This is a genomic window from Nocardia alba NBRC 108234, from assembly GCF_001612665.1.
Taxonomy (GTDB): domain Bacteria; phylum Actinomycetota; class Actinomycetes; order Mycobacteriales; family Mycobacteriaceae; genus Nocardia; species Nocardia alba.
Map to the genome: position 1 here is coordinate 115,344 of NZ_BDAX01000006.1, position 56,479 is coordinate 171,822.

General features: G+C 67.3%; 56 protein-coding genes (2 of these 56 only partly in view). 21 read left to right on the top strand and 35 right to left on the bottom strand.

The window, feature by feature from the left end:
• The 8 genes from secY to NA12_RS08910 form a co-directional block, all read right to left on the bottom strand.
• Positions 1 to 959, bottom strand: partial view of a preprotein translocase subunit SecY gene (secY, locus tag NA12_RS08875; RefSeq protein WP_067448248.1) — the 5' portion only. Its footprint begins 364 nt before the window's first position; the window shows 959 of its 1,323 coding nt (coding positions 1-959); the start codon lies at positions 957 to 959; the stop codon falls past the left edge of the window.
• 164 nt (positions 960 to 1,123) lie between these two features.
• On the bottom strand, positions 1,124 to 1,567 hold the full coding sequence (rplO, locus tag NA12_RS08880; protein ID WP_056818375.1) for a 50S ribosomal protein L15: 444 nt from the start codon (positions 1,565 to 1,567) through the stop codon (positions 1,124 to 1,126).
• A gap of 2 nt (positions 1,568 to 1,569) precedes the next feature.
• Complete coding sequence (rpmD, locus tag NA12_RS08885) at positions 1,570 to 1,749, bottom strand: 50S ribosomal protein L30 (protein ID WP_067448250.1); 180 nt, start codon at positions 1,747 to 1,749, stop codon at positions 1,570 to 1,572.
• Between the two features lies 1 nt (position 1,750).
• Positions 1,751 to 2,410, bottom strand: a complete 660-nt coding sequence (rpsE, locus tag NA12_RS08890) for a 30S ribosomal protein S5 (RefSeq protein ID WP_067448252.1) — start codon at positions 2,408 to 2,410, stop codon at positions 1,751 to 1,753.
• A gap of 31 nt (positions 2,411 to 2,441) precedes the next feature.
• On the bottom strand, positions 2,442 to 2,849 hold the full coding sequence (gene rplR, locus NA12_RS08895; protein ID WP_067448254.1) for a 50S ribosomal protein L18: 408 nt from the start codon (positions 2,847 to 2,849) through the stop codon (positions 2,442 to 2,444).
• A 2-nt stretch (positions 2,850 to 2,851) separates the two neighbouring features.
• Positions 2,852 to 3,391, bottom strand: a complete 540-nt coding sequence (gene rplF, locus NA12_RS08900; RefSeq protein WP_067448256.1) for a 50S ribosomal protein L6 — start codon at positions 3,389 to 3,391, stop codon at positions 2,852 to 2,854.
• Positions 3,392 to 3,406: 15 nt separating this feature from the next.
• Positions 3,407 to 3,805, bottom strand: coding sequence for a 30S ribosomal protein S8 (rpsH, locus tag NA12_RS08905; RefSeq protein ID WP_056818383.1), 399 nt, complete (start codon positions 3,803 to 3,805; stop codon positions 3,407 to 3,409).
• A 268-nt stretch (positions 3,806 to 4,073) separates the two neighbouring features.
• Positions 4,074 to 4,805: a YoaK family protein gene (locus NA12_RS08910; RefSeq protein ID WP_243655046.1), complete on the bottom strand. Its 732-nt coding sequence runs from the start codon at positions 4,803 to 4,805 to the stop codon at positions 4,074 to 4,076.
• A 363-nt stretch (positions 4,806 to 5,168) separates the two neighbouring features.
• On the opposite strand from NA12_RS08910, the gene NA12_RS08915 reads away from it, so the two are divergent.
• Complete coding sequence (locus NA12_RS08915) at positions 5,169 to 6,728, top strand: alpha/beta hydrolase (protein ID WP_243655045.1); 1,560 nt, start codon at positions 5,169 to 5,171, stop codon at positions 6,726 to 6,728.
• Here NA12_RS08915 and NA12_RS08920 read toward each other — a convergent pair.
• Entirely contained in the window at positions 6,721 to 6,933 is a 213-nt protein-coding gene (locus NA12_RS08920; protein ID WP_067448258.1) for a hypothetical protein, read from the bottom strand. The genes NA12_RS08915 and NA12_RS08920 overlap by 8 nt on opposite strands.
• A gap of 156 nt (positions 6,934 to 7,089) precedes the next feature.
• Between NA12_RS08920 and NA12_RS08925 the strand changes: the two genes are divergently transcribed.
• From NA12_RS08925 to NA12_RS08935, 3 genes are all read left to right on the top strand, one after another.
• Positions 7,090 to 7,530 carry a DUF7832 domain-containing protein gene (locus NA12_RS08925; RefSeq protein WP_067448260.1) on the top strand — a complete coding sequence of 147 codons (441 nt, stop codon included), beginning with the start codon at positions 7,090 to 7,092 and terminating at the stop codon, positions 7,528 to 7,530.
• Positions 7,531 to 7,618: 88 nt separating this feature from the next.
• Positions 7,619 to 7,843, top strand: a complete 225-nt coding sequence (locus tag NA12_RS08930; protein WP_067448262.1) for a type II toxin-antitoxin system VapB family antitoxin — start codon at positions 7,619 to 7,621, stop codon at positions 7,841 to 7,843.
• Positions 7,840 to 8,241: a PIN domain nuclease gene (locus tag NA12_RS08935; protein ID WP_067448263.1), complete on the top strand. Its 402-nt coding sequence runs from the start codon at positions 7,840 to 7,842 to the stop codon at positions 8,239 to 8,241. The genes NA12_RS08930 and NA12_RS08935 overlap by 4 nt, the downstream gene beginning before the upstream one ends.
• Before the next feature lie 96 nt (positions 8,242 to 8,337).
• Here the strand turns inward: NA12_RS08935 and NA12_RS08940 are convergent, their stop codons facing one another.
• The 5 genes from NA12_RS08940 to NA12_RS08960 all read right to left on the bottom strand — a co-directional run bounded on the left by NA12_RS08940 (position 8,338) and on the right by NA12_RS08960 (position 11,847).
• Positions 8,338 to 8,523, bottom strand: a complete 186-nt coding sequence (locus tag NA12_RS08940; protein WP_056818387.1) for a type Z 30S ribosomal protein S14 — start codon at positions 8,521 to 8,523, stop codon at positions 8,338 to 8,340.
• A gap of 4 nt (positions 8,524 to 8,527) precedes the next feature.
• Positions 8,528 to 9,091, bottom strand: coding sequence for a 50S ribosomal protein L5 (gene rplE, locus NA12_RS08945; RefSeq protein ID WP_067448265.1), 564 nt, complete (start codon positions 9,089 to 9,091; stop codon positions 8,528 to 8,530).
• Position 9,092: 1 nt separating this feature from the next.
• Positions 9,093 to 9,410: a 50S ribosomal protein L24 gene (gene rplX / locus NA12_RS08950; RefSeq protein WP_056818391.1), complete on the bottom strand. Its 318-nt coding sequence runs from the start codon at positions 9,408 to 9,410 to the stop codon at positions 9,093 to 9,095.
• A 2-nt stretch (positions 9,411 to 9,412) separates the two neighbouring features.
• Positions 9,413 to 9,781: a 50S ribosomal protein L14 gene (gene rplN, locus NA12_RS08955; protein WP_056818394.1), complete on the bottom strand. Its 369-nt coding sequence runs from the start codon at positions 9,779 to 9,781 to the stop codon at positions 9,413 to 9,415.
• Positions 9,782 to 9,981: 200 nt separating this feature from the next.
• The gene (locus NA12_RS08960; protein ID WP_067448267.1) at positions 9,982 to 11,847 is read right to left on the bottom strand and encodes an ABC transporter ATP-binding protein/permease; all 1,866 of its coding nucleotides are present in this window, start codon (positions 11,845 to 11,847) and stop codon (positions 9,982 to 9,984) included.
• 297 nt (positions 11,848 to 12,144) lie between these two features.
• On the opposite strand from NA12_RS08960, the gene NA12_RS08965 reads away from it, so the two are divergent.
• The 5 genes from NA12_RS08965 to NA12_RS08985 all read left to right on the top strand — a co-directional run bounded on the left by NA12_RS08965 (position 12,145) and on the right by NA12_RS08985 (position 16,306).
• A complete protein-coding gene (locus NA12_RS08965) occupies positions 12,145 to 12,999 on the top strand; it encodes an ABC transporter substrate-binding protein (RefSeq protein WP_243655044.1) in 855 nt (284 codons plus the stop codon).
• A gap of 38 nt (positions 13,000 to 13,037) precedes the next feature.
• The gene (locus NA12_RS08970; protein WP_084472546.1) at positions 13,038 to 14,387 is read left to right on the top strand and encodes a SagB family peptide dehydrogenase; all 1,350 of its coding nucleotides are present in this window, start codon (positions 13,038 to 13,040) and stop codon (positions 14,385 to 14,387) included.
• Positions 14,388 to 14,487: 100 nt separating this feature from the next.
• Positions 14,488 to 15,003, top strand: a complete 516-nt coding sequence (locus tag NA12_RS08975; protein WP_067448274.1) for a YbaB/EbfC family nucleoid-associated protein — start codon at positions 14,488 to 14,490, stop codon at positions 15,001 to 15,003.
• A gap of 323 nt (positions 15,004 to 15,326) precedes the next feature.
• Entirely contained in the window at positions 15,327 to 16,034 is a 708-nt protein-coding gene (locus NA12_RS08980; RefSeq protein WP_243655043.1) for a TNT domain-containing protein, read from the top strand.
• Positions 16,031 to 16,306, top strand: a complete 276-nt coding sequence (locus NA12_RS08985) for a hypothetical protein (protein ID WP_067448276.1) — start codon at positions 16,031 to 16,033, stop codon at positions 16,304 to 16,306. Before NA12_RS08980 ends, NA12_RS08985 begins: the two co-directional genes overlap by 4 nt.
• An 85-nt stretch (positions 16,307 to 16,391) precedes the next feature.
• Here the strand turns inward: NA12_RS08985 and NA12_RS33030 are convergent, their stop codons facing one another.
• The 5 genes from NA12_RS33030 to NA12_RS09015 are packed head-to-tail and all read right to left on the bottom strand — an operon-like array spanning position 16,392 to position 31,494.
• Positions 16,392 to 21,155, bottom strand: a complete 4,764-nt coding sequence (locus NA12_RS33030; RefSeq protein WP_084472548.1) for a non-ribosomal peptide synthetase — start codon at positions 21,153 to 21,155, stop codon at positions 16,392 to 16,394.
• A gap of 52 nt (positions 21,156 to 21,207) precedes the next feature.
• Positions 21,208 to 26,313, bottom strand: a complete 5,106-nt coding sequence (locus tag NA12_RS09000) for a non-ribosomal peptide synthetase (RefSeq protein ID WP_067448278.1) — start codon at positions 26,311 to 26,313, stop codon at positions 21,208 to 21,210.
• 15 nt (positions 26,314 to 26,328) lie between these two features.
• Positions 26,329 to 29,439 carry a nocobactin polyketide synthase NbtC gene (gene nbtC / locus NA12_RS09005; protein ID WP_084472549.1) on the bottom strand — a complete coding sequence of 1,037 codons (3,111 nt, stop codon included), beginning with the start codon at positions 29,437 to 29,439 and terminating at the stop codon, positions 26,329 to 26,331.
• A complete protein-coding gene (locus tag NA12_RS09010) occupies positions 29,432 to 30,745 on the bottom strand; it encodes a beta-ketoacyl [acyl carrier protein] synthase domain-containing protein (RefSeq protein WP_067448281.1) in 1,314 nt (437 codons plus the stop codon). The genes nbtC and NA12_RS09010 overlap by 8 nt, the downstream gene beginning before the upstream one ends.
• A complete protein-coding gene (locus NA12_RS09015; protein WP_067448282.1) occupies positions 30,742 to 31,494 on the bottom strand; it encodes a thioesterase II family protein in 753 nt (250 codons plus the stop codon). The genes NA12_RS09010 and NA12_RS09015 overlap by 4 nt, the downstream gene beginning before the upstream one ends.
• A 244-nt stretch (positions 31,495 to 31,738) precedes the next feature.
• Between NA12_RS09015 and NA12_RS09020 the strand changes: the two genes are divergently transcribed.
• Positions 31,739 to 32,401 (top strand): GNAT family N-acetyltransferase, encoded by a 663-nt coding sequence (locus NA12_RS09020; protein ID WP_067448284.1) that lies wholly within the window; start codon positions 31,739 to 31,741, stop codon positions 32,399 to 32,401.
• 62 nt (positions 32,402 to 32,463) lie between these two features.
• On the opposite strand, the gene NA12_RS09025 is transcribed toward NA12_RS09020, so the two are convergent.
• Positions 32,464 to 33,762, bottom strand: coding sequence for a SidA/IucD/PvdA family monooxygenase (locus NA12_RS09025; protein ID WP_084472551.1), 1,299 nt, complete (start codon positions 33,760 to 33,762; stop codon positions 32,464 to 32,466).
• Between the two features lie 70 nt (positions 33,763 to 33,832).
• Between NA12_RS09025 and NA12_RS09030 the strand changes: the two genes are divergently transcribed.
• Positions 33,833 to 34,540, top strand: coding sequence for a siderophore-interacting protein (locus NA12_RS09030; protein WP_067448286.1), 708 nt, complete (start codon positions 33,833 to 33,835; stop codon positions 34,538 to 34,540).
• A 76-nt stretch (positions 34,541 to 34,616) separates the two neighbouring features.
• Complete coding sequence (locus tag NA12_RS09035; RefSeq protein WP_067448288.1) at positions 34,617 to 35,828, top strand: pyridoxal phosphate-dependent aminotransferase; 1,212 nt, start codon at positions 34,617 to 34,619, stop codon at positions 35,826 to 35,828.
• Positions 35,829 to 35,978: 150 nt separating this feature from the next.
• On the opposite strand, the gene NA12_RS09040 is transcribed toward NA12_RS09035, so the two are convergent.
• Positions 35,979 to 37,715 carry an ABC transporter ATP-binding protein gene (locus NA12_RS09040; protein WP_067448290.1) on the bottom strand — a complete coding sequence of 579 codons (1,737 nt, stop codon included), beginning with the start codon at positions 37,713 to 37,715 and terminating at the stop codon, positions 35,979 to 35,981.
• Positions 37,712 to 39,544: an ABC transporter ATP-binding protein gene (locus NA12_RS09045; protein WP_067448292.1), complete on the bottom strand. Its 1,833-nt coding sequence runs from the start codon at positions 39,542 to 39,544 to the stop codon at positions 37,712 to 37,714. The genes NA12_RS09040 and NA12_RS09045 overlap by 4 nt, the downstream gene beginning before the upstream one ends.
• A 409-nt stretch (positions 39,545 to 39,953) precedes the next feature.
• Between NA12_RS09045 and NA12_RS09055 the strand changes: the two genes are divergently transcribed.
• The 5 genes from NA12_RS09055 to NA12_RS09075 all read left to right on the top strand — a co-directional run bounded on the left by NA12_RS09055 (position 39,954) and on the right by NA12_RS09075 (position 45,561).
• Positions 39,954 to 40,529 carry a putative glycolipid-binding domain-containing protein gene (locus NA12_RS09055; RefSeq protein ID WP_067448296.1) on the top strand — a complete coding sequence of 192 codons (576 nt, stop codon included), beginning with the start codon at positions 39,954 to 39,956 and terminating at the stop codon, positions 40,527 to 40,529.
• Between the two features lie 72 nt (positions 40,530 to 40,601).
• Positions 40,602 to 41,543 (top strand): RluA family pseudouridine synthase, encoded by a 942-nt coding sequence (locus NA12_RS09060; RefSeq protein ID WP_067448298.1) that lies wholly within the window; start codon positions 40,602 to 40,604, stop codon positions 41,541 to 41,543.
• A gap of 127 nt (positions 41,544 to 41,670) precedes the next feature.
• The gene (locus tag NA12_RS09065; RefSeq protein WP_067448300.1) at positions 41,671 to 42,405 is read left to right on the top strand and encodes a CPBP family intramembrane glutamic endopeptidase; all 735 of its coding nucleotides are present in this window, start codon (positions 41,671 to 41,673) and stop codon (positions 42,403 to 42,405) included.
• Positions 42,406 to 42,601: 196 nt separating this feature from the next.
• The gene (locus NA12_RS09070) at positions 42,602 to 43,438 is read left to right on the top strand and encodes an SDR family oxidoreductase (RefSeq protein WP_174551061.1); all 837 of its coding nucleotides are present in this window, start codon (positions 42,602 to 42,604) and stop codon (positions 43,436 to 43,438) included.
• Positions 43,439 to 43,575: 137 nt separating this feature from the next.
• Positions 43,576 to 45,561 carry a helix-turn-helix domain-containing protein gene (locus NA12_RS09075; RefSeq protein ID WP_067448304.1) on the top strand — a complete coding sequence of 662 codons (1,986 nt, stop codon included), beginning with the start codon at positions 43,576 to 43,578 and terminating at the stop codon, positions 45,559 to 45,561.
• A gap of 141 nt (positions 45,562 to 45,702) precedes the next feature.
• On the opposite strand, the gene rpsQ is transcribed toward NA12_RS09075, so the two are convergent.
• From rpsQ to rpsJ, 11 genes are read right to left on the bottom strand one after another with little or no spacing between them, the layout of a single operon-like run.
• Entirely contained in the window at positions 45,703 to 45,972 is a 270-nt protein-coding gene (gene rpsQ, locus NA12_RS09080) for a 30S ribosomal protein S17 (RefSeq protein WP_067448306.1), read from the bottom strand.
• Positions 45,969 to 46,208, bottom strand: coding sequence for a 50S ribosomal protein L29 (gene rpmC / locus NA12_RS09085; protein WP_056818473.1), 240 nt, complete (start codon positions 46,206 to 46,208; stop codon positions 45,969 to 45,971). Before rpmC ends, rpsQ begins: the two co-directional genes overlap by 4 nt.
• Positions 46,208 to 46,624, bottom strand: a complete 417-nt coding sequence (rplP, locus tag NA12_RS09090; RefSeq protein WP_067448308.1) for a 50S ribosomal protein L16 — start codon at positions 46,622 to 46,624, stop codon at positions 46,208 to 46,210. Before rplP ends, rpmC begins: the two co-directional genes overlap by 1 nt.
• 3 nt (positions 46,625 to 46,627) lie before the next feature.
• Positions 46,628 to 47,422, bottom strand: coding sequence for a 30S ribosomal protein S3 (rpsC, locus tag NA12_RS09095; protein WP_067448310.1), 795 nt, complete (start codon positions 47,420 to 47,422; stop codon positions 46,628 to 46,630).
• On the bottom strand, positions 47,423 to 47,824 hold the full coding sequence (gene rplV, locus NA12_RS09100) for a 50S ribosomal protein L22 (RefSeq protein WP_067448312.1): 402 nt from the start codon (positions 47,822 to 47,824) through the stop codon (positions 47,423 to 47,425).
• Complete coding sequence (gene rpsS / locus NA12_RS09105; protein WP_056818481.1) at positions 47,821 to 48,102, bottom strand: 30S ribosomal protein S19; 282 nt, start codon at positions 48,100 to 48,102, stop codon at positions 47,821 to 47,823. Before rpsS ends, rplV begins: the two co-directional genes overlap by 4 nt.
• Positions 48,103 to 48,116: 14 nt before the next feature.
• A complete protein-coding gene (rplB, locus tag NA12_RS09110; RefSeq protein WP_056818484.1) occupies positions 48,117 to 48,953 on the bottom strand; it encodes a 50S ribosomal protein L2 in 837 nt (278 codons plus the stop codon).
• 32 nt (positions 48,954 to 48,985) lie between these two features.
• Positions 48,986 to 49,291, bottom strand: coding sequence for a 50S ribosomal protein L23 (rplW, locus tag NA12_RS09115; protein ID WP_067448314.1), 306 nt, complete (start codon positions 49,289 to 49,291; stop codon positions 48,986 to 48,988).
• Entirely contained in the window at positions 49,288 to 49,962 is a 675-nt protein-coding gene (rplD, locus tag NA12_RS09120; RefSeq protein ID WP_067448316.1) for a 50S ribosomal protein L4, read from the bottom strand. Before rplD ends, rplW begins: the two co-directional genes overlap by 4 nt.
• Entirely contained in the window at positions 49,959 to 50,624 is a 666-nt protein-coding gene (gene rplC, locus NA12_RS09125) for a 50S ribosomal protein L3 (protein WP_067448318.1), read from the bottom strand. Before rplC ends, rplD begins: the two co-directional genes overlap by 4 nt.
• 14 nt (positions 50,625 to 50,638) lie before the next feature.
• A complete protein-coding gene (gene rpsJ / locus NA12_RS09130) occupies positions 50,639 to 50,944 on the bottom strand; it encodes a 30S ribosomal protein S10 (RefSeq protein ID WP_040804197.1) in 306 nt (101 codons plus the stop codon).
• Positions 50,945 to 51,501: 557 nt separating this feature from the next.
• Here rpsJ and NA12_RS09135 point away from each other — a divergent pair.
• The 4 genes from NA12_RS09135 to NA12_RS09150 all read left to right on the top strand — a co-directional run bounded on the left by NA12_RS09135 (position 51,502) and on the right by NA12_RS09150 (position 55,413).
• Positions 51,502 to 51,978, top strand: coding sequence for a hotdog fold domain-containing protein (locus NA12_RS09135; RefSeq protein WP_067448320.1), 477 nt, complete (start codon positions 51,502 to 51,504; stop codon positions 51,976 to 51,978).
• A gap of 66 nt (positions 51,979 to 52,044) precedes the next feature.
• On the top strand, positions 52,045 to 52,923 hold the full coding sequence (locus NA12_RS09140; protein WP_067448322.1) for an ABC transporter ATP-binding protein: 879 nt from the start codon (positions 52,045 to 52,047) through the stop codon (positions 52,921 to 52,923).
• 52 nt (positions 52,924 to 52,975) lie between these two features.
• A complete protein-coding gene (locus NA12_RS09145; protein WP_067448324.1) occupies positions 52,976 to 54,145 on the top strand; it encodes an ABC transporter permease in 1,170 nt (389 codons plus the stop codon).
• An 83-nt stretch (positions 54,146 to 54,228) separates the two neighbouring features.
• Positions 54,229 to 55,413 carry a lycopene cyclase family protein gene (locus tag NA12_RS09150; protein WP_067448326.1) on the top strand — a complete coding sequence of 395 codons (1,185 nt, stop codon included), beginning with the start codon at positions 54,229 to 54,231 and terminating at the stop codon, positions 55,411 to 55,413.
• 59 nt (positions 55,414 to 55,472) lie between these two features.
• On the opposite strand, the gene NA12_RS09155 is transcribed toward NA12_RS09150, so the two are convergent.
• Both NA12_RS09155 and NA12_RS09160 read right to left on the bottom strand, forming a co-directional pair.
• Positions 55,473 to 56,318, bottom strand: coding sequence for an ABC transporter permease (locus tag NA12_RS09155; protein ID WP_067448437.1), 846 nt, complete (start codon positions 56,316 to 56,318; stop codon positions 55,473 to 55,475).
• Positions 56,315 to 56,479 carry the 3' end of an ABC transporter permease gene (locus tag NA12_RS09160; protein WP_067448328.1) on the bottom strand. Its footprint extends 645 nt past the window's final position, so 165 of the gene's 810 nt are visible here — the last part of the coding sequence; the start codon falls outside the window, past its right edge; the stop codon is at positions 56,315 to 56,317. The genes NA12_RS09155 and NA12_RS09160 overlap by 4 nt, the downstream gene beginning before the upstream one ends.

A 56,479-nucleotide genomic window follows, 5' to 3' on the forward strand; every position in this document is an offset into this window, starting at 1 on the left:
ATGTAGACCGGGTTGCCCGGATTCACCAGGTATTTCTGGATGATCTCCTGCCACCAGCTCGGGTCCTGGGCCGTACTCGACCCGGTCAACTGAGCGATCAGGTTCGGGAGGTAGAGCAGTGACGACGCGAAGATGACCGGGATGACGCCGGCCTGGTTGACCTTCAACGGCAGGTACGTCGATGAACCGCCGTACATCTTGCGGCCGACCACACGCTTGGCGTACTGCACCGGGATCCGGCGCTGACCCTGCTCGACGAAGATCACGGCCACCAGGATCACCAGGACAGCGGCACACACCGCGCCGAAGATCAGGCCACCGTCGGAGTCGAGGATGCGCTTGCCGTCCAGCGGCAGCCGGGCCGCGATACCGGCGAAGATGAGCAGCGACATGCCGTTGCCGACACCGCGCTCGGTGATCTGCTCGCCGAACCACATGACCAGCGAGGCGCCCGCGGTCATCACCAGCACGATGATGATCATGCCGAAGATGCTGGTATCGGCGAGGATCGGCTCGTTGCAGCCCTGCAGTAGCTGACCGCGCGAGGCGAGCGCGACGAGACCGGTGGCCTGCAACACCGCCAAGGCGACGGACAGGTACCTGGTGTACTGCGTCATCTTGGTCTGGCCGGATTGGCCTTCCTTGCGCAGTTCCTCGAACCGCGGGATGACGACGGTCAGCAGCTGGATGATGATGCTCGCGGTGATGTACGGCATGATGCCGATCGCGAACACCGACAGCTGCAATAGCGCGCCACCGGAGAAAAGGTTGATGAGCTGGTAGATACCGGCGGATTCACCGCCGGAGACCACCTTTACGCACTCTTGGACGTTTTGGTAGTCGACACCGGGGGACGGCAGCGCGGCACCCAACCGGTACAGCGCGATCAACCCCAGCGTGAAGAGAATCTTCCGCCGTAAGTCCGGAGTCCGGAAGGCCGATACGAAGGCGGAAAGCACAAATCCTCCTGGCGAACGACATGGTCATGCCATGCGACTGAACCACTGGACAGCATGTGGAATCGTCAGCCGATGACGAGCTTGGCAGACAACACTTGGAACTCTAACAGTGACACCGGACGAGCTCTCGACTCGTCCGGTGTCAGCTGCTGACTACAGTACCGTCAGGCCAGTTCGGTGACAGTGCCACCGGCCGCGGTGATCTTCTCCTTGGCGGAGCCGGTCACCTTGTCGGCGGTCACCTGGATGGCGACACCGATCTCGCCGTCACCGAGTACCTTGACCAGCTCGTTCTTACGAACGGCGCCGGCCTCGACGAGCTCGGCCTTACCGATGGTGCCGCCCTGCGGGAACAGCTCGGCGATGCGACCGACGTTGACGACCTGGTACTCGACCCGGAAGCGGTTGGTGAAGCCGCGAAGCTTCGGCAGCCGCATGTGCAGCGGCATCTGGCCACCCTCGAACGCCGCGGGGACGTTCTTGCGCGCCTTGGTGCCCTTGGTACCGCGACCGGCGGTCTTACCCTTGGAACCCTCACCGCGACCCACACGGGTCTTCTCGGTCTTGGAGCCGGGGGCGGGACGCAGGTGGTGCAATTTGATGGTCATGTCTAGACCTCCTCAACTGTTACGAGGTGGCGCACGACGTTGATCAGACCGCGGTTCTGAGCGTTGTCCTCACGAACCACCGACTGGCGGATCTTCCGCAGGCCGAGGGTCCGCAGGCTGTCGCGCTGGTTCGCCTTGGCACCGATCGTGCTCTTGATCTGGGTTACCTTGAGCTCAGCCATGTCAGGCCCCCTGTCCCGCGCGAGCGCGGAGCATGCCGGCCGGAGCAACATCCTCGATCGGCAGACCGCGACGAGCGGCCACCTCTTCGGGGCGCTGCAGCAGCTTGAGCGCCGCGACAGTGGCGTGCACGACGTTGATGGCGTTGTCGCTACCGAGCGACTTCGACAGGATGTCGTGGATACCAGCGCATTCGAGCACGGCACGGCACGCGCCACCGGCGATCACACCGGTACCCGGCGAGGCCGGACGCAGCATGACCACACCGGCCGCCGCCTCACCCTGAACCGGGTGGGTGATGGTCGAGCCGATCATCGGGACGCGGAAGAAGCTCTTGCGAGCCTCCTCGACACCCTTCTGGATGGCCGCGGGAACTTCCTTGGCCTTGCCGTAGCCGACGCCGACCAGACCGTTGCCGTCACCGACGATCACGAGGGCGGTGAAGCTGAAGCGACGACCACCCTTCACGACCTTGGAGACACGGTTGATCGCGACGACGCGCTCGAGCTGGTTCTTCTCGGCCGCGTTGTCCCGACGGTCGCCGCCACCGCGACGATCGCCACCGCCACGACGGTTGCCCTCGGGGCCTCCGGCGTTGCTGTTGGTGTTGTTGTTCTGTCCGGCGGGTCCGTTGCCGCCGTCACGCCGCTGACGTCCCGGCATCAGACGTTCCTTCCGTTCGAAATAACAGTCATCAGAACTTCAGCCCACCTTCACGAGCGGCATCGGCCAGCGCCGCGATACGGCCGTGGTAGTCGTGACCACCACGGTCGAACACGACCGCCTCGATACCGGCAGCCTTGGCACGCTCGGCGATCAGCTGACCGACCTTGGCGCCCTTGGCGGACTTGTCGCCCTCGAGGGCGCGCACGTCGGCCTCGATCGAGGAGGCGGCGGCAATGGTCTTGCCCACCGAGTCGTCGATCAGCTGCGCGTGCAGGTGCCGCGAGGAGCGGTTGACCACCAGGCGCGGACGCTCGGTGGTGCCTTCGACCTTCTTACGAAGACGGAAGTGACGGCGGGTCTTCGACAGGCGACGCTTCGTGGAAGCGTCCTTGCCCAGCGGAATCCGCTTCGCCTTCTGGTTAGCAGTTTGCGCCATGATCACTTACCCGTCTTTCCGACCTTGCGGCGAACGACCTCGCCGGCGTAGCGGATGCCCTTGCCCTTGTACGGGTCGGGCTTACGCAGTCCGTGGATGACAGCGGAGATCTGACCGACCGCCTGCTTGTCGATTCCGGACACCGAGAACTTGGTGGGCGATTCCACCGCGAAGGTGATGCCTGCCGGGGCCTCGATCGGCACCGGGTGGCTGTAACCGAGGGCGAACTCGAGGTTCGAACCCTTGGCCTGAACGCGGTAACCGACGCCGAAGATTTCCATCTTCTTCTCGTAGCCCTTGGTGACACCCTCGACCATGTTGGCGATCAGGGTGCGGGAAAGGCCGTGCAGCGAACGGTTCGCGCGCTCGTCGTTGGGACGAGCGACCTCGAGCTCATTACCTTCACCCTTGGTGACGGTGATGGGCTCGGCCACGGTGTGCGAGAGGGTGCCCTTCGGCCCCTTGACCGTGACAACCTGGCCGTCGATGTTGACGTCGACGCCGGCCGGAATCTCGATGGGCTTCTTACCAATACGCGACATTTGTCCTGACCTCCCTTACCAGACGTAGGCGAGGACTTCGCCCCCGACGCCCTGCTTGGCCGCCTGACGGTCGGTGAGCAGACCGGTCGACGTGGAAATGATCGCCACGCCGAGGCCGCCGAGGACCTTGGGCAGGTTGGTGGACTTCGCGTACACACGCAGACCCGGCTTCGAGACGCGACGCAGGCCCTGCAGGCTGCGCTCACGGCTGGGGCCGTACTTCAGATCGACGACGATGGCCTTGCCAACGGTCGCGTCTTCGGTGCGGTAATCGGCGATGTAGCCCTCACGCTTGAGGATCTCGGCGATGTTCACCTTGATCTTCGAGTGGGGCGCCTTCACCTGATCGTGGTACGCCGAGTTGGCGTTGCGCAGACGTGTCAAGAAGTCTGCGATCGGATCAGTCATGGTCATGGTTAGACCTCGACACCTTTCTCGCTGCGGTTCCCATGCAACATCTCCCGCACTCTCACGCGGTCGATCGTGGGCCTACAACAATTCGGCTGGTCCGGTCGGCACTTACCGACCGGATGAGTTCTCTTACGAGCTCTCGGCACCTGGCACGGTCCCACTCGCGCGCAAGCGCGCAGCGGACACAGATCTGCCCAGGCAACCGCTCTAGTGTAGGCAATGCCCGTGGTCAGGACCAAACCAGGGTGCCGACAGACCAGGGCGATCTCCGTCACGCGGCGGTGTGGCCCGCCCTCGCGCCCGTCTTGTAGGTGATCAGGATCGCGGAGCCGGAGACGACGGCGGCGACGATCAGCATCATCTCACCGCCCACCACCATGCTCATCAGACCGCCGAGCAGGGCGCCGAAGGCGAAGGCCGCGTACTGCGTGCCGTAACCGAGCCAATCGCGCGCACTACCCCCGCTGACATGGCTTTCGATGCCCTGGCTCAGCTTCACCACCGTTCCGGTGGCATAGCTGAGCGGAACAGTGGTCTCGTCGTTCTTGACGAACGCGGTGTTCAGCGCGCCCACCGCGAAGGCGACGAACGCGATCGGGATGAACCCCACCTCCTGCCCGCCGGTGCGGTCGAGCGCGTAGTCGACGAGCGCGGCCACGACGAGCGCCACGGTGGTCACCACGGACGCGCCGTAGTGACCACGGCGCCACACCCGCCGCCGCAGCAGCGAGGCCACGAACACGCCGAGCCCGAACGAGAAGAGCAGCGTGATCGCCCCCGTGGCCAGCAGCTGATCATTGTCGAACCAGCCGAGAACAGCACGCTCGGTATTACCGGTCATAAATGTCACGAAATATCCGGCCGAATGTGTATAAGCCGCCGCTCCGATAAATCCGGCCAGAATAGAAAGAAAGGCGACCATCGGCATCGCACCGGCGGGAATGCCCCGCAGAGCCACCCGGTGGGCCGCGTCACGCTGCTTGTTTTCTGTGGTCAGGGTCACGATCTCACATCCTCTGCTTTACCCTCGGCAAGGGATCGACGCTGACGCCCATCTGCATGCCGCATTGTCACGCAGTGACCCCGACAGTAGCGACGAAATAAAAAGCCGACCAGTACGGAGATCACATTCTCGGGAAAGACACAGGTTTATGAGGCGGCGGTAATGCCGCGGTAACCGAGGAATTCAGCGGATACCACATCCGCTGCCGCGCGAGGAAACCGGCGACCCGCGACGATGCCGCCACACGAGCTGTACCGCTCCTCGAATTGTGTTCGATACCAACCACTTTGCGTTTCGGTAGTCGCCTCTGGCGAGTGTGATAGCTTCGCGAGGTTCGTCGGATCTGCGCAGGAGGCTCGGCCTTTGTCTTCCCACTGTGCGCGCCGCCGGGGCTCGGCATATCTGCTCGCCGTACTGCTCGGGATCGGCGCGCTCGTCACGCCCGCGCGCGCATCGGCCGAACCCTACGTCGACCAGCTCGCCGACGCGGCCGATACCCCGACGCTGGGCTGGGAAGCCTGCTCGGACGGGTTCGAGTGCGCGACAGCCCAGGTGCCGATGGACTACAACAGCCCGCGGGCCGACCGGATCGACCTGGCGGTCATCAAGTTGCCCGCCGCCGATCCCACCCGCCGCATCGGCACATTGTTCGTCAATTTCGGCGGCCCCGGCCCCTCCGGTGTGGATCGCCTGCGCGAGCGGGCCCGCTGGCCGTGGCTGTTCTCCGACGAGCTGCGCGCCCGCTTCGACCTGGTCTCCTGGGATCCGCGTTCGGTCTCGCGCAGCGCGGGCACGCGGTGTTTCCCCAGCGCCGACGAGCAGGCCGCGTACCTCGGTTCGTTCCCCGGCACGCCGACCGAGCCGGGCTCCGAGCCCGCGTTCTTCGCCGCCTCGGCCGATATCGCCGCCCGGTGCGCCGCGAACGCGGGCCCGATCCTGCGCCACGCCTCCACCGCGAACACCGCCCGCGATCTGGACCTGCTGCGACGCGCCGTCGGCGATGAGACCCTCACCTACCACGGCATCTCCTATGGCACCCAGGTCGGCGCGGTCTACGCCAATATGTTCCCCGGCCGGGTCCGCGCGATGGCCTTCGACGGTTCCCTCGACTTCGAGGGCAATATGAACGGTCACGGTGCCGACGGCGTGAATCTGCCGCTCGACACCCGCCAGGGCGTCGCCGCCGGCATCGCCGAAACCTTCGACACCTTCCTCCGTGACTGCGCCGCCGCGGGCCCACGCTGCGCCTTCGCCGAGGGCGACCCGAAACTCAAGTGGATCGCGCTGGCCGAACGAGCCCGCCTCGCGCCGATCACGGTCGCGGGCACGCCGTGGACATTCGGCCAGATAGTGAGCGCCGCGGGTAGCCTCTCCCGTCCCGATACCTACCCCGACCTGGCGATCCTGCTCCAAAACCTCTTCGACGCGGCAACCGTCCTGCCTGCCAGAGTCCCCGACGCTCTCTTCGAGGAGAACCACCCCGCCAATCGCGTCGAGGCCTTCTACACCATCCAGTGCTCCGACAGCACCGTCCCCACCGACCCCGCCGCCTACACCAGGGCAGCCGCCGCCGAAGACCTCCAGTCCCGCTACTTCGGCCGGATCGCCGTCTTCAACGCCACCCCCTGCGCCTTCTGGCAGGCTGAGGACCGGGACCGCTACACCGGCCCGTGGAACCGCGAAACCGCCGCCCCGATCCTCGTCCTCAACAGCCGATACGATCCGGCCACCCCGCTCCGGGGCGCCAAAGCCGGTGCGGCCCAGCTGAACCGGGCCCAGGTAGTCGTCATCGAAGGCGCGGGCCACAGCTCCATGTACGTCCAGAGCACCTGCGCCGAACACCTCAAACGCGACTACCTGTTCACCGCCCAGCTGCCGCCCGCGGGCATCAGTTGCGGAATCGACCGCTCACCGTTCAGCTGAACAGGCAGAGCAGGTCATAGAGCGGCGGCTTCTCCACACTGCCCGTGGAGAACAACAACTGCGCGATCGGCGAGCAGATCAACTGCGTCTCCGACGACCCCGATCCACCCCCGGACCCGGAACCGCCGCTGGGGGCGGCGGAGGCGACAGCAGGCGCCCCGAGGAGCGCGACGGAAAGAACAGCGACTGTGGCGAACTTCTTCATGCGCCAAGAGAACACACCCACCCTCACCAACGGAGTGAAATGCACACATTTCATCCAAAGTCCGTGATATCCCACAGTCCCCCGGAAATGCGCGCGGGCATGAACAACTCCGCAGCAGCTAGCCTTTCAGGACACACATCACGAGGGGGGCGGCACGTGACCTACGACGATCGCGGATGGCATTCGGACTCGACATCGGAACTGGGTCTCGACACCGACGCGGGCGCCACGCACATCGGAATCTTCTACGCGTGGGCAGTCGCCAATGACCTGCACTCGCCGACCGTGCCCGTCTGGGGCGAACCGGAGCAACAACCACGACCGGAGCTGGTGGCCCTGTTCAACCGCACCACAACACCCGGCCGCTATCTGCTCGACCACTGCTGCGGCGAACTCAACCTCGGCGACCTCAACCCCCGCGGCCGAGCTTTCGCCGACGCCGCCTACCGCGCCTACCTGGGCGCCTACGAATACGTCCCCGAAATAGCCCGCCACGAGACCATCTATCACGCACCCGACACCTGGGAAACCTACGAAGCCGTCGCACCACTACTCGACGAGGCCTGGACCGAATGGACTCGCCACCACGAACACTGACCAACCCCGCGCCCAGATCCGTTCCTTCGGGTCGACCGAGCCAGGTTGGATATACTATTTTCAAAACAGATATCAAACGGAGGCTCAGATGGCACGGACAGTGGTCGACCTCGATGACGCCGCGCTAGCCGAGGCGGCTCGATACCTGGGGACAACAACCAAGAAGGACACCGTCAACGCAGCGTTGCGCGAGATCATCGATCGTCGGCGCCGAGCCGAGGCGATCGCCCGGATGCGGGCGATGGTAGCCACTGGCGAGATCGATCTCCCCGAAACCGAGCTTGCACGCCAAGGCAATGAGTCGGCGGCGTGACCGAACGGTTCCTCGCCGACACCAGCGCCCTGGTGCGATTTTTTCGAGGCCAGACTGGTGCGCAATGGGATCAGCTGGCCAGTTCCGGCCTCCTCGGGATCTGCGAACCTGTTCGCCAGGAGTACCTACGCGCCGCTGGCGGGCGTCCCGCTTACTACGAGGCCGCCAGTCTGCTGCACGAGATCTTTCCCTACTTCTCGATGCCCGATTCCTGCTGGGAGGATGCCGCGCAGCTGCAGGATCGCCTCGCCGAGAAAGGCTGGCATCAGTGCGCGAGCCCGGTCGATCTGCTCGTCGCGGTGACCGCCGCACACCACAAATTGACTGTGCTGCACGCGGATTCGGATTTTGAGACTATAGGCCGTCTGACCGGGCAGCCCCTTCAACGCATCGACTGAGATCACCATAACGCGGCAAGGCACGGACTCTCGACCGAGAGTCCGTGCCTTGCTTCGTTATTCGCCTAGGCGGGTGCGCTCACGAGGAGCGCGGGCTCACCAGGAGCTCTTGTGCACGCCCGGGAGCTCACCGCGGTGCGCCATTTCGCGGACGCAGATGCGGCACAGGCCGAACTTGCGGTAGACCGCGTGCGGGCGACCGCAACGCTGGCAGCGGGTGTAGGCGCGGACGGCGAACTTGGGCTTGGCCTCCGCCTTGATGCGCAGTGCTTTCTTAGCCATGTGCTCAGTTCTCCTTGAACGGGAAGCCGAGGTGCTTCAGCAGCGCGCGGCCTTCTTCGTTGTTGGTCGCGGTGGTGACCACGGTGATGTCCATACCGCGCGGGCGGTCGATGGAATCCACGTCGATCTCGTGGAACATCGACTGCTCGCTGAGGCCGAACGTGTAGTTGCCGTTGCCGTCGAACTGCTTCGGCGACAGGCCGCGGAAGTCGCGGATACGGGGCAGCGCGATGGACACGAGACGGTCCAGGAACTCCCACATACGGTCGCCACGAAGGGTGACCTTCGCGCCGATCGGCATGCCCTCACGCAGCTTGAACTGCGCGATCGACTTGGTGGCCTTACGGATTTCGGGCTTCTGGCCGGTGATCAGCTCGAGGTCCTTGACGGCACCGTTGATCAGCTTCGCGTCACGGGCGGCGTCGCCGACACCCATGTTCACGACGACCTTGACGACGCCGGGGATCTGCATCACGTTGGCGTAATCGAACTCGCCGTTCAGCGCGTCCTTGATCTCGGCGCGGTAGCGCGCCTTCAGCCGGGGCTGAGTCTGCTCAGAGGTAGTCATGTCAGATGTCCTTCCCGTTTTTACGGGAGATCCGGACGCGCTTGCCGGACTCTTCGTCGGTGCGGTAGCCGACGCGAGTCGGGTTACCGTCGGAGTCGACGACCATCACGTTGGAAACCTGGATGGGGGCTTCCTGGGTGACGATGCCACCCGAGGACGCGCCACGCTGGTTCGCGGAATCCGCGACGTGCTTCTTGATGCGGTTCACGCCTTCGACGAGAACCTTGCCGGTCGCCGGGAAGGCCTGGATGACCTTGCCCTTGGCGCCCTTGTCCTTGCCCGAAATGACGAGCACGGTGTCACCCTTGTGCACCTTCATGGTCAGAGCACCTCCGGGGCCAGCGAAACGATCTTCATGAAGCGCTTGTCACGCAGCTCACGGCCGACCGGGCCGAAGATGCGGGTGCCACGAGGGTCGTTGTCCGGCTTGATCAGCACGGCGGCGTTCTCGTCGAACTTGATGTAGGAACCGTCCGGACGACGACGCTCCTTGGTCGTGCGAACGACGACAGCCTTGACGACGTCGCCCTTCTTCACGTTGGCGCCGGGGATGGCGTCCTTCACGGTGGCGACGATGATGTCACCGATACCGGCATAGCGACGCGACGAGCCACCGAGCACGCGGATGCAAAGGATTTCCTTCGCCCCGGTGTTGTCGGCGACGCGCAGTCGCGACTCCTGCTGAATCACTTCAGCACCTCCTGGACCTGGATGTATACGTACGCCGGATTGCCGACCCGACGCACATGGTCAGTCACCCTCCGGACGCGCGCCTGCCAGCGGAAATACCTTCCACTGGGGGTTCACTGCCGGATTGCGGGGGCATAGCTCCCGCAGGCAACCGTTCTAGTGTAGGTGAACCCCCAGCGCGAACCGAATCGGGGGCCGGGTCAGCCCGCCACCGGTGCGAGTTCCCACGGTCCGTTGCCCTCGAGGGTGAGGATCTGGGTGTGGTGCTGGTCGACGGTGCTGCGGTGGGCGACCGAGACCACGATGGTATCGGGGACCTCGGTACGGATGAGGCTGTAGAGCGAGTACTCCAGGCCCTCGTCGACGGCGGAGGTGGCCTCGTCGAGGAAGACCACCTTGGGCCGGATCAGCAGGATGCGGGCGAAGGCCAGGCGCTGCTGCTCGCCGGGGGACAGGATCTTCGCCCAGTCGGCCTCCTCGTCGAGGCGGTCGGCGAGGTGGCCGAGATGGACCTTGGCGAGGACTTCACGCAGGGTCTCGTCGGTGACGTCCTCCGCCTTTGCCGGGTATTCGATCGCGGTCCGCAGGTCGCCGAGCGGGAGATAGGGCAGCTGCGACAGGAACAGCGTCTCCGTGCCCGCGGGGCGGCCGACCTCACCGTCGCTGTACGGCCACATCTGCGCGAGCGCGCGCAGCAACGTGGTCTTGCCGCTGCCCGAGACACCCTTCACGACCAGCGCGTCGCTGGGGACGAGCCGCAGGTTCAGATCGTCGATGAGCACTTGACCGTCGGGCTTGCGGACACCGACCTTGTCCAAGCGCAGGGCGTCGTCCAGGTCGACGGCGGCGAGCTTGGGGAGGTCACGGGATTCGTCGGTTGCGGTCAGCAGCCCGTCGAGACGGATGAGCGAGGCTCGATATTCGGCGAAGTCGTCGTAGGAATCACGGAAGAACGACAGCGAGTCCTGGATTTCTCTGAATGCCGTAGCCGTCTGGTTCATGCCGCCCAGGCTGATCGCACCGCTGAAGAAGCGCGGCGCCTGGATGAGGTAGGGGAACAGGTAGGCGGACTGGGAGACGACGAAGTTCCAGCCAACGAACTTGAGCATCCGGTAGACGTAGGCCCACTGGACCCGGATCACCTCGGCGAACCGGGCGAGCAGGCTGGTCTTCTCGACGCCCTCACCCCGGTAGAACGCAATGCTCTCCGCCGCGTCACGCACCCGCACGAGCGCGTAACGGAAATCGGCGGTGGTCCGCTCCCGCAGGAAGTTGATCCGGATCAGCGGGCGACCGATCCAGAAGGCGATCACGGTCGAGATCAGGACATAGGCCATCACGATGACCAACGCGGCCCGGGGAATGGTGACACCGAGAACGGTCATCGGCCCCGACAGATCCCACAACACCTTGGTGAAGGACACGACAGAGACAATGGCCGTCACCGCGCCGAGCGCCAGCGTGCGGGATTGCTCCGTGAACGTGACGGTGTCGGCCTGGATTCGCTGGTCGGGGTTGTCGATCTCGTTGTCGATGAACCGAGCGCGGTAGAACGCACTGCCCGCCATCCAGTCCGTGGTGACACGGTCGGTCAGCCACACCCGCCAGCGGATGTCGAAGGCGAGTTTGGCGTACAGGTACACCAATTCCTTGACCGTCCAGATGGTGATCAACAGGGTGAACAGCTTCGCCGAGTCCCAGAACCCGGTCTTGGCCTCCGAGAGTGCCGCGTCGTCCTTGGCTTTCAAGGCGGACGCGGCGAGCTGGAACGAGGCGAACATATCGTTGCCCCAATAGCTGAGCAGCACACTCAACCGGACGCTCACCAGGGCCATGATCAGCAGGAAAGCGACGAACAGCCAGGTCCTCCAGGCGCCGGCACCGCGGAAGTAATCACCGCTGACAGACCAGAACTGGCGACCCCACTTCGTCAGTCTGAGCAACAAGGCGGCGACGACCACGAAGGCCACCACGGTGATGAGGAAGGCGATCCCGAGCCATTTCGCACTCTCGAACCACTCGACGCTCCAGTCTCTAGACGTCTCCACGCACGCATCCCATCCCATGACGGCCGAAATTCGGCGCAGTCTAACCCGCCGAACGGGTCTGCGCCGGGCCGTGGCTCGGCCCATCGATTGACCACCACAAAACGACGTAGGTTAGCCTTGGCTGACTTATGCTGGAACAGGCCATTCGGGGCCGCTCGAGGAAAATTCCTCGAGATAGAAAGGGACACAACGATGACCACTCGGACTTCACGCGGGTGGCGCCGCACAGCGGTAGCCGTGCTTGCCGGCGCCCTCGCTTTAGGTGGCGTCACGGCATGTAGCTCATCCGACGAAACGTCGACCGGCGGCGAAGCGGTGACCATCACCCACGCCCGCGGCGAGACCACCGTCCCCGGTACCCCGAAGAAGATCGTCGCCCTCGGCAACCAGTGGCTCGACAGCTCGCTGGCGCTCGGCGTGGTCCCCGTCGGCTACATCGACAATGTCTCCGCGGTATCCAAGAGCACCCCGCCGTGGACGCCGGATTCGCTGAAGTCGGCCACCGCCCTCAAGACCACCGGCAATATCGCCGAGCAGGTCGCGGCGCTCGAGCCGGACCTGATCCTGGCCGACCCGTTCATCGCCGATCAGAAGACCTACGACGACCTGTCCAAGGTCGCCCCGACCCTGCCCGCGCTGACCAAGGACGCTGTCACGCCGTGGCAGGACCAGGTCACCGCGCTGGGCAAGGTGCTGCACAAGGAATCCGACGCGAGCGCGGTGATCAAGAAGGTCGACGACAAGGTCGCCGCCATCACCGCGGCCAACCCCGGACTGAAGGGCAAGACCTTCGCCAGCACCTGGCTCGCGAGCCCCTCGCAGCTGATGGTGCTCACCGACCCCAACGACGGCTCGGCCAAGGTGTTCACCGCCCTCGGTATGGGCATCCCGGCCAATCTCACCGCGCTGCCCGCCAACCAGGGCCGACTGGCGCTGTCGCCGGAGAAGATCGACGAGCTCAGCGCCGACCTGCTGCTCGCCGGTTACGCCCCCGGCCTCGACGAGAAGTACCGGCAGCTGCCCGGTTACGCCGATCTGCCGTCGGTGCGCAAGGGTTCGGTCGTGTTCCTGACCACGCAGGAGATCAGCGCGATCAACCAGCCCAGCGCACTGTCGGTGCCGTTCATGCTGGACAAGCTCGCGCCCGCGTTCGCCGCTGCCGCGAAATAGGCTCTGCCCCAGACCGGTTCAACCCTGAGGATCTCACCGTGCTCGCCTCCGCTTACCCCGCCCAGACCCGCTTCGCCTTGCGCGCGGGCGTCACCTGCCTGACGACTCCCGCCGGCGCGGTGCTGCTCAATCCGCCGCGCAACGAGAAGCTGACCGGGCTGGGCGCGGGGGCGCTGCAAGCACTGAAAACCCTGAACCAGGGTCCGGCGACCGCGGCGGAGATGGCCACCGCGGCGGCGGGCGACGACATCACCGCCCTGATGCGCAAGCTCACCGACGGTGGGTGGCTCTCGGTGTCGGTCCGCGACGGCGGCCGCGACCTCTACAGCATCCGCCCCTTCGCCGACCCCGCCCCTCGCCCCACGGTGGCGCTGCCCGCCTGGTCGGCGACCCTGTCGAAATTCGCTGTCCTGCACCGTGACAGCCAAGGCTTCGTGCTCGAACATCCCCGGTCCTGGTGCGACCTGCGCATCCACGACCCGCGCCTGCTCGCCCTGCTCGACGGCCCCCTCGCCGCCGATTCACCGGTGCCCGCCGCCGTGAAGTCCCAGTTCATGGCCGACCTGCAGTGGTGCGGATTCCTGGTCGACGGCGACGAGGAGGAGCGCGAGTTCACCACCCGCTCGTGGAACACCCCCGACCTGTGGTTCCACCGCCGCAGCACCCTCGGCGCGCGCACCGTGACCTGGGACGACTTCGGACCCACCCGCTGGGCCGACGGCCAGTTCCCCGAATTGCCCCTGCGCCGTGCGTCGTTCGACGGCGAGCCGGTGGCGCTGGCGACGCCGGATCTGGTGTCGCTGCGCGTGTCCGATCCGAGCCTGGCCGCCACCATCGAAGATCGCGTCTCCACTCGCGCCTTCGACGACGCCGCCCCCATCACCTCGGTTCAGTTGGGCGAGTTGCTGTTCCGCACCGCCCGCACCCGCGAGGACGGCTCCCGCCCCTACCCCTCCGGCGGTGAGGCCTACGAACTCGAGATCTACCCCGTGGTGCGCAACGTCGCGGGCCTGGAAAACGGCATGTACCACTACGACTCGGCCGACCACGCCCTTCGTCCGGTCGCCGCCGTCGACTCCCCCGCCGTCCAGAAGCTGCTCAAATCCACCTCGGCGACCCTGGCGGGCGGCGCGCAACCCCAAGTCCTGCTGCTGGTTTCGGCCCGCGCGGGCCGCGTGATGTGGAGCTACGAACAGGTCGCCTACGCCAACATCCTCAAGCACGTCGGCGTCCTCATGCAGACCGTCTACCTCGCCGCCACCGCCATGCGCCTCGGCGTCGTAGCCCAGGGCTTCAGCGACACCTCCGCTTTCGCCGCGGCCACCGGCCTCGACGAACTCGAGGAGTGCAACGTCGGCAGCATCATCGTGGGCTCCCCGGCCGGCTGATCTCACCGCCGAATGGTGAGATCTACGTCACATCATGCAACCTCCGGCGTCTGCCGCGCGTCCAAACCTACGACGTGCTTCCTGACAGATCGAGGGTCTCATGAACGACGATTGGTCGGCGCCGACACAGGCATCGAACAACGCTCTGCGCGCGCAGATCGATTCGATGCTGGATACCTTCTCCGCTGAGAAGGCGGCTCTGCTCGACGCCCGGTCCCAGGCCACCCAGCTCGTGACCGCCTGGTCGGCGGACAGGTTGGTCCGCGCCTGCGGCACCATCGCGGGAATCTCCGAGGTCCATATCGAGCCGGACGCCTTCAAACGGTCGACCCCGGAGTCGCTCGGCCGATCGGTGACCGAGGCGATCGCTCAGGTAGCCGCGCAAGCCGCCCAGATCCAAGAGCAAGCCCTCGCCCCGTTGTCGGATCTGAGCGCGAACATGCCGGACCTCCCCGACCTGATCCCGGGCGCCCCCAGCATGAAAGACCTCATCGCCCAGCTGACGCCGCCACCGCCACCGGCCCCCGAACCGGTCACCGACTCACCGCACAGCCTCTTCGATGACACCGACGACGAAGAAGGCGAATACTTCCGCAACCGCGGATACCTCCGATGAGCTCACTGAAAGCCGACCCGCCAGCGCTGCACATTTGATGATCTATCGGGATAGCTGACCGTCGAGGATCGCCGCGAGGGAACAGGTCGATGGGAGCAGGTCGGGCTGGCCGAACGAGTCGGCAAACTCGCGAATGATCTTCGCGAACCACTGTCGCAGTACCTGTTGGAGTGCCAGTCATTGATCACCACGCAGTCGATGGCGGATCCGCTCGATCCGTCGCGCGATCATGGCGTACCTACCGGGATATCCAGTGACGGAACCTGGGTATGGCCCACCTATTGGGGCTATTTCGTCGAGGAGTACCGCATAGAAGTACAGGATTGGGTGTTCCCGAGTCGATCGCGTCGGTCGGCAGGCGTCGCGACGATCATTTCTGCCTGGTGCCGGCGGAAGACTGCACGGTCGAGGCATTCTGGTACGAACGCGGCGGCAAGCATGACCTCTGCGTCTACGACAACGAATCTGCTGCCTGCTATGGGTTTCTCGGCTTGATCGGCGGTGGTCTCGACGGCTCCCAACCGCTGAAACCGGGCACCGGTACGGCCGGCTCCGTGGGCGGGGCACCGATCACCAGTCCCGCGGTCCAGTCGTTGCTCGACGGCGCCGATCTGTTCGGCGGAGTTCGCGAAGCCCGATGGGCGCGAGAATTCGTAGTACCGGAGGATCTCGGCGCGTCCGCGGGCAGACGCCTTCTCCGCTGGCCCGACCCGGTGCTGCACCCGGACGGCTTCGCGACCCCGACCGGCCGCACGCCGATCCAGCTCGAGCCTGGTCGGATAATGGACTCGTTCGGCACCACCTTCACCCGCTTGCTCTACGACATGGGAACGCCCTTCGGCGCGCGTTCACTGCCGATCGACTACGCCGAATCCGGCTACCGCCGATGGCGAGTCCTTACCCCGACACCGGTGTGGTCCGGTCCGGTCGCACCGTGGTTCGGCCAGACTGGCGGCGGTCATCAATACTTCACCCTGATACCGGTCGTCGACCTGGTCGGTGCGGGATTCGTCGAGGAGATGGCACTGTGAGCGGAGGCGACGACATCTTCTCCCAGAACCCGATCACTCAGCTGTCATTGTTCTCCCACGTCCACGCGCCGGCCTCCTTGATCTCCGACGGTGAACTGCGCGAACAGGCTTGGTGCCTGATTCAGGCAGCAGACGGCTGGTGGGACGTCTTCTACTACGAACATGGTTCCCGAACCACCGACATCGGCCGCGCCAAGTCCCGTCTCGCTGCCCTCCGGCTACTCGGCGGGCGTCTGCTCTACACCGACATCCTCAATCGAGCCGCCTCATAGCGCCGACGTGACCGGTTCGCCTGGCTGGTCGCCGTGCGCCCAGCCGACGAAGTGGTCACGCGGCGCCGATATCGTCGGTCGCCGCCTACCCGTTCACCACGTCGGCGAGGGTAAGAATCGCCTGCTCCCAGAGTTCGGCGAAGCGCGCGGCCTGGTCTTCGGTGAACAGGGATGCGCTCCAGCGGAAGTTGGTGGTCAGGGCTGGGCCATCGGGGGTGGTGCCGATGCCCGCGATCACGTCGATCGCGTAGCGCAAGGGAAGGTCGGGTTCGGGGTCGAGGGGTAGGGCCTGGTCGTGTTCGCCGACCAGTAGGGACCAGGGGTCGGATTCGTTGCCGCTGAGGTCGATTCGGCCGAGGTAGTTGAATTCGACCTGGGGTTCGGCGGCGGAGCGGAGTTCCGCCGCGCGGTTGACGTAGCGCAGCAGGCCGTAATCGAGTCCCTGGTTGGGGATTTCGCGCAGGTGGGTCGAGACGGAGTCGAGCAGGGTGCGGGCGGCGGCCGGGTCCGCTTGCGCGCGGGTGATATCCACCGCGTGGTCGCCGACGCCGAGGCGGACGGGGTAGACGCTGGTGAACCAGCCGAGAGTGTTGGCCGTGTCGGTGTCGAGGGTGGTGTCGGCGCGGCCGTGACCCTCCATGGCGATCAAAGCGCCTGCGGCCGGGTCGTTTCCGTTGTCGGCGTGCAGCGAGGCCATCGTCATGGTGAGGGCGGTGAGCAGGAATTCGCGCACGCCCTCGTCCTTGCCGACGTGGTCGAGGAGGCGGTCGGTGACCGCGACGGGGGTCGCGACCGTGGTGACGCGCAGGCTCGACCAGGTGTCGGTGGCCGGTGCGGGGTGCCGGGAGCCGAGCGCGGCATCGGGCTCGCTGACCTGGGTGGTCCAGTAGTCGCGCTGGGCGAGGACTTCCGGTGCGGACGCACGCTGCCACATGGCCTCGGACCACTGCCGGTACGAGGTGAACTCGGGCAGCATCTTCGGCGTCACGCCCGCGCTGATCTGCTGCCAGGCGGCAGCGAGGGCGTCGAGCATGATGTGCCAGGACACGACGTCGACCGCGAGGTGGTGGACCGTCAGTAACAGTATGTCGCCGGATTCACCGTCGGTGTCTCGGCGGGCTCTGCTGGAATCCGCACTGCGAAGGGTGGCCACGTCGATGTCGGCGGCCGAGCCGACAGCGGAGGTGGCCGAGCCGGACACCGCACCCGGGAACCACACCGCGCGCACCATGTCGCCCGCGCGGGGATCGATGGCGTCGTTCGCGATTCGCGCGAATTCGGTGATAGCCGAGTCGAGTTCGGCGCCGACGAGATCTCGGGGTGCTTCGATCACCAGCTCGCCCGCACGCACCGCGCCGGGGGCGCGGGTGACCATGCGCGGGCCGTCCGGTGTGTCGGTGAGCACCGCGCGCAAGGTGTCGTGGGTATCGAGCAGTGCCTGGAGGGTGGAGGCCAGTGCCGCACGGTCGATTCCGCTGGGCAGACGCAGCAGCGCGGCCTGGGTGAAGCGGCGATAGTTGCCGTATTCGTACATCCAGGAGACCACCGGCAACGGCGGGACCACGCCGTAGGCGTCGGCACCGGACTGCGCGGCGGCGGCCGGTGCGTCGTCGACGGCGGCGGCGAGTTCGCGGATGGTCGGGCAGGCCAGCACCATGCGCGGATTGAGGGCGAGGCCGCGGCGACGGGCCTTGTTGACCAGCGAGATCGCGACGATGCTGTCCACGCCGAGTTCGTAGAAGTCGGCGTCGATGCCGGGGGCGCGGCCGTCGAAGAGTTCGGCGAACAGTTCGCTGAGCGCGATCTCGGTGGGTGTCTCGGCGGTGGCGTTGCTGTGCGCGACCGCCAGCGACTGCTCGGCGAGTTCGTTCAGCGCGTGGCCGTCGAGTTTGCCGTTGACGTTCACCGGCAGCTGGTCGAGCACGACGATGCGCGCGGGAATCATGTACGTGGGCAGGCGTTGTGCGAGATCGGCGCGCACCCGGGCGACGATCACGGCGCGACCTGCCTTGCCGACCACGAAGCCGACCAGCGACGCGCCACCGGCGCGGCGCACGACGGTCACCGCGGCGGTGTCGATATCGGCCGAGCGGCGCAGCGCGGTCTCGATCTCGCCGACCTCGATGCGGTAACCGCGCACCTTCACCTGGGCATCGGCGCGGCCCAGGTAACCGAAGCGGCCGCCGGGCAGCCGACGCACGAGGTCGCCGGTGCGGTACATGCGCGCACCGGGGCGCGTCGGATCGGCGACGAACCGGTCCGCGGTGATGGCGGGTTTGCCGAGGTAGCCGCGGGCCAGCTGCACGCCGGACAGATAGAGCTCACCGACGATCCCCGGCGGGACCGGGTGCAGGCCCGAGTCGAGGACGTAGCCGACCATGCCGCCGTTCGCGGTCCCGATGGTGGGGATTTCCGAGGTGGCGACCGGCGCCACTACGGCCTCGACGGTGGTTTCGGTGGGGCCGTAGCAGTTGTACACAGCCGTCCCGGGGAGTGCGCGCAGTCGTGCCCACAGGGCGGTGTCGATCGCCTCACCGCCGAGTGCGAGCACCGACAGTTCGCGGTCGAGCAGGCCCGCTGCCGCCAACTGGGCGAGCATCGACGGGGTGGTATCGATCATGTCGATGTCGAATTCGGCCATGCCGGAGACGATTCGGTGCGCGTCGCGCATTTCCTCGGCGTCGAACAGGTGCAGCGCCTGCCCGGCGAAGAAGCCGACCATCGGCTGCCAGGAGGCGTCGAAGCCGAGCGACCAGGCGTGCGCGATGCGCAGGGGGCGGCCGAGCTTGCGCATCGCCGGACGGTAGAAGCGCTCCAGGTGATCGGCGAAGTAACCCGCCAGGGCGGTGTTCGTGCCGACGACGCCCTTGGGCTCGCCGGTCGAGCCGGAGGTGAAGATGATGTAAGCGCCGTGGTCGAGTTCACGACGCACGGTGGGGGCCTGTGCCGGCCGGGCCGCGATCCGCGCCAGGACTGCGGGCTCGTCGAGCGCCAGCACCTGGACCGCGTGCCGATCGGCCTGCGGTATGACACGAACAGCGACATCCGAACCGCCGGCACCGCCCGCGCTGTCACCATGGCGATCGATCTCCCCGCCGAGAGGCGCGGCACCGTCGACGGACACAGTGTCGAGGGTCGTCGCGTCCAGCAGCGCGCGGTCCGCGCCGAGGACGACAGCGAGCGTCGGGTTCGATTGGCGCAGAACCGATTCGATGCGCCCGGCCGGGAGTGAGATGTCCACCGGCACATAGGCGGCGCCCGCGGCGAAGGTGGCCATGATCGCGATGATCGCGCGCGGTCCGCGCGGCAGCATCAGGGCGACAACGGTTTCCGGGGTGACGCCGTGTGCGGCGAACTCCCCCGCCATTCGGCAGGCTTGCTCGTGCAGCGCGCGGTAGGTGTACACCTCGCCGGAGGTGGTGGTGAGGGCGATCGCGTTCGGGTCGGCGGCCACCTGCCGCTCGAACAGCTCCCACGGGGTGGCAGACGGGGCGTCGGTGAGATCAGCCGCGCCGCTGATGAGTTCGGCATGCTCGGACGCGGTGAGCAGATCGATCGCCTCGGTGGTCGCGGCGGCGTCGAGCGAGGGCAGCGTGCGCAGAATGGTGAGCATGCGAGCGCCGAGGTCGGCGGGGTCGAGATGGCCGAGCAGGGCGGGGATCGCCTCGACGAGGACGAGGAGTTCACCGTCGCTCAGATGCGAGACGACCGTGAGCGGGTAGTGCGCGAGGCTTTCCATCTCGATCGGCCGGAACCGGGCGCCGTCGGGCGTGGTGACCGTCTGGATGGCGTCGTCGATGGGGGCGTTCTCGAAGACGAACAGGGTGTCGAACAGGGCGCCGTGACCGGCCGCGCGTTGCAGGGTCGACAGGCTGAGATATCCGATGTCGCGCATGGTTGCCGAATCACGTTGCAGGCGTGCGCATTGCGCGACGACCGGCTCGGCGGGGTCGAGGCGGTGCACCACCGGGACGGTGTTGATGAACAGCCCGACCATGCCTTCGACGCCCGACAGCTTCTCGGGGCGGCCGGAGATGGTGGTGCCGTAGACGACATCACGGCGGTCGGTGACGCGGCCCAGTAGCAGCGTCCAGGCGAATTGGACAGCGGTGTTCAGCGTCATCCCGTTGGCCCGCGCCCACTGCTGTAGTCGCGCGGTTTCGTTGCCGGACAAGCGGAGTCGCGTGGTCCGCGGAACGGCGGAACCGCGATCGCCCGCGCCGTCGGCCACGACCAGCGGCGCGCTGACCTGCCCCAGGTACTCCGCCCAGCGGCGGGCCGCGGCGTCGTGGTCTTGCGCACCGAGCCAGCCGATGTAGTCGCGGTAGGGCCGGGGCGCGGCCAGCCCGTCGAGGGTGCCGCCCGCCCGGTAGACGGCGAGCAGTTCGGTGAAGAACACCGCGACCGCCCAGCCGTCCATCAGGATGTGGTGCGCGGTCAGGATCATCCGCTTACGCGGTTCCGGTGCGTCGGTGACGTCGAGCAGCAGCACCCGCAACGCGGGGCCACGGCTCAGCGCGAACGGCACGCGGCGCTCGGACTCGGCGATCGCGTCGAATTCAGTGGAGAGCGCGGCCCGTTCGGTCCACGGCAGCTCGGCGCGCGAGGGGATGATCTGCACCGGCTTGGGCACATCGGTGTCCCAGAACGCCGCACGCAGGTTCGGATGACGATCCAGCATGGCCTGCGCGCTGCGGCGCAGCAGGTCGGTGTCGAGCGGTCCGTCGATATCGACCACGAACTGCATCGTGTACAGGTCGATCTCGGTGCCCGTCAGCCGCGACAGGGAGAACAGCCCCTCCTGCAGCGGGCTCAGCGCGAGTACGTCTTCGATCTGCGGCGCACTCATACTGCGTCCTCTCCTAGCTTCGTGGTCGGGCCGAGGCAACCGATGTCGGCGCTCATCCCTGCGTGGACCAGGCGGCCGTCAGCGCGGACAGAGCGTCGGCTTCCAGACCCGACGCGCTCATCGGCGCGTGCGAAACCTGTTCGGGTTCATCGGCTCGAGCCCCGCCTTCGGCGGCAGCGGCGTCGACGGCAGCGGCCAATTCGGTGATCGTGGCGCATTCGAAGACCATCTGCGGCGACAGCGGCAGGCCGAGGGCATCGGCGCGGGCCGACCACTGGATGGAGATGACGCTGTCGCCGCCGAGGGCGAAGAAGTTGTCTTCACCCTCCACCTCGTCGATTTCCAGCAGTTCCTCGATCAGCGCGATCAGGGTGCGCTCCGTGTCGGAATCGGTCGCCGCACCGGCGGCGACGGCACTCGCGGCCACCGGGGCGGGTGCGGCCAGCAGGCGCTCGAGGTCCGGGGCCGCCAGCACACGCAGGTCGGCGACCGGCAGGTCCGGCGTCTCGGCGAAGGCGCGCAGGGTGGCGGCGAGCGCGTCGGCGATCAGCGCGGCCGTGGCCGGGTCGTACAGATCGGCGTTGACGACGACGCGAACATCCATACCGCCGTCGGCGGTCACGTTCAGGCTCAGGTTCAGATCGAGGAACGAGACGTCGAAGTCGGCGGGCAGCACGGTGACGGTGCTCGCCCCCGAGGTCGCGAACGGGAGCGTGGTCGGTGCCCAGTCGGCGCCACGGAAGTGGATCATGGACTGGAACAGCGGGTTTCGCGAACGCGAGCGACGCGGGTTGAGCGCTTCGACCAGGCGCTCGATGGGCAGCTCCTGGTGGGCGTTGGCGTCGAGCACCACATCGCGCGCCCGGATCACGGTCTCGCGCAGGGTCGGCGCGTTCGACAGGTCGTTGCGCAGCACGACCATGTTGGCGAACAACCCGATCAGGGCGGTCGTCGCCGGATCGGTGCGCGCCGCGACGGGAGTGCCGAGGGTGATGTCGGTGCCACCGCCCAGGGCGTGCAGCAGGGTGGCGACCGCGGCCTGGCACACCATGAATTCGGTGGCGCCACTGCGAACCGCGAGCGCTTCGAGCCCGGAGCGCACGGCGGCGGGCAACGAGAAGTTCACCACTTCACCGCGCTTGCCCAGCACCGGCGGACGCTGCCGGTCGTGGGCGACCGCGATCTCCTCGGGCACACCGGCGAGCGTGGCCCGCCAGTAGTCGATCTGGTCCGTGGCGAACGCGCTCGGCGCGGCCTGGTCGAACAGTTCGCGCTGCCACAGCGCGTAATCGGCGAACTGGACCGGCAGCGGCGCCCAGCTCGGGGCGCTGCCCTGCTCGCCGCGGGCCCGGTAGGCCGCGGTGAGGTCGTCGAGCAGCACGCCGAAGGACGCGTGGTCGGCGACGATGTGGTGCACCAGCAGCGAGAGCACGTGGGTGTCCGCGTCGAGCACGAGCAGTTCGGCGCGGATCAGCGACTCGCCGTCGAGCGTGAAGTGGTAGCCGGCGATCTCGGCGAGCGCCTCGGTGAGCTGATCGGCGGCGATCTCCCGCACCGGCAGCGGGACCGGCGCGGCGGGATGCACCACCTGGTAGGGCAAGCCCTCGTGTTCGGGGAAGGTGGAGCGCAGCGACTCGTGCCGGGCGACCACGTCGTCGAGCGCGGCGCGCAGGGCCGCGATGTCGAGGTCGCCGTCGAAGCGCAGGGCCAGCGGCAGGTTGCCGACCGAGCCCGCGCCCTCCATGCGGTACTGGAACCACATCGCCAGCTGCGAGTACGACAGCGGAACGCGGTCGCCGCGCGGACGCCCACCGATCGCGGGACGATCGGACCGCCCCGGCCCGGCGGGCACGGAATCGGCTGTCACGGTCGTGCTCTCGGCGGGAGCGTCCTCGACATCGCTGTCGACCGCGTCGAGGTCGAGGTCGAATTCGGCCAGGAAGCGGGCAACCAGGTTGGCGGCGAGCGCGGCGGGCGTCGGGCTGTCGAAGATGACGCGGACGTCGAGTTCGACGCCGAATTCCGCGCGGATCTGGGCCACCAGGCGGGCCGCGAGCAACGAGTGCCCGCCGAGTTCGAAGAAGGAGTCCTCCGCGCTGACTTCGTCGAGGTTGAACAGACCGCCGAACAGCGCGCACACCTTGCGCTCGGTGGCCGTGGCCGGGGCGCGGTGGGTGCGCGTCACGGCGGGGGTCGCCGCGGGCAGGGCGCGCTTGTCGAGCTTGCCGTTGACGGTGAGCGGGATCTCCGCGATCACCGCGAACGCGCTGGGCACCATGTATTCCGGCAGTCCGCCCGCCGCGAACGCGTGGACCTGTTCGAGGTCGATGGAGCCCTCGGCGGGCACCACATACGCGGCGAGCATCGCGCCGATGGCGGGGTCCTCGGTCACCACGACAACGCAGTGGGCGACGGCGGGATGCGCGGCGATCGCGGCCTCGACCTCGCCGAGCTCGATCCGGAAACCACGCACCTTCACCTGCTCGTCGGCGCGACCGACGAACTCGAGCTCACCGAAGCTGTTGCGGCGCACCAGGTCACCGGACCGGTACATGCGGGCACCCACCGCGGGGCCGCCCTCGGCCGCCGCGAACGGGTCGGCGACGAAGCGTTGCGCGCTGAGCGCGGGGCGGTCCAGATAGCCGCGCGCGAGCTGATCGCCGCCGAGGTAGAGCTCACCGACGACGCCGTCGGGCACCAGCTGCAGCGCCTCGTCGAGGACATAGGTGTAGACGTTGCGGTTGGGGATGCCGATCGGCACCACACCGGTGCCCTGCGGACCCTCGACCGGCATATGGGTCGAGCAGACCACGGCCTCGGTGGGCCCGTAGTGGTTGCGGAGTTCGGCTTCGAGCGTGTTGAAGAACCGGTCGGCGACCTCGCCGGGCAGTGCCTCGCCGCCGACGGGGATCTGGCGCAGCGACTGCCACTCACTGATCTCGGGCAGCAGCAGGAACGTGCTCAGCATCGACGGCACCATGTGCAGCACCGTCACCTGGCGGCGGGTGATGAGGTCGGCGACGTAGCGGATATCGCGGAAAGCGTTGGGCTTGGGCACGATCAGCTGCGCGCCGACCGTGAGCGTGATCGCGATGTCGACCAGCGAGGCGTCGAAACTCACCGACGACGACTGCATCAGGCGGTCGGCCGCGGTCATGTTCCAGTCCGCGGTGAAGCAGACGATGTGTTCGGCGATCGCGTTGTGCGGCACCGGAACACCCTTGGGTTTGCCGGTGGAGCCGGAGGTGTAGATGACGTAGGCCAGGTTCGCGGGCAGCAGCGGACGCAGCCGCTCGGCGTCGGTGGGCGCCGTCGCGGGAAGCGCGGCCGCCATCTCCTCGGCGGCGGCCAATTCGACCGCGCCGAGCAGTAATCGAGGATTCGCGTCCTCGACCAGGTACTCGATGCGGTCCTCCGGGTAGGCCGGGTCGATCGGCAGGTACGCGCCGCCGGCCTTCAGCACCGCGAGCACGGCGACGATGAACTCCACCGAGGTGCCGAAACGCAGGCCGACGAGGTCCTCGGTTCCGATCCCCTGGCCGATCAGCCAGTGCGCCAGGCGATTCGCTCGCGCGTGCAGCGCGCCATAGGTGAGCTCGGTGTCGTCGGAGAGCAGGGCGAGCGCGTCGGGGGCGGCGGCCGCGGCCGACTCCAGCAGCGCGACAAGGGTGGTCGCCGGCTCGTCGACGAGGAGGCCGTGCGAACGATCCAGCAGGGCGGCGCGATCGGTGGCGCCGAGCATGTCGAGGTTGGCGAGCCTGCGGCGCGGCTCACGCAACGCGCTGTCGAGCAGCTGACCGAAGTGGGCGAGCAGCTGGTCGACGAGAGTTTCGGCGAGCACATCGGTCTGGTACTCGGCTTCCACCACCGCGGTGCCGTCGGCCTCGAGCACGATGGCCAGCGCCAACGGCACCTGCGCGCTCGCGGCGCCGAGTTCGAGCTGGGTGGAGCTCACGCCGTCGATGGCGAATCCGTCGGCGCTCTTGCGCACCGAGAAACCGAGGCGGACCAGCTGATCCATGCCGTCGCGACCCGCCACCCGATCCGGGTTCGCCTCGCGCACGACACGATCGATGCCGACACCGCGATGGGCGAAGGCGCCGGTGCAGGTGTCGCGGACCGAGGCGACGAGCTGGGCGAAGTCGGCGTCGGCGCCCATGGTGGCGCGCAGCAGCAGGGTGTTGCCGAAGTAGCCGATGAGCTGTTCGGTGCCCGCGGGGCGATCGGTCACCGGGATGGAGACGAGGAAGTCGTCGGCGGCGGTGTAGCGGTGGATCAGGGCGTCGAAACCGGCGAGCAGCACCATGAAGGGGGTCGCGGCCTGCTCACGGGCGAACTGTTCGGTACGCGCGACCAGCTCGGCCGAGAGCCGATGGGTGCGGCGCTGCGCGCCGCGACCGGGGGTGGCCGAGGCGGAGCCGGGCAGTTCGAGGGGTTCGGGCTGCGGGCGAAGGGCCTCGCGCCAATACGCCACATCGGCCTCGGCGGGTTCTTCGGTCGAGGCGATCGCGGCGAACTGCACGGTGTCGGGGCCGGCGTCGGTGCCCGGCTGCCCGGCCAGGTACGCGGCGTTCAGTTCGGCGAAGAACACCGCCCAGGAATCGTCGTCCCAGGCGATGTGGTGGATGGTGAGAAGCACGACGTGCTCGTCGGACCCGGTGCGGATCAGCGTCGCGCGCAGCGGCAGTTCGGTGCCGAGCGCGAAGGGACGACCGAACTCGCGCTGGGCCAGCACCTCCACCCGCAGGTCACGACCCGACTCCGCGAGCTCGGTGAGGTCGTGGGTCGACCATTGCGCCGTCACATCGTCGGCGAACACCTGGTACGGGGTGCCGTCGACGTCGGCGCCGTAGGTGGTGCGCAGGATGTCGTGGCGCGCCACCACCTGATCGAACGCCGCGTGCAGACGGTCGGCGTCGAGCGGACCGGTGAGCCGGTAGGCGACGCAGATATTGAGGGCGGTGTCGTCGGTGTCGCGGGTCTGCAGGAACCACATCCGGCGCTGGCCGGGCGTGAGCGGACGGCGCTCCCCCACCGGAATACGCGGTGTGGCAACGGGTTCGGCGCTCACCACGGACATGCCGCGTTCGCGCAGCCGCTGCTGCAGCAGCAGTTTGCGGCGCTCGGCGACGGACAGGGTGGCTTCGGTGTCAGACATGTTCTCTTCGGCCCCTCAGCCCTGGTTGGTGTTCTGTGCCATGAGCAGCACGACATCATCGAGTGACGCGCCGCCGAGAATCGCCGCGACCGGCAGGTCGCGATCCAGTTCGGCCTTCACGCGCTTGCGGAAGTCCAAGGCCTGCAAGGAATCGAGGCCGAGTGCGACCAAGGGCATGGTGGCGTCGATGGATTCGGCGCTGTCACCGCCGATCACCTTGAGCAGTTCGGTGCGCATGCGCAGGTCGAGCGGGAAACTGTCGACCGATGCGGCGGGCGCCGGGACGGCGACAGCCGCGACCGCACTCACCGATTCGGCGGGCGCCTGCGCCACCTGCGGTGTGGGCGAGGCGGATTCGAGACCGGTGAGCACGCTCGCCTGGCCGAACGCGCCGAGCACCTCGCGCAGGAAGTCCCAGTCGGCGGCGATGATCATGCCGTCGCGCACCGGCGCCGCGAACCCGGCCTCGATCGCGTCGGCGGGCACCATCGGGAACACGCCTGCCTCTTCGACCCGGGCGAACCCGGCGTCGTCGAGCGGACCGGCCACACTCCACAGACCCCACTGCAGGCTCGCGGCGGCGATGCCGCGCGCACGCAGCCTCCGGGCCGCCACGTCGAGCATGCGGTTGGTCACCGCGTACAGGACCTGTCCGCGTCCGCCCAGCGTCGCCGCCATCGACGAGCACAGCAGCACCCGGCAGTCCACGGTCAGGGCGATCGCGTCGATCAGGTTGTCGAGGCCGCGCAGCTTCGCGGCAGCGGCGGTGCGCACGGCATCGTCGGTGATCTGGTCGAGTTCGGCGTCCACATAGTTGACCGCGGCGTGAATCACCAGGTCGACCGGGCGATCGGCGATCTCGGCACCGAACGCCTTCGCGGCGTCGACCTCGCTGACATCGCAGGACCGCACCACGATCTCGGTCGCGCCGATTCCGCGCAGCCGAGCCAATTCCGGTGCCAGCGCGTCGGTTTCGCCACTGCGGCTCAGCAGGGTGACGCGTCCCGCGCCGGTGCGTGCCAAGTGATCGGCGAACCGCAGACCCAGCTGACCGGTGCCACCGACGATCACCACGTGATCGAGATCCGCACCGAGCGAGCCGGTTTCATCGGTCGGGTCAACGACCAAGCGCTTGACGAACAGCTTGCCCGCGCGCAGGGCCAGTTCGGCCTCACCACTGGAGTGCACCGCGCCGACGATCTTGGTGGCCTGGGCGGGTGCGGATTCGTTCACGGCGAGGTCGAGGTGCCGGAAGAGGATTCCCGGGTTCTCGATCCCCACACTGCGGAATCCCGCGCTGACGCCCGATTGGAACAGCCCGGGAACCGGGTCACCCTCGTGCACCGTCTCACCGCCGACGGTCAGCAGCCAGCACTCGCCACCGGGGCGCAGCGCCGACAACGCCGGAGCCCACGCACGCTCGGCGTAGAACCGCGCCAGCGCGTCGATCGCACCGGCACTGTCGTCGTCGCCGGTAGCGGGCAGCAGCACCACCACGGAATCAGCGAATCCCGGATCGCCATCGGTCGCGAGGACACGCGCGTCGGCGCCGTGGCGGTCGGCCGCGGCGAGCAGCGCGGCGGCCAGCTCGGCGCAGTCACCCGTGTGGTCCACGACGAGCAGACTGCGCGGTGCGGTCAGCGCGCGGCGCTGCACCGGCAGCCACTGTTCCACCAGCCGTTGCGGTTTCGGAGTGGTGACGACGAGTTCGGCGGGCGTCTCGTTGGCGCCGAGCGGAGCCCACAGGCGCTTGGCGTTGGTGACGGTGTGCGGGAAGTCGCGCAGCGGCAGGGTGACGGTGTCGTCGACGCGCAGCGCGTCCCAGCGGTAGCCGAGATCGAGGACGGCGACCTGGGCGAGATTGCGGGTGAATTCCGAGAGCCCGTCCGCGGTGCGCAGCGACGTGCCGAGGACACGGAAATCACGCGCGGGCAGACCGGGACGATTCGGGACCAGGCTGAGGTTCTCCTGGATGGCCAGTTGCAGCACGGGATGCTCGGCGACCTCGATCAGCAGGTCGATGCCGTCACTGCCCGCGCTCACCACGGCACGGTCGAACCGAACGCGGTTGCGCAGGTTCCAGAACCAGTACTCCTCCTGCTTGAGCTCGGGCGTGATCGCCTCACCGAGAGTTGCTCCATAGCAAGTGATCTCGGACGCGACGAAGTTCGGCGCGCTCATCTCGTCGCCGAGGAAGCCTTCGAAATCGGTCCGCACCTCGGCGACGATGGAGGTGTGCGCCGGGAAGGCGACCCGGATCTCCCTGGCGAACTGACCGCGCGCGGTGGCGGCGGCCACCAGATCCACGACGGCGCCGCGTTCACCGGAGATGGCGATGATGTGCGGCGAGTTCACAACCGCGAGCTCGGCCCACCCCGAGTGCCTGGCCATCAGGGCTTCCACGCTCTCGCGGTCCATCCCGAAGACCGCCATCGAATAGCCGCGCGGGGACAACCGGTCCGCGAGCAGGGCGCGATGGGTCACCGCGAGCACCGAGTCACGCAGCGTCATCACGCCGGAGACCGCACCCGCGGCGAGCTCGCCCTGACTGTGGCCGATGGTCGCGTGCGGGTCGACGCCCGCCGCACGCCACAGCGCGGCCAGGCCCGTCATGTGGAACATCAACGCGGGCTGTACTTCCCACACCGTGTCCTCGTACTGCCCTTCGTGGCCGAGCAGATAGTGCAGCGGCTGGGAATGACCGAAGCGTTCGGCGTGGATGGCGGCGCATTCGTCGACCACGGCGCGGTAGTCGGGCGACAGCTCGTAGAACGTCGCGCCCATACCCGGCCGCTGGCTGCCCTGACCGGGGAAGACGAACCCGACCCGGCGCGCGCTCGCCGCGACGTCGCCGGACACGACCGACGGGTGCTCGGAGCCGGTCGCGATCGCGTCGAGCGCGGGGAGCAACTCTGCACTCGTCCCCGTCGGCGCGGCCAGGATCAGCGCCCGGCGGCGCCGGGGCACCCGAGTGCGAAACAGCATGTCCGCCAACCGCTGCGCGGGTACCTCGGGGTGCGCGGCCACGTAGTCACGCAGGGCGGCGGCCTCGGCGCGCAGTCCGTCGACGCTGTCGGAGGACAGCAGCACGGGAACGCTGCCGTCGGGTAAGCGGTACTCAGCCATGGTTGGTCTCCTCCAGCACCGGCAGGCCGACGATGGCGTGCGCGTTGGTTCCCGCGACGCCGAACGAGGACACCGCGGCGTAACGCAGTCCGTCCGCGCGCGGCGCCCAGTCGGTGAGTTCGGCCGCGAGACGCAAACTGGTCGCATCCCAGTCGATCTCGGTGTTGGGCGCGTCGGCCCACAGGCTCGGGGCGATGGCGCCGTGCGCGCCGCACAGCAGCACCTTGATCAGCCCGAGCATCCCCGACGCCGCCTGGGCGTGGCCGGTGTTGGACTTCACCGAGCCGAGCAGGGGTCCGTCGGTACGGTCCGGGTTGCCGTAAGTCGCCGCCAGCGCGGTCAATTCGAGTGGGTCGCCGACCGCGGTACCGGTGCCGTGCCCTTCGATCAGGCCGATGTCGTCGGCACTGATTCCGGCCGCGGCGACCGTGTCCTCGATCAGCCGCTGCTGAGCGCTCGCGCTCGGCACCGCGATCGGGGCGCCGGACCCGTTGTGGTTGACCCGCGAGCCGAGCAGCTGCCCGTAGATCCGGTGGCCCAGCGCCTTCGCCCGTGATTGCCGTTCCAGCACGATGACGCCAGCGCCCTCGGCCCACAGGGTGCCGGTCGGGTCGGCGGCATAGGAGCGGCAGTGGCCGTCGGTGGCGAGGGCGTTGTTCTTGGAGAACTCGTAGAACGCGCCGGGCGAGCCCATCACGCACACCCCGCCCGCCAGCGCCCACTCGCACTCACCCGCGCGGATCGCCGAGGCCGCCTGATGCACGGCGGTCAGCGACGACGCGCACGCGGTGTCCACGCTGATCGAGGGCCCGATCAGGCCGAGGCCGTGCGAGATACGCCCGGCGACGGCGCCGAGGGCGGTGCCCGTCGCGCGGTAACCGCTGTACTCGTTCACCGACCCCACCCGTGGCCCGTACTCGACCGTCGAGACGCCCATCCACACACCGGCCGAATCACCGTCGAGCAGGCCGGGATTGAGGCCCGCGTGTTCGAGCGCCCGCCAGGCGACTCGCATGGCCACGCGCTGCTGTGGATCCATCGCCACCGCTTCGCGCGGGGTGATGCCGAAGAACTGCGCGTCGAACTCGGTCGCGCCGTCGAGGAACCCGCCCGCGTCGCGGACCGGCGCCCAGCCTTCGAGCCTGCCGAGGGCGAACAGTTCGTCGAGCGGCCAGTCACGGTCGCGCGGGAACGGGCTGATCAGTTCACGTCCGGACGCGAGCGCGGACCAGAAGTCGGGCAGGGTCTCGACGCCGCCGGGGGCCTCGATGCCCATCCCGACGATCACGATGGGATCGGAGTTCATCGCGCGAGCGCCTGTCCGATGAGGGCCTCGGCGATGCCGTCGATGTTCTCGTCGAGGTAGAAGTGGCCGCCCTCGAACAGGTTGACCTCGATCTCGGCGGTGGTGCTCTGGTCCCAGCCGTAGAGGTCGCGCGGTCCGACGAACGGGTCGTCATCGCCACCGAGAACCAGCACGGGCGTCGCGACAGCCACATCGGGTCCGCAGGAGTAGGCGTCGAAGGCGCGGTAGTCGGCCTTGAGGACGGGCAGCGCCATCCGCATCACCTCACGGCTGGCCATCACGTCGGCGCCGGTGCCGTTGAGCGCGCTCATGTGGTCCAGCAATTCGTCGTCCTCGGTGGGATGCGCTGGGAGCTCGGCGATTCGGTGCGGTGCGGCGGCAGCGGAGACCACCAGCAAACGCACGGGCAACCCCGCGGCTTCGGCCAGTCGGACGAACTCGAACGCGACGATGGAGCCCATGCTGTGACCGAAGACGGTGAGCGGCGCGCCGGTGTTGTGGGCGCTGTCGCGGAAAGCCTCGAAGGCACCGACGGCCAGTTCGGGCAGCGTCTGCGCGGCGGCTTCGCGCGCACGGTCCTGACGACCGGGGTACTGGACGATCACCGCGTCGAAGTCGGCGGCCATACGCTTGGCGAACACCCGATAGGCCGAGGCTCCCGCACCCGCGTGCGGGAAGACGATCAGTGGCGGTAGGGAGTCGGTCCTGGGGGCCTGAAACTGCCTGATCCAGCCGAGTTCTCTTGCCATGTCGCTCTCCCTCACCGGCCACGCGAAGCCGCGCGGCCGTTTCGCACTATCCAAACGCCGCACTGACGCACGGGCCCGCCCGGTGCTGTCGTCCGGGACCGGGGCGAATCCTGTTGCACCCGAATCGGAACGGACCGGCTATCACCGGGCGAACGGTCGGGCAACAGTAACACCCAGCCATTAGTATAGGCTAGCCTTACCAGTCGAGGTGACCAAGGTTACGATTGAACGGAGCACCGAGTAGATGAACCCCGCCGGGACCCCCACCGCGTTACCCCGCGAGCAGACCGATCTGCCCGCCGAGGTGGCCGCGACGCCCGCGCCCGCGCTGCCCGTTTTCGCGGCGCCGTTCAGCCTGCGCCCGGCCGATCCCGACAGTGCCGACCCGGAAACGCTCGCCGAGTGGATGACCCGCCCGCACCTGCTCGAATCATGGGAACAGGACTGGGACGCCGAGCGCCGCCGCGACAACTTTCGCGCCCAACTGGCCGGAACCTATTCGATCCCTTGCATTCTCAGCCTGGACTTCGCCGTGCTCGGCGAGCCCGAACTCGGTATGCGCGAGGTCGCCTACGTGGAGTTCTATCGCGCGGCCAAGGACGAGATCGGCCGGTTCTACGACAGCGATCCCGGCGATATCGGCTTCCACATCGCCACCGCCGACACCGCGGTGATCGGCAAGGGCATCATGTCCGGCTGGATCTCCGCCATGACCACCGCTGTCTTCGCGGCCGATCCCACGTGCCGCCGCGTCCTCGCCGACCCCGACCACCGCAACGTGGCGATCGCGCGCGGCCTGGCCAAGGCCGGGTTCCGGCTGATCGGCGAGATCGACGTCCGCCCCGATCGGCGGATCTCGTTGCAGTACGTTCCGCGCACTCCGCACGACATAGTCGCGCCGCGCTGAGCGCCGACAGCAGAGCCCCTTCCCGTCGAATCACTCGACCGGAAGGGGCTTTTCTTCTGCGCTCAGCGCGCGAGCGCCCGTGCCCGAGCGGGCACCGTCTGCAGCACCCGGTCCGAGAGTTCGCCGAGGCAACTGAGATTCGGGAACCCCGGCCCCTGCGCCATCGCCGCCATGTTGGGGAGATAGAGCTTGCCGGCCAGGCCGGTGACCGCAAGGTCGTAGCCGATCGACGATTCGATCCGCGACTGCGTCAACGCGCCGCCGACGGCGAGTTCGAGCAGATCCGCGGTCCGCTGGTCGAACATCTCGAGGAACCACAGCGGCTGACCGCCGGTGGCATCGACCACCAGATCGAAGTTGTGCACCTGCTCGGCCCGCAGCTCGTTGCTCAAGGTCAAGGCCAGCGAATCGCCGTGCGGCGCGATCTTGGTGACCCGGCCCTGCAGGTGATGGACGCGGTTGTCGCCCAACAGGCTTTCCTGCACACGCACCGAGAACACGCCACGATCGGTGCGCCGGATCACGTCGCGACGTTCCTGAATGCTCAGCGCCGCCCACTTCACGGGATCACTGAACAGCGAGTTCTCGAAGAAGCTCTCGCCACGGGTGTAGAGGGTGGCCAGCGGGGAGATCACCGAGATGGTGAGCATCTCGTGCCGAACCAGCTCGTCCAGCGCCGAACCGCCGGTCTCGCCGCCACCGATCACCGCGGCGCGCGACGCGGCAGGCAGCGTGCGTTTGCCTGCCCGGTCCCAGAATTCGGCGATGCTGAGCACGCGCGGGTGCTCGACCAGGGCCCGGCTGCTGCGGCCGGGGCCGGTGATCATCAGGCCGTCGGCGGTGAGCGTGCTGCGCGCACCGTCGGCGTCGACCACGTCGACCTGCCACTGCTCGCCATCGCCGTGCCCGATCTGCTCCACGCGACCGAGCACCAGTTCGAGGTCGATGGACTTCGCGACCCACTGCAGGTATTTGGCCCAGACATGGTGCTGCGGACTCGGCCTGCCACGGTCGATCCACTCGGCGTAGGTGCCGTGCTCGATCAGGAACGTGGTCCAGCTGAAAGCGGCCATCGCGTGGTCGATATCGCGGTTGCGTCCGCGCGCCCAGGTGGAGTGATACGGGAAGCCGACATCCTTCTCGGGACTGGTGCCCAGACGATGCTGACCGTCGGTCCAGCCCCCGGTGGGTAGCCAGTTGCCGCCGACCGCGTGCGCCTCGACCACGACAACCCGGGGAGCGGGCATTCCGAGTGAGCGCAGAACATGCGATTTAGCCGCCACCGCAAGGGCTTTCGGTCCAGCGCCGATTACCAGAAGGGTTTGCACCGGTTCGTACTCCGCTCTCTCACACCAGCCCATATTTGCATAGGCTTACCTTATTTAACCACCACCGCAGACAAACAAGTGTCGTTAGGCTAACCTAAGGGTCATGGGTAAGGGATTGAACGGTCTGATAACCAAGGCCTGGGGCGGCGCCGACTATCGGCTGACAGTGACCTCCAACGAGCAGATCACCGACAAGTTCGTCCGCATCGGCTTCACCGCGGGCGGCCTGCTCGCCGACCACCCGGTGCACCCCACCCAGTGGATCCGCCTGTGGATCCCCGACGCGACCAGCGACAAGCTGCACCACCGCGGCTACACCCTGGTCGACCAGAACCCCGAAGCCGACACCATGAGCATCGATTTCGCGCTGCACAACGGTCCGGCGGCCGACTGGGCCCGCCGCGCGAAGCCGGGCGATCCGCTCGACGCCACCGTCCTCGGCTCGGACTTCCAGCTTCCGGAGCAGACGCCGAGCGAGTACGTCATCTTCGGCGACACCGCCTCCCTGCCCGCCATCAACTCCCTGCTCGACGCCATCGGCGACACCCCGGCGCGAGTCTGGCTGGAATGGCAGTACGAGTCCGACAAGACCATTCCGGTCAACAACAAGCCCCACCACACCCTCACCTGGGTCCAGCGGGTCGACGACGGCCGCCTGCTGCGCGAAGCCGCGCAGGAAATCACCTGCGTCCCCGGCACTTACGGCTGGGTCACCTGCGACGGCCACACCACCCGCTCGATCGTGAAGGCCCTCAAGACCCAGCACGCACTGCCCAAGACCTCGATCAAGGCGCAGGCCTACTGGAAGTAAGTGAAAACCGGTTCCGCGAGGCCGAGATCGGCGAGTACTGTGGCGGGCTCCGTCCGTATCACGGTGGGGAGCCCACATGCAGTTCAAACAGTCGAGCAAGCTCGCGAACGTCTCCTATGAGATCCGCGGCCCGATAGCCGAGCACGCCGCTCGGCTCGAGGTCGAGGGACACCGGGTGATCAAACTCAATACCGGTAACCCACTGCAATTCGGGTTCGACGCACCGTCGGAACTGCTGCGCGACGTCATCGCCAATCTGCCGGCGTCGGCGGGTTACGCGACCTCCAAGGGGTTGCTCTCCGCCCGCCGCGCGGTGGTGCAGTACTACGAGGGTCGCGGTGTCGACGACCTCGATATCGAGAACGTCTTCCTCGGCAACGGCGCGTCCGAGCTCATCATGATGGCGATGACCGCGCTCATCGAGAACGGCGACGAAGTTCTCGTTCCCGCACCGGATTTCCCGCTGTGGACCGCCGCCGTGCACCTCAACGGCGGCAAGGCGGTGCACTACGTGTGCGACGAGAGCGCCGACTGGTATCCCGACATCGACGACATCGCCGCCAAGATCACCGACCGCACGCGCGCCATCGTGATCATCAACCCGAACAATCCGACGGGCGCGGTGTATCCGAACGAGGTGCTCGAGCAGCTGCTCGAGCTCGCCCGCCAGCACAATCTGATCGTCTGCTCCGACGAGATCTACGACAAGATCCTCTACGACGACGTGGCCCACACCGTCACCGCCTCGCTCGCGCCCGACCTGCTGTGTCTGACATTCAACGGTCTGTCCAAGGCCTACCGGCTCGCCGGTTTCCGGTCCGGCTGGCTCACCGTCACCGGACCGACCCGCCACGCCGAGAGCTACCTCGAGGGACTGACGATGCTGTCGGGGTTGCGGCTGTGCGCGAATGTGCCCGCGCAGCAGGCCGTTCAGGCCGCGCTGGGCGGACACCAGAGCATCCACGACCTCACCCTGCCCGGTGGTCGGCTCCTCGAACAGCGTGATCGCGCGTGGACTGCCCTCAACGCGATTCCGGGGGTGTCGTGCGTGAAACCCAAGGGCGCGCTCTACGCCTTCCCCAAGCTGGATCGCGCGACCTATCGGATCGACAACGACGAGAAGTTCGTGCTCGACCTGTTGCTGGCCACCAAGATCCACGTCGTGCAGGGCACCGGCTTCAATTGGCCGACCCCCGACCATTTCCGAATCGTCACGCTGCCGCAAGCCGATGAACTCGACCAGATCATCGGCAGGATCGGCGAATTCCTCGCCACTTACCAGCAGTGACATCAGCGGCTGGTGCCGCGCTTCTCGGCCCTGTACTCCGCCTCTTCCCTCCCTCCGGGTACTCCTTCGTCGCACCCTCCACTCAGTCCAGAGGCGGGCGGGCCGAGAAGGCCTCGGTGGCGTCGCGACACACCACCGAGGCGCTCGTCGTCAGGCGGGGGCTGGTTCCAGCCGCCAGCCGGTCGCTCGTTCGCGTTCGTTCCAGAACGCGGCGTAGCGGCCGTTCAGCGTGAGCAGCTCCGCGTGCGTGCCGCGTTCGGCGATGCGCCCCTTGTCCAGGAACAGGATCTGGTCAGCGTGGGCGATCGTCGAGAGACGATGCGCGACGACGAGAACCGTTTTGTCCCTGGTGAGCTGGTGGATGCCACGGACCACCACGGCTTCGCTGTGTGGGTCCAGCGCGCTGGTCGCCTCGTCGAGCAGCACGATCGGGGCGTCCTTGAGCAGGGCGCGCGCGATGGAAACCCGTTGGCGCTCACCGCCGGACAGGGACGTGCCGCCTTCGCCGACGGTGGTGTCGAAACCCTCGGGCAGGCGTTCGACGATCTCGTCGACCCTGGCGGCCACCGCCGCGCGGTGCAGATCGTCGTCGGAGGCGTCGGGCTTGCCGATGCGGATGTTGTCGGCGACCGAGCGGTTGAACAGGTAGACGTTCTGGAAGACCAGCGAGAGCTGGTCGAGCAGCGTGTCGGACGGCTGCCTGCGCACGTCGTGCTCGCCCACCGAGACCGTGCCGGAGTCGACGTCGTAGAAACGAGCGGCGAGGCGGAGCAAAGTGGTCTTGCCCGAACCACTCGGCCCGACGATGGCGGTAGTGGTGCCCGCGGGGACAGTGAAGGTCAGGTCCGACAGGACCGGTTCGCCGGGACGGTAGCCGAAGCTCACGTCGTCGAAGACCACCGCGGGTGCGCCGGGGGTGACCGGTTCGGTCGCGGCGGGCAGGGGCGATTCGGCGAGCAGGTCGGTGATGCGGTCGGCGGCCGCGGCGGCCGAGCGCAGGGCTGTGCCCAGCTGGGCGGCCTGGTTGACCGGCTCGATGAAACGCGCGCTCACCGCGATCAGGGCGATCGCCGCGGCGGCCGAGATCGCGCCATCGGTGACCTCGACGACCGCGATATACGCCAGCACCAGGAACACCGCCTGCACGAACAGCGCGAACACGGTCAGGCCCGGCACGGTCGCGACCATCATCTTCCATGCGGCCGAACGTTGCCGCACCAGTGCCGAATCCAGCTTCTTGTTGCCCGACCCGACCGCGCCGAACGCGCGCAGCACCGGCTGGGCCTGCGCGAACTCCACCACCCGCGAGTCGGCCTCGGCCGCGGCGGCGTGCAGTCGGGCGTCGGCCCCGGTGTAGGCGCGATTGGCGAGGTTGTTCACCAGGTACAGCACCGGCGCGGCGAGCAACATCGCGACGCCGACGCGCCAGTCGATGAACAGCATCCCGATCGCGACGACCAGCGGCACGATGACGCCGGTGAGCACCTTGGTGAGCAGATAGGCGATCAGGCCCTGCATCTCGCGCACCTGCTCGACCATCACCCGAGAGAGCGGGCCTGCGTCACGGTCCTCGAACCAGCCCAGCGGCAACGCGTTGAGCTGATCGCCCAGCCGGGTCTGCAGACCGCGCTGCATGCCGAGGCCGATCCGCAGCCCGATCACAGCCTGCAGATACCCGAACACGACCACACCGGCCACGGCGACAGCCATGCCGAGCGCCCACAGCCACGCGCCGCTCAGATCGTCGTCGAACAGCGCTTCCAGCACGGGAACCAGCAGCAGGTACGCGATGGCCTGGCACAACGCCTGCACCACGATCACACCGAGCAACCGCGAGATCAGCGGGGCGAACTCGTCGGGGACGAGCCGGAAAACCTTGCGAATCATCGTGTTTCCTCCACCAGGGCGAGCGCGCCGAGGGCAGCTTCGTTGATCTCCCACAGCCGCTGATACAGACCACCGGCAGCTCGCAGGTCGGCATGGGTGCCCTGTTCGACCAGGGTTCCGTTGTCCAACACCAGAATCCGATCCACACCGGTGATGGTGTGCAGACGGTGCGCGATGACGAGCACCGTGCGCCCGGCGACCAGCGCGGCCAGTGCGTCCTGAACCGCGGCCTCGGACTCCGGGTCGGCGAACGCGGTGGCCTCGTCGAGGACGAGGACCGGGGTGTCGGCCAGCAGTGCGCGAGCGATCGACAGCCGCTGTGCCTCACCGCCGGACAGAGTCGCGTCGACGCCGATCTCGGAGTCGTAGCCGCGGGGCAGCGCCAGGATCCGGTCGTGGATCTGGGCGGCCCTGGTGGCGCGTTCGATGGCCTCGGCATCCGCGTCGGGGCGGGCCAGCAGGAGGTTCTCGCTGATGGTGCCGCGGATCAGGCGGACATCCTGGAAGACGAATCCGACTGTGCGGTAGAGCTCTTCGCTGGGGAACTCGCGAATATCGCGGCCGTCGATGGTGATTCGGCCCGCGCCGACGTCGTAGAAGCGCGGCAGCAGCTTCGCCAGGGTCGACTTGCCGGAACCGCTCGGGCCGACCAGCGCGGTGATGGTGCCTGGAGTCAGTTCGAGGTCGATGCCGCGCAGCACGTCGTGACCGGTACGGTAGGCGAACTCGACGCCTTCGAAGGCCACGATGCCCGTCTGAACCCCCGCCGGTGTTTCGGCGATCTCCAGTTCCGGAGTTTGCAGCAGTTCGTGCAGGCGCAGGGCCGCGGCGCCGCCGGCGCGCAGGGCCTGCGAACCGTAACCGAGACCGAGCAGCGAGCTGCCGATCCCCAGACCGACCAGCAGGAACGGCAACAGATCGAGCGGGTCCACCCAGCCGAGGCCGACCCCGGCGAGACCACCGAGCACCACGACCAGCATCACGAACACCGGCATCACCACGATGTCGGAGGCCGCCTGTACGCGAATGATCGGCGTCTTCATCCGGTGCGCCGCCTGGACCTGGCCTTCCACCGCGTCCTGGAACTCCTTGTGCGCCTTGCCCGCCTGACCGAACGCCCGCACCACCTGGATGCCGTCGACGAACTCGATGGTGGCGGCCGACAGGCGACGCTCCCAGCGGGTGTACACCGCTACCCGGTCGCGGCCGTCGCGATCCATGATCTTGGAGAACAGCACGAAGTAGGCGATCAGCGGAATCATCAGGACCAGCGTGAGTCGCCAGTCGACCGTGAACAGGTAACCGAGCGTGACCAGCGGGACCACCAGCGCACCGATGAAATCGAGCCGGGCGTGCGCGACCAGGAAGTGCAGGGCGTCGACATCGTCGCGCAGATAGCCCTTCACCTCACCGGAGCTGCGCTCGCCGAACCAGCCGAGCGGCACCCGGGTGAGCTTGGCCGCGAGCAGCCTGCGCAGCGTGAGCTGGTAGCCGGCGTCGACCGCGTGCGACCAGCTCAGCGCCAGGACCTGCAGCAGCGCGCGCACGACGAGCACGATCACGGCCGCGCCGAACAGCCACCACACCCGGTCGGTGTCGACCGGGGAATTCAGCAGTTCGCGGCAGGCCGCCACGATCAGCAGGAACGGGACCACCGAGCACACCGAGGCGAGCGCGACGATCAGGCTCGCCGCCGTGAGCATTCCCGAAACCGGCGCCAGAATCTCCTTGCGCGCCAACGCTTCCTGCTGTTTCTGCGCTTTCGCTGCTGCCTTGGGCAGCCGGTTCCCCGACTCCGCCCCCGGCGGCGGCGCTACCTGCACCGTCATATCGTTTCTCGCCTCTCGACCTCTCTGCGGCAACTCCGCCAAAGGTAGGTTAGCCTAAGTTGAGCGGTCGTGGCCGATCGGGGAAGGTTGCGTGAATTGCCCGTCAACCCGTCGGTATCGCGTCATTTCGGGCGTAATTTTCTCCCTACGTTTCGAGCTCGTGTAGCGGTGGGAGAACGAGAATGTTTGTCACGTCGATCATTTCAGCAATCGCCGATTGCCATTCCGATCCGGGAAAGCTCTCGGCCGAACAGGCTCATCGGGTGATGCAGACACATCTCGAATGCAGCGTCGACCTGTGCCGGGCGCGACGGCGTGCGCGTCAGGTCCTCGTCGAAGCGAAACTGATGGTGCTCGATCAGCGGGCCGGGTAGCGATTGGGCGACGGAATCAGGGGAATGCCTTTCCCATGTTCACTCCGCTCCCGCCTTCGGCCGCTTGGTCGCACCGCGATGCGCGCTCCGGATTCGAGGTGACCTATTTCCGTGACGACGCGCGCGGGGTTCTCGTCGAGGGGTGCGCGACGGCGGTCGAGGACGGGGTCGTCTGGGCGATCGACTATCAGCTGCGGCTCGACGGCAGCTGGCATACGCGGTCGGCGCGGATCGTCGGACGGTATCCCACGGGCAGGCGATCGGTGACCGTTCGGTCCGATGGACTGGGGCGTTGGCAGGTCGACGGCACGGTCGCGCCCGAACTCGACGGGTGTCTCGACATCGATCTCGAGGCGTCGGCGTTCACCAACGCGCTACCGGTGCATCGTCTCGGGCTCACCGTCGGCGATAGTGCCGACGCGCCTGCCGCCTACGTGCGTGCCGCCGACCTCACGATGGCGCGATTACCGCAGCGCTACCGCCGGATCACCGATGGAGCGGGCCAGCGCTATGACTACCGCGCTCCCGAGTTCGACTTCCACGCCACCCTGGACTACGACGAATCGGGTCTGATCGTCGACTACCCGGGGCTGGCCACACGCGTCGCGTGAGCGCTCGATGTCCGGCGGGTTCCACAGGGGCCGACAGCACCCGGCATCGTGGGCTCGACAACACTTCTTCCTATGCGACGTAGGCAGCAGCCGCCGCTGCCCAAGCGGCACGGCCTCGATCCCGCCCGACTCCGGCTCCCGGAGGACGGGCAGTGGGCGACCGTGCGCGAGCACCTCGTCGAGCGGTTGCCGCGGGTGGATCCGGCCAGGATCGACGCGATGCTGGCGGCGGGCGAGATCGTGGATCTGGAAGGTCCGCTCGCGCCGGACGCGCCGTACGTCCCCGGCGGCGCCGTGTGGTTCCACCGTGATCTGCCGATCGAGACCGAGGTGCCGTTCGAGATCGGCATCGTGCACCGCGACGACGACATCCTCGTAGTCGACAAGCCGCATTTTCTCGCGACGATCCCGCGTGGTCAGCACATTCTGCAAACGGCGCTGGTGCGGTTGCGCAACGAGCTCGAACTGCCCGATCTGATCCCCGCGCATCGGCTGGACCGAGTCACCGCGGGCCTGCTGCTGTTCGTGGTGAATCCGGCGCGACGCGGGGCCTATCAGACGATGTTCCATCGCAAGACCGTGCGCAAGGAGTACGAGGCGATCGCGCCCTACGACCCGGAGCTCGCGCTGCCACGGACCGTCCGCAGCCGGATCGTCAAGGAGAAGCAGGTGCTCGCCGCGTTCGAGGTGGCGGGCGAGCCCAATGCCGAGACCGAGGTCGACCTGGTCGAACATCGCGACGGGCTCGGGCGGTACCGCCTTCGCCCGCACACCGGGCGAACCCATCAACTGCGCCTGCACATGAGCGGGCTCGGCGTGCCTATCCTCGGCGATGATTTCTATCCGGTGATCACCGATAAATCGGTCGACGATTACACGCGGCCGTTGCAATTGCTGGCGGCCTCGCTCGAATTCACGGACCCGATCAGCGGGACGCCGCGCCGATTCGAGACGCGGCGCGAACTACAGGCGTGGTCCGATATGGCCGGATGGTCCGGATCCGCTGTCGAGTAGCTCACAGCATTACGCCGTCGGTCGATCTTGGTTGGCTCACTCCGGGCCGCTCAACAGTGGGCTCCGCGGATTATCCCGCATTCACCGGACCGTTTCACTTTCGTGATATTTCCGTACACTCGATCGGGTGTCCATACCCGCCGTCGCCGATTCCCGGCCGAAGCTGCATGCCTACCTCGATATCGCGGTAGTCGTCGTCGTGCTGGCAGGCACCAATCTGATCGCCCACTTCACGACGGCGTGGGCCAGTATCGTCACCGTGCCCGTGGCGGCGTTCGCCCTCTTGGCGCTGATGCGCAAGCGTGGGCTCGGCTGGGCCGAACTGGGATTGTCGCCGAGGCACTGGCGGCGCGCGACGGTGTACGCCCTCGGCGCGGTCGGGATCGTGTTGACCGTGGTCGCGATCGGCGCGCTACTGCCGATCACCAGGCCGTTCTTCCTCGCCGATCGGTACGCGACGATTTCCGGCGCCCTGATCGCGTCGATGATCGTCATCCCGTTGCAGACGGTGATTCCCGAGGAACTCGCGTTCCGTGGCGTCCTGCACGGCACCCTCGATCGAGTCCTCGGCGTGCGCGGGCTGTTCGCGGCCGGGTCGCTGATGTTCGGGCTCTGGCATATCGCGTCCTCGTTCGGCCTCACCTCGGGCAACAAGGGACTGTCCAGCATCGTCGGGGGCGGCCTGCTCGGCCAACTGGTGGGGATAGCGCTGGCTGTCGCGGCCACCGCCGCCGCGGGCGTCGTGTTCACCTGGTTGCGTCGCCGCAGCGGCAGCCTGCTCGCACCCATCGCCCTGCACTGGTCGCTCAATGGAGCGGGTGCGCTCGCCGCCGCCGTCGTCTGGCACACCGCGCTGCGCTGACGCCGACCCCGACTCGGCCGTCTGTCACCGACGCCCATTGTGCGAAGTGCGAACGCAACCGCCCCCTGATGATCAAGTGTCCAGAACTCGGCCGCCGAGGCTTCGCCGCGTCGCGATAGCGTGAAATACTGTCGACGATTTCTGGCATGAAGACATGCCAGATATAGCGGTTTCCAGCAGAGGGAGCATGTCGGGCATGAAACGCACACACACCGGACGGGTAGTCGCGGTCACCGGCGGCGCCGCTGGGATCGGGCTGGAGATCGCGCGGCAGTTCGCGGTCGCGGGGGCTCGGGTGTGTCTCGGCGATCTGTCCGGGGCCGCGGCACGCGAAGCGGCGGCCGGACTACCGGGAACCGTGCACGGGTGCGAGCTCGATGTGACCGACGAGCGGTCGTTTCATGATTTCCTCGCCGTCACCGAGGCCATCCTCGGGCCGATCGACGTGCTCGTCAACAATGCCGGGGTGATGTGGGTCGGGCCGTTCGACACCGAACCCGACACTGCGACGACCCGGATGCTCGCGGTGAATCTGCACGGGGTGATCCGCGGGGTGCGACTGGCGGCGCCACCGATGCGGACACGCGGGCGTGGGCACATCATCACCATCGCCTCGCTCGCGTCCAAGGTCTCCCCCGCCGGTGAGGCGACCTACGCCGCGACCAAACACGGGGTCCTCGGCTATTTGACCGCGGTTCGTGAGGAATTACACGGCAGCGGCGTGCGGTTGACCGCCATCATGCCGGGCGTCGTCGATACCGAGCTGGCGGCCGGAACCGCCACCGGCGCAGCGGAATTGCTGCGACCGAGCGATGTCGCCGCAGCGGTGCTCGATGCTGTCACGCGTCCGCGATTCGAGGTGATCCTGCCCGCACGGCTCGGGCCGGTGGTCAGCCTCGTCGGCATATTGCCACAGCGGTTGCGCGACATCGCGCTGCGGCGGACCGTGCCGAATCAGGTTGCGGCGGTGGCCGGATCGTCACGCCGCGCGGCCTACGAGAAACGGCTGCTCCGCGGCGATACCGAATCCTGAATTCCGGCGTGTCGCCGCCGCGGATTCGACGGAATCGACTGGTTGTCGTTGACCGGGACCCGGTCGGCGTTTACGCTCTCTCTGGCAATCACACATATGTTCGATAGTCCATATGTTCGAGTGGCGGAAGGCGCGACATGTCCGACGATCGGTTGAGCGAGAAAGCCGCCATCGCGCCGAATACCGAGATCACCGCCCTTGCCCAGCAGGTCGCCACGGCCCGCGACAAGCTCCCCCTCCAACACGACACCGCCCTCTACGACGCGCTCTCCGACAGCGAGATCCGTGCCGAACGTGAACTGGCCGAATGGATCCGGGCCCAGCGGCGCAAACAGCGGCGCAGGGCCGTCGGCGACGAACTCGCCGCCGAACAACGCGACCGCCGCACCAGCACCCTCATCCGCCGCACCGACGAAGCCGATGCGCGCTGGCATCGCAAGGCACTGGCCGCCCGGCGACGGGTATCGAGCGCCGACGCGCGCCTGGCCCAGCTGTACCGGCGGTCAGAATGGTCGTCGCGCGCGCTGATCGGGGTCGTGGTTCTCGGCATGGTGTGGGCCGGGGTCAACGTGCAGCGCAATCTCGTGCCGAGCGGCGACATGAGCGATCCGCTGTACTGGCTCAGCTACGGCATCGAGGCGATGATCTCGATCCCGATCATCGTCATCATGGTCACCGCAACCACCGCGGCCCGCTGGGGACGCGAGCTCGAGCGCGGCAAGGTGATCGTGTTCGAACTCGCGCTGCTCGGCACCACCATCGCGTTGAACGCGGGCCCGCACCTGGCGGCCGGATCCTTCGGTCGCGCGGCCGAATTCGCTATCGCCCCGGTGATGGTGGGTGTGGTGATCTGGTTGCACGCGTGGGTGTCGGCTCGGTACGCCATGCTGATCGAGAGCGCCTCCGTCGAATTACCGGGGGACCTGGGGTATGCCCGCGCCGAACGGATCACCTCGACCGAGTTTCCGCGAGGGGTGGCTTCCGGCGGTGACCGGCAGGCGCTCGAGCACACCGTGTCGATCGGCGTCGCGTCAGAGCTCAGATCTCCCCTGTCCGACCGCGCCGCTGTCGCTGCTCCGAAAGCCGCCGAGGCGCACGAAAAGGTCTCTCTCTCAGCCGAAACGGATCGCGAAACCATCGCGTCGTCCAAGCCTGCGATCACGGCGAATCGCGACGCGTTCGAATCACCGGTCCAGCCGGTCGTCCCGGAGCCGGTGGTTCGCGAGACCCCGACACCGAGCACGGAACACCTCGTCCCCGAAGCCGAGACCATCGCGACGACGGCAGCCGAACGCGCCTTCCCGCAGGGCCTGCGCCGCCCCTCCCCCGCCAAGCCCCACGCCCCCGGCACCCTCGAGCTGATCCACAAGGCCGCGGCCGACCACCGTCGCAACGGCGCCGAGCACTCGACCCGGACCAATGGCACCACCCCCACCTTGCGCCGAATACCGGTCACCGCCGTCGCCCACGCCACCGCGGGCGACGCCACCGGTACCGACCCGGTTCCCGAGGCGACGATGCACGCCGGCACCGTCGCCCGTGACCCTGATGGCGACACCCCACCGAACACCGATCCGGTTCCGGTACACAACGATCCAGCGCCGCCCAGCGCGGAGCCCGAGCAGCTGACCCTCACCGCCGAGCTCTCCGACCAGTTGGTCGCGCACACCGAGCCCGAGTCCGCGCGGCGCGAAACGATTGAGCCCGTACCCGAGTCGACCGCCGTCGCAACGCCGACCCCCGGGCGAACACCCGCCGACGCCGCCGTGCACGTCCCGCATGCTGCCCCCGCGCCGACATCGGCCCCCACGCCGCCGGAGCCGTTCCCGGTGAGTTCTACCGACCAGGATGACGCGGACCCCGAAGACGAAGTCGGCGCGGATCTCCCGGCCCCCGACGACTTCGACTTCGACGACACCGAGGTCCGCGCCCTGGCCCGCCAGGTCGCCCAACGCAGTCCCCTGCGCCTGACCCTCGACCAGATCGAGGAGATCCTCGAGCTCACCGATCAATCCTGGTCCGCCCGCAGCATCGGCAGCGAGGTCGGCGTCCCCAGCAGCACGGTCACCAACATCGTCGAATTCGCCCACAAGATCCGCCAGCCCTACGCCTTCACCGGCTGACCCGGCCCCACACAGCAAAGGCCCGTTCCCTCGCCCGGGGAGCGGGCCTTTGTGCTGTGACAATCATCGAACGACGAAGGCCCGCTTCCCCAGAGGGAAACGGGCCTTCGTACAACGATCTCGATGGATCGAGGAGGGACCTTACTTGGCCTTCTCCAGGACCTCGACCAGACGCCAGCGCTTGGTGGCCGACAGCGGACGGGTCTCCATCAGCTGAACGTGGTCGCCGATGTGGGCGATCTCGTTCTCGTCATGCGCCTTCACCTTGGAGGTGGTGCGAATGATCTTGCCGTAGAGCTTGTGCCGGTGACGGTCTTCCAGCTCGACGACGATCGTCTTGTTCATCTTGTCGGAGACAACATAGCCGCTGCGTACCTTGCGACTGTTGCGCTCTTCGGTGTTCTCGCTCATGCCGCATCTCCCTTGCCAGCGGGTGCCGTGGCCAGGCCGAGCTCGCGCTCACGCATGACCGTGTAGATGCGCGCGATCTCGTGGCGGACGACGCGCAGACGACGGTTGTTGTCGAGCTGACCCGTCGCCATCTGGAAGCGCAGGTTGAACAGCTCTTCCTTCGACTCGCGCAGGCGGGCCACGAGCTCTTCTTCGTTGAGCTCACGGAGCTCTGCGGCCGGAGTTTCGGTAGCCATCAGAACTGCTCCTCCCTGGTCACGATCCTGCATTTCATCGGGAGCTTGTGCATCGCGCGGCGCAGGGCCTCACGAGCGGTCTCCTCGTTGGGGTAAGACATCTCGAACATGACCCGACCGGGCTTCACGTTCGCGATCCACCACTCCGGCGAACCCTTACCGGAACCCATGCGGGTTTCGGCCGGCTTCTTCGTGAGCGGACGATCGGGGAAGATGTTGATCCAGATCTTGCCGCCACGCTTGATGTGGCGGGTCATCGCGATACGCGCCGACTCGATCTGACGGTTGGTGACGTAGGCGGGCTCGAGAGCCTGGATGCCGTAGTCACCGAAGGACACCGCGGTGCCGCCCTTGGCCATGCCGGAGCGACCGGGGTGGTGCTGCTTGCGGTGCTTGAGCCTACGGGGCATCAGCATGCGTCAGCCCTCCTTGTTCTCTGCCGGAGCCTCCGCCACTGCAGTGGCGGCGCGACCGACCTCGGTGCTGGTCGCGGTGGTGCCAGTGGCGCCGGACCGACGAGGGCGGCTCGGACGCTCGCGGCGCGGGCGATCCGGAGCAGCGGCGGCGGCGGTCAGTTCACGACGACCACCGACGATGTCACCCTTGTAGATCCAGACCTTCACACCGATGCGACCGAAGGTGGTCTTGGCCTCGTAGAGGCCGTAGTCGATGTCCGCACGCAGCGTGTGCAGTGGAACGCGACCTTCACGGTAGAACTCCGAGCGCGACATCTCGGCGCCACCGAGGCGGCCCGAGCACTGCACGCGGATGCCCTTGACGTTCGGCGAACGCATGGCCGACTGAATGGCCTTACGCATCGCACGACGGAACGCCACACGGTTGGACAGCTGCTCGGCAACACCCTGAGCAACCAGCTGCGCATCCGATTCGGGGTTCTTGACCTCGAGGATGTTGAGCTGAACCTGCTTCTTGGTGAGCTTCTCCAGCTCGGCACGGATGCGGTCGGCTTCCGCGCCACGACGACCGATCACGATGCCGGGACGCGCGGTGTGGATATCCACACGGACGCGATCACGGGTGCGCTCGATCTCGACCTTCGAGATGCCTGCCCGCTCCATGCCAGTGGCGAGGAGCTTGCGGATCTGAACGTCTTCCTTCACGTATTCCGCGTACTGCTTGTCCGCGTACCAACGCGACTTCCAGTCGGTGGTGATACCGAGGCGGAAGCCATGGGGGTTAATTTTCTGTCCCATTTACTTTGCCCCTCCCTTCCGGCGGCTACGAGTGGCAGCGCCGGTGGTGGGCACGCTCTCGACCTCGATGGTGATGTGGCTGGTGCGCTTGCGAATCCGGAACGCGCGGCCCTGGGCCCGCGGCTGGAAACGCTTCATGGTGGCGCCCTCGTCGACAAAAGCAGTCGAGATGACCAGGGTGGCCGGGTTGAGGCCGAGGTTGTTCTCGGCGTTCGCCGCGGCCGAAGCCACGACCTTGGCCACGGGCTCGCTGGCAGCCTGCGGTGCGAACCGCAGGATCGCCAGCGCGTCCTCGACGCTCTTGCCGCGGACCAGGTCCACGACTCGACGGGCCTTCATCGGGGTGACCCGAACGTGCTTGGCGGTTGCGCGTGCAGTCGGGTTCTGAATGGTTTCAGTCATCGCCGCTTGCTCTTCCGGTCGTCCTTGACGTGGCTCTTGAACGTCCTGGTCGGCGCGAACTCACCGAGCTTGTGGCCGACCATGTTGTCCGAGATGAACACCGGCACGTGCTTGCGACCGTCGTGGACGGCGAAAGTGTGCCCGATGAAATCGGGGATGATGGTCGAGCGACGCGACCAGGTCTTGATGACCTGCTTCGTGCCCTTTTCGTTCTGCACGTCCACCTTCGCGAGGAGGTGGTCGTCGACGAACGGGCCCTTCTTGAGGCTGCGTGGCATTTCTTACCTCCTCCTTAGCGCTTCTTGCCGGTCTTACGACGGCGAACGATGAGCTTGTCGCTCGGGCGGTTGGGCTTGCGGGTACGGCCCTCAGGCTGACCCCACGGGGAGACCGGGTGGCGACCACCGGAGGTCTTACCCTCACCACCACCGTGCGGGTGGTCGACCGGGTTCATGACGACACCACGGACGGTGGGACGACGGCCCTTCCAGCGCATACGGCCGGCCTTGCCCCAGTTGATGTTCGACTGCTCGGCGTTGCCGACCTCGCCGACGGTGGCGCGGCAGCGCACGTCGACACGGCGGATTTCACCCGAGGGCATACGAAGGGTCGCGTACGGCCCTTCCTTGCCCAGCAGCTGAATGCTCATTCCGGCGGAACGAGCCATCTTGGCGCCGCCGCCCGGACGCAGCTCCACGTTGTGGATCGTGGTACCGGTCGGGATGTTGCGCAGCGGCAGGTTGTTGCCCGGCTTGATGTCGGCCGTGGGGCCGGACTCGATCGGGCTGCCCTGCTTGATGCCCTTCGGCGCGATGATGTAGCGCTTCTCGCCGTCGGCAAAGTGCAGCAGTGCGATGTTGGCGGTGCGGTTGGGGTCGTACTCGATGTGAGCGACCTTGGCCGGGATGCCGTCCTTGTCCAACCGACGGAAGTCGATCAGGCGGTAGGCACGCTTGTGACCGCCACCGCGGTGACGCGTGGTGATGCGACCGTGCGCGTTACGACCACCGGACTTGGTGAGCGGGCGCAGCAGCGACTTCTCCGGCGTCGACCGGGTGATCTCGGCGAAGTCCGAGACGCTGGAGCCACGACGGCCCGGCGTAGTCGGCTTGTATTTACGGATTGCCATGAGTTCTTCTCGCTTTCTGGAGTCCCAGGCGCTTACGCGACCGGTCCTCCGAAGATCTCGATGGGCTTGCTATCGGCCGAGAGGGTCACGAGTGCGCGCTTGGTGTCCTTGCGCTTTCCGTAACCGAATTTGGTCCGCTTGCGCTTGCCCTGACGGTTGGCGGTATTGACGCTGGTGACCTTGACGCCGAAAACCTTCTCAACGGCGATCTTGATCTGCGTCTTGTTCGAATCCGGGTGCACCAGGAAGGTGTAGGTGCCTTCCTCGATCAGCCCATAGGACTTCTCCGAGATGACCGGTGCGAGCAGGATGTCGCGGGGGTCGGCGATGGTGCTCACTTGCTCTCCTCCTGGGCCGCCTCGGCGGGACCGTGAACGAAAGCGTTCAGGGCCTCGACGCTGAACACCACGTCGTCGCTGTTGAGCACGTCGTAGGTGTTGAGCTGATCCGGGGCGATCGGCAGCACGTTCTGCAGGTTCGCCACGCTCTTCCACGCGGCGACGTCCTCGCGGCCGACGACGACCAGGAACTTCTTGCGGCCCGAGAGCTCGGCCAGGAAGTCCTTGGCGGTCTTGGTCGACGGGTTCTGACCCGCGACCAGTTCGGTGATCACGTGGATGCGCTCGTTGCGGGCCCGGTCGGAGAGGGCACCGCGCAGGGCGGCGGCCTTCATCTTCTTGGGGGTCCGCTGGCTGTAGTCACGCGGCTGCGGGCCGTGGACGGTGCCACCGCCGGCGAACTGCGGCGCACGGGTCGAGCCCTGACGGGCGCGGCCGGTGCCCTTCTGGCGGTACGGCTTCTTGCCACCACCGGAGACCTCGCCACGAGTCTTCGTGGAGTGGGTGCCCTGGCGTGCGGCGGCCAGCTGAGCGATGACGACCTGGTGCATCAGCGCGACGTTGGCGGTCACGTCGAAGATCTCCGCGGGGAGTTCGACGGTGCCTTCGGTCTTGCCGCCCGCGGCCTTCACGGTCAGCGTGAGGTTGGCCTTCTTATCGAGGCTGGTCATGCGTGCGCACCACCCTTCACGGCGCTCTTGACGATCACGATGTTGCCCTTGCGGCCCGGGATAGCACCCTTGACCAGGAGCAAACCGTTCTCGGCATCGACCTTGTGAACCGAGAGGTTCTGCGTGGTGACGCGGTCGCTACCCATACGGCCCGACATGCGCATGCCCTTGAACACGCGGCCGGGAGTGGCACAGCCACCGATGGAACCCGGGCGACGGTGCACAGCCTGCGCACCGTGCGAGGCGCCCTGGCCCTTGAAGCCGTGACGCTTCATGGTGCCGGCGAAGCCCTTGCCCTTGCTGATTCCGGTCACGTCGACGTAGGTGCCCTCTTCGAAGACATCGGCCGAGAGTTCCTGGCCGATCTCGAAGGTGGAGGCATCCGCGACGCGGATCTCGGTGACGTGGCGACGCGGGGTGACGCCGGCCTTGGCGAACTGGCCGGCAGTCGGCTTGTTCACCTTGCGCGGGTCGATGGCGCCGAAAGCGATCTGCACGGCCGAATAGCCGTCGCGCTCCACGGTACGAATCTGGGTGACCACGTTCGGGCCCGCCTTGATGACGGTGACCGGGACGACGCGGTTCTTCTCGTCGAAGACCTGGGTCATGCCGAGCTTGGTGCCCAGGATGCCGGCTGCGGGCCGGTTCTTGTTGTCAGTCATGTCTCGAGTCCCCGTCACTGAATGTTGACGTCGACGCTGGCCGGGAGGTCGATGCGCATGAGCGCGTCAACCGTCTTCGGCGTCGGGTCGAGGATGTCGATGAGGCGTTTGTGCGTGCGCATCTCGAAGTGTTCGCGCGAGTCCTTGTACTTGTGCGGCGAACGGATGACGCAGTAGATGTTCTTCTCGGTCGGCAACGGCACAGGCCCGACCACACGGGCGCCGGTGCGGGTCACCGTTTCCACGATCTTGCGCGCTGACGCGTCGATCGCCTCGTGGTCATAGGCCTTGAGCCTGATGCGGATCTTTTGTCCCGCCACGCTAAGTGTCCTTTTCTCCGCTTTCCTTCGTGGTCACAGGAGCTAGCTCCCGCACCACCCTCAATTTGCACAGCCCGAACACAAGAAAGACGCCTCAGCGTGGTTTCCCACTGAAAGACCCGCAACCAGGGCGCACCAAAAGGCACTACCTAGTCCTCGCCGCTGTTCATCTGTCATGGTTCTCCGGCCCACGCGGTCGGGCGTGTCGCCCTAACGCTTATTCTCCGACCCCGGTCATCTGCTCACCATCGGTCGGAAGTGCGTGGTACCGAACGTATCCACACCGGCTGACCGGCGAGATACAAACTACTGCTCCCCCTGCCGGGATCATCCGCTCCGAGAAGTCGGTCGATCCTGCGCAAGGCAACCCGAACAGTATGCACCATGCCGACGACGTCCTTCAAATCGGGGGTCATGAGGTATCGATCACGCCCGCAAAGGGGCTTCCACCTCGACCGCACCGCCGGCTGGGCTGTACCGATGAATGGTAGCTGGCTCGTCGCCGCACCCGATCACCGGAGGGTTCCCTGCAACTTACTTTTGAGTAAGATAGAGCCATGACACAGGAAACCGCGACTTACCGCGGCTGGAAGAAGCTGCCCGACAATCGCATCGGCCACGCGCTGTTCTCGCTCGGCATGGTCGCCCGCGTCCCCTACTTCGGCACCGTGCTGCCCCAGGTGGTCCGCCTCGAGCCCGGTATCTGCGAGGTGACTTCCCCGAAGTGGTTCGGCATCCACAACCACCTCGGCACCTTCCACGCGATCGCGGCCTGCAATCTCGCCGAGGTGGCGATGGGCATGCTGAGCGAGGCCACCGTCCCCACGACACACCGCTGGATCCCCAAGTCGATGAATGTCCAGTACCTGGCCAAGGCGGAATCGAGCCTGCGCGCGGTCGCGAAACTCGACGAGATCCCGGACTTCGACCAGATCACCGAGGGCGAGGAACTGACCGTCCCCGTCTCGATCTACGACCGGGACGGCATCGAGGTCGTCCACGCCGACATCACCACCTGGGTCACACCGCGCTGATTGCGGCCGGAGCGAGCGCTGCCTCGGTACGGTGGTGGGCACACAACCACAGGAGGGGGAGTCCGAATGTTGGAAATCGCCCAGCTGACCAGGCGATTCGGGGACAACGTCGCAGTCGATGACGTGTCGTTCACCGTCCCGCCCGGCGCGCTGACGGGGTTCGTCGGGGGGAACGGGGCGGGCAAGACCACCACCATGCGCATGATCATGGGCGTCTTGGCCGTGCAGTCCGGCGAGATCCGGTGGGACGGACGGCCGGTGACCGAGCTGGACCGGCGCTCGTTCGGCTATATGCCCGAGGAGCGTGGGCTCTATCCCAAGCAGCCGGTGTTCGACCAGCTCGTGTACCTGGCCCGCCTGCGTGGGCTGCCCGCCGACCAGGCGAAGGCGCGGACCGAAAGCCTGCTCGAGCGTTTCGATCTGGGCGCGCGCGGCAAGGACAAGCTCGAATCGCTGTCGCTGGGCAATCAGCAGCGCGTCCAGATCGCGGCGGCGGTGATCGCGCAGCCGTCGGCGCTGATCCTGGACGAGCCGTTCTCCGGGCTCGATCCCACGGCCGTGGACTCGATGGTGGAGTTGCTGCGCGAGTACACCGAACAGGGTGTCCCGGTGCTGTTCTCCTCGCATCAGCTGGATCTGGTGGAGCGGCTGTGCGATCAGCTGGTCGTGCTCGCCGCTGGCCGGGTGGTCGGCCAGGGCTCGGTCGACGAGCTGCGAACCAGCGGTGGCACAAGGTATCGGCTGGTGCTCGACGGCGATGCGGAATGGTTGCGGGAGCACCCCGGGGTGCGCGTGGTCGACGGTGCCGGGCCGGGCGTGTTGTTCGAGGTCGACAGCGGCGGCACCGATGTGGTGCTGAAGGAGGCGCTGTCGCGGGGATCGATCAGGGAGTTCGCCGAGGTGCGTCCGACAGTCGCGGAGATCTACCGGGAGGTGACGGCATGAGAGATCAGCGCCCGGCAACGAAGCACGCCCGAGCACGGCGAGGGGACGCGGCATGAACGACATCTGGCGGATCGTCGCGGCGAGGGAGATCGCCGTGAAGTTGCGTGACCGCAACTTCGTCGTCTCGACGGTGGTGACGCTGGTGGTGATCATCGCGTCGCTGCTGCTCACCGGGTTCCTCAGCAGCAGACCCGACAAGATCGAGGTGGCGATCGCCGGGCCGGACACCTCGGTGGTACTCGAAACGGCGAACACCCTGGCTTCGGACGCGGGTACCGACACCAGCTTCACCGCGCGATCGGTCGTCGACCGCGCTGCGGTCGAGCAGCTGGTCCGCGAGGAAGCGGTCGACGTGGGACTGGTGCCCGCCGAATCCAGCGGCTGGCAGCTGATCGGCAAGACCGCCGAGGACGACGGCGCGACCACCTACATCACCGCCGCCGCCCAACAGCTCGCGTTGCAACGCAATGCCGCCGCCGCGGGCGTTTCGCTCGAGGAATTGGCGCGCGGCTCGACGGTGAACTACACGTTGCTCGAGCAGGGCGCGATCGACCCGGGACTCGGCAAGAGCATCTCGTTCGTCTTCGCGTTCCTGTTCTACATGGCGTCGGTGATGTTCGGCATGTCCATCGCGCAGAGCGTGGTCGAGGAGAAGCAGAATCGGATCGTGGAGATCCTGGCGAGTGCGATTCCGTTGCGGCAGTTGCTGATCGGCAAGGTCGTCGGCAACGCGGCGCTGGCCTTCGCGCAATTGGCCGTGTTCGTCGGCGCCGGCCTGATCGGGTTGGCGGTCACCGGCAGGGGTGCTCAGCTGGGCCAGATCGCCGGGGCCGCGGGCTGGTTCATCGTCTTCTTCCTTGTCGGCTTCCTCGCCCTGGCGAGTCTGTGGGCCGTCGCGGGCGCGCTCGCCACGCGCAGCGAAGACCTCCAGTCCACCTCGACTCCGCTCGGGTTGCTCATCATGATCGTGCTGTTCGCGGGCATCTTCCTCACCGGCACCGCCCGCCTGATCGGCTCCTATATCCCGATCATGTCCATCGTCGCGATGCCCGCACGCCTGGCCGACGGCACCGCCGCCTGGTGGGAACCTTTCATCGCCCTCGCCCTGATGGCGATCGCCACCTACGGGATCGTCGTCATCGCCGAGCGGATCTACCGCCGCTCGCTGATGCAAACCCAAGCTCGTCTGACCATGCGCCAGGCCCTGGCCCTGGAGGACTAGTCGTGATCCCGGACGTCGCGGCAAGGTGACGACCGGGTCACTGCTGCTTGCGTGGCAATAGGTGGGGCCTATTGAATGCGAACGTGAGCGTTGCGCGGGAATTCGATATCTGTGTGGTCGGGCTCGGACCGGCGGGGCGCGGATTGGCGCATCGGGCCGCGGTCGCCGGGTTGCGGGTAGCCGCGGTGGATCCACGGCCGGAGCGGTTGTTCCCGCCCACCTTCTCCTGCTGGGTGGATGAGCTGCCCGCGTGGTTGCCCGCGAGCGCGATCGCGCAGGTGATCGCGGCGCCCACGGTGTGGACCAAGGGCGCGCATCGCATCGAGCGGCCCTACTGCGTGCTGTCGAAGGCCGGCTTGCACGCGGCGCTGGCACTCGATGACGCGACCGTCTTCGCGGATCGGGCGCGGCGGGTGGACGCCAACGAGGTGGAGCTCACGGACGGGACGGTGATCTCGGCCAAGACCGTGTTCGATACCAGGGGTCTGCCGACGCTGGGCAAGCGCAGGGCCGCTTCGGCGCACGGGATCTTCGTGGCGGCGGAGACCGCGGCGCCGATGGTGGCCGAAGGCGAAGGGCTGCTGCTGGATTGGCGCCCGGAGAACGGCGCGGGCCCGGACGAGCCACCGTCGTTCCTCTACGCGGTGCCGCTCGGGGACGGGACGGTGATCTTCGAGGAGACCAGTCTCGGGTTACGCGGCGGAATGCCGCAGCACGAGTTACGCAAGCGCACGCTGAGCAGACTCGCGGCCCACGGCATCCGGCTCACCGGCGACGAACCGCACGAAGCCGCCCACTATCCCCTCGACCAGCCGCCTCCGAAGAAAGGGACCGCGGTGGTGGTGCCGTTCGGCTCGCGCGGCGGCATGATGCACCCGTGCACCGGCTACAGCGTGGCCGATTCGCTCGCGCTGGCCGATACCGCTGTCGCCGCCGTCCAGCGAGGCGAGAACCCGGTCGCAGCCCTCTGGCCCTGGCAGGCCAGGTCCGTGTACTGGATGCGGATGCGCGGCCTGTGGGGGCTGGGCCGACTCACCACCGACCAGTCCATCGCCATGTTCGATGCCTTCTTCACCGAATCCGAACGCGGCCAGCGCGCGCTGCTCTCGGCCCATGACGACTATTCCGCGCTCGGCGCCGCCCTGTTCAACACCGTCGCCCACACCTGGCCGTTCCGGTGGCGTTACGACCTGGTCGGCTGGACCAACCGCAACCGCTGGGTCGACTATCCCTTCGCGCCCGCCGACGCCGACTCACCCAGCCGCTGAACGCACTGATCGCCGCCACAGCGTGCGTGGCGGCGATCAGTGACGAGGCGGTCGTGGTGTCAGGACGACTCAGCAGCCTTCTTGTAGCCGACGATCGCCGGGTAGGCGAAGACCGCGACCATGCCGACCGTCCACGCCACGGTCTTCAGCAGCGGTTCGGCGACCGGACCACCGTAGGACAGGCCCTTCATCGCATCGATGGCGCAGCTCATCGGCTGGTTGGCGACCACGTCCTGCAACCAGGTCGGGTAGGCGAAGACCGGGACGAAGCCGGTGTTGAAGAACATCAGCAACGTGTTGAGGATGCCGATGAGGCTGATCAGCATCACGCCCTCGGTGATCGTGGCCAGCGCGGTGACCATCACCGCGAACCCGATGCCGAACAGCACCGGAACCAGCACCAGCGCGATATTGGTGAGGGGGTCTTCCATGAACAGGAACCCGAGCGGCACCGCCACGAGCAGCACGATCAGCGTGGTGAGCAGGATGCGCAGCATCTCCGCCAGCAGTCGGCCGGTAAGCAGCGAGGCCTTGTTGAGCGGCATCGTGTAGAACCGGCTGAGCAGCCCCGAGGCCTTCTCCCGCTTGAACCCGAGGGCACTCACCACGGCGCCGGTCATGGCGGCGACCAGGGTGAGCAGCGCGGCCTGGCCGTAGATGCTCGGCGCGCCGGTGGCCGCGGTGATCGAGTCGCCGAGCACGATCCGGAACATCAGCAGGGTCACCGCCGGGTAGGCGATGGTCTGGATGGTCGTGGACGGGTCGCGCAACCACACCATCAGCAGGCGCTTGGTCTGGATGAGGCTGTGGGTGAACCACACCGACACCGAGCCTTCCGGCTTGGTGTGCACCACCGGTAGATCGGCGGCGGCCTCCTCGACCGAGGTCTTCTCGATTGTCGTCATGATCGCCTCACACTCGCCCACACAGCCAGTGGGAGGAAGAAAACAGTCAGTCCGCCGAGCCACGCCAGCGAGACCCACGTGCCCGCCCAGCTCAGGTGACCGGCGGCCATATCGCTGAGTGTCTGGGCGAACTGGGAGATCGGCTGGTTGCGCGCGAACGG

What these genes read in the sequence shown, in the direction of transcription:
- rplO (WP_056818375.1), bottom strand. Translation starts at nt 1,567, where the DNA reads ATGACCATCAAATTGCACCACCTGCGTCCCGCCCCCGGCTCCAAGACC.
- rpmD (WP_067448250.1), bottom strand. Translation starts at nt 1,749, where the DNA reads ATGGCTGAGCTCAAGGTAACCCAGATCAAGAGCACGATCGGTGCCAAG.
- rpsE (WP_067448252.1), bottom strand. Translation starts at nt 2,410, where the DNA reads ATGCCGGGACGTCAGCGGCGTGACGGCGGCAACGGACCCGCCGGACAG.
- rplR (WP_067448254.1), bottom strand. Translation starts at nt 2,849, where the DNA reads ATGGCGCAAACTGCTAACCAGAAGGCGAAGCGGATTCCGCTGGGCAAG.
- rplF (WP_067448256.1), bottom strand. Translation starts at nt 3,391, where the DNA reads ATGTCGCGTATTGGTAAGAAGCCCATCGAGATTCCGGCCGGCGTCGAC.
- rpsH (WP_056818383.1), bottom strand. Translation starts at nt 3,805, where the DNA reads ATGACCATGACTGATCCGATCGCAGACTTCTTGACACGTCTGCGCAAC.
- NA12_RS08920 (WP_067448258.1), bottom strand. Translation starts at nt 6,933, where the DNA reads ATGAAGAAGTTCGCCACAGTCGCTGTTCTTTCCGTCGCGCTCCTCGGG.
- NA12_RS08930 (WP_067448262.1), top strand. Translation starts at nt 7,619, where the DNA reads ATGGCACGGACAGTGGTCGACCTCGATGACGCCGCGCTAGCCGAGGCG.
- NA12_RS08940 (WP_056818387.1), bottom strand. Translation starts at nt 8,523, where the DNA reads ATGGCTAAGAAAGCACTGCGCATCAAGGCGGAGGCCAAGCCCAAGTTC.
- rplE (WP_067448265.1), bottom strand. Translation starts at nt 9,091, where the DNA reads ATGACTACCTCTGAGCAGACTCAGCCCCGGCTGAAGGCGCGCTACCGC.
- rplX (WP_056818391.1), bottom strand. Translation starts at nt 9,410, where the DNA reads ATGAAGGTGCACAAGGGTGACACCGTGCTCGTCATTTCGGGCAAGGAC.
- NA12_RS08960 (WP_067448267.1), bottom strand. Translation starts at nt 11,847, where the DNA reads ATGGGATGGGATGCGTGCGTGGAGACGTCTAGAGACTGGAGCGTCGAG.
- NA12_RS08975 (WP_067448274.1), top strand. Translation starts at nt 14,488, where the DNA reads ATGAACGACGATTGGTCGGCGCCGACACAGGCATCGAACAACGCTCTG.
- NA12_RS33030 (WP_084472548.1), bottom strand. Translation starts at nt 21,155, where the DNA reads ATGAGTGCGCCGCAGATCGAAGACGTACTCGCGCTGAGCCCGCTGCAG.
- NA12_RS09000 (WP_067448278.1), bottom strand. Translation starts at nt 26,313, where the DNA reads ATGTCTGACACCGAAGCCACCCTGTCCGTCGCCGAGCGCCGCAAACTG.
- nbtC (WP_084472549.1), bottom strand. Translation starts at nt 29,439, where the DNA reads ATGGCTGAGTACCGCTTACCCGACGGCAGCGTTCCCGTGCTGCTGTCC.
- NA12_RS09010 (WP_067448281.1), bottom strand. Translation starts at nt 30,745, where the DNA reads ATGAACTCCGATCCCATCGTGATCGTCGGGATGGGCATCGAGGCCCCC.
- NA12_RS09015 (WP_067448282.1), bottom strand. Translation starts at nt 31,494, where the DNA reads ATGGCAAGAGAACTCGGCTGGATCAGGCAGTTTCAGGCCCCCAGGACC.
- NA12_RS09020 (WP_067448284.1), top strand. Translation starts at nt 31,739, where the DNA reads ATGAACCCCGCCGGGACCCCCACCGCGTTACCCCGCGAGCAGACCGAT.
- NA12_RS09025 (WP_084472551.1), bottom strand. Translation starts at nt 33,762, where the DNA reads ATGGGCTGGTGTGAGAGAGCGGAGTACGAACCGGTGCAAACCCTTCTG.
- NA12_RS09030 (WP_067448286.1), top strand. Translation starts at nt 33,833, where the DNA reads ATGGGTAAGGGATTGAACGGTCTGATAACCAAGGCCTGGGGCGGCGCC.
- NA12_RS09035 (WP_067448288.1), top strand. Translation starts at nt 34,617, where the DNA reads ATGCAGTTCAAACAGTCGAGCAAGCTCGCGAACGTCTCCTATGAGATC.
- NA12_RS09040 (WP_067448290.1), bottom strand. Translation starts at nt 37,715, where the DNA reads ATGATTCGCAAGGTTTTCCGGCTCGTCCCCGACGAGTTCGCCCCGCTG.
- NA12_RS09045 (WP_067448292.1), bottom strand. Translation starts at nt 39,544, where the DNA reads ATGACGGTGCAGGTAGCGCCGCCGCCGGGGGCGGAGTCGGGGAACCGG.
- NA12_RS09055 (WP_067448296.1), top strand. Translation starts at nt 39,954, where the DNA reads ATGTTCACTCCGCTCCCGCCTTCGGCCGCTTGGTCGCACCGCGATGCG.
- NA12_RS09060 (WP_067448298.1), top strand. Translation starts at nt 40,602, where the DNA reads ATGCGACGTAGGCAGCAGCCGCCGCTGCCCAAGCGGCACGGCCTCGAT.
- NA12_RS09070 (WP_174551061.1), top strand. Translation starts at nt 42,602, where the DNA reads ATGAAACGCACACACACCGGACGGGTAGTCGCGGTCACCGGCGGCGCC.
- NA12_RS09075 (WP_067448304.1), top strand. Translation starts at nt 43,576, where the DNA reads ATGTCCGACGATCGGTTGAGCGAGAAAGCCGCCATCGCGCCGAATACC.
- rpsQ (WP_067448306.1), bottom strand. Translation starts at nt 45,972, where the DNA reads ATGAGCGAGAACACCGAAGAGCGCAACAGTCGCAAGGTACGCAGCGGC.
- rpmC (WP_056818473.1), bottom strand. Translation starts at nt 46,208, where the DNA reads ATGGCTACCGAAACTCCGGCCGCAGAGCTCCGTGAGCTCAACGAAGAA.
- rplP (WP_067448308.1), bottom strand. Translation starts at nt 46,624, where the DNA reads ATGCTGATGCCCCGTAGGCTCAAGCACCGCAAGCAGCACCACCCCGGT.
- rpsC (WP_067448310.1), bottom strand. Translation starts at nt 47,422, where the DNA reads ATGGGACAGAAAATTAACCCCCATGGCTTCCGCCTCGGTATCACCACC.
- rplV (WP_067448312.1), bottom strand. Translation starts at nt 47,824, where the DNA reads ATGACTGAAACCATTCAGAACCCGACTGCACGCGCAACCGCCAAGCAC.
- rpsS (WP_056818481.1), bottom strand. Translation starts at nt 48,102, where the DNA reads ATGCCACGCAGCCTCAAGAAGGGCCCGTTCGTCGACGACCACCTCCTC.
- rplB (WP_056818484.1), bottom strand. Translation starts at nt 48,953, where the DNA reads ATGGCAATCCGTAAATACAAGCCGACTACGCCGGGCCGTCGTGGCTCC.
- rplD (WP_067448316.1), bottom strand. Translation starts at nt 49,962, where the DNA reads ATGACCAGCCTCGATAAGAAGGCCAACCTCACGCTGACCGTGAAGGCC.
- rplC (WP_067448318.1), bottom strand. Translation starts at nt 50,624, where the DNA reads ATGACTGACAACAAGAACCGGCCCGCAGCCGGCATCCTGGGCACCAAG.
- NA12_RS09135 (WP_067448320.1), top strand. Translation starts at nt 51,502, where the DNA reads ATGACACAGGAAACCGCGACTTACCGCGGCTGGAAGAAGCTGCCCGAC.
- NA12_RS09140 (WP_067448322.1), top strand. Translation starts at nt 52,045, where the DNA reads ATGTTGGAAATCGCCCAGCTGACCAGGCGATTCGGGGACAACGTCGCA.
- NA12_RS09145 (WP_067448324.1), top strand. Translation starts at nt 52,976, where the DNA reads ATGAACGACATCTGGCGGATCGTCGCGGCGAGGGAGATCGCCGTGAAG.
- NA12_RS09155 (WP_067448437.1), bottom strand. Translation starts at nt 56,318, where the DNA reads ATGACGACAATCGAGAAGACCTCGGTCGAGGAGGCCGCCGCCGATCTA.